At 73.9% G+C, this 45,226-nt stretch carries 35 protein-coding genes and 6 pseudogenes; 28 read left to right on the top strand and 13 right to left on the bottom strand.

Going from position 1 to position 45,226, the window contains the following annotated elements; translation table 11 throughout:
- Positions 1–228, bottom strand: a pseudogene (locus ABT106_RS13810) (hypothetical protein); the annotation flags it as partial.
- A 33-nt stretch (positions 229–261) separates the two neighbouring features.
- Here ABT106_RS13810 and ABT106_RS13805 point away from each other — a divergent pair.
- Positions 262–999 carry a class I SAM-dependent methyltransferase gene (locus ABT106_RS13805; protein WP_351276292.1) on the top strand — a complete coding sequence of 246 codons (738 nt, stop codon included), beginning with the start codon at positions 262–264 and terminating at the stop codon, positions 997–999.
- A 79-nt stretch (positions 1,000–1,078) separates the two neighbouring features.
- On the opposite strand, the gene ABT106_RS13800 is transcribed toward ABT106_RS13805, so the two are convergent.
- Positions 1,079–1,987 (bottom strand): alpha/beta hydrolase fold domain-containing protein, encoded by a 909-nt coding sequence (locus tag ABT106_RS13800; RefSeq protein WP_351276290.1) that lies wholly within the window; start codon positions 1,985–1,987, stop codon positions 1,079–1,081.
- A gap of 201 nt (positions 1,988–2,188) precedes the next feature.
- On the opposite strand from ABT106_RS13800, the gene tdh reads away from it, so the two are divergent.
- From tdh to ABT106_RS13735, 13 genes and pseudogenes are all read left to right on the top strand, one after another.
- Positions 2,189–3,217, top strand: a complete 1,029-nt coding sequence (gene tdh, locus ABT106_RS13795) for an L-threonine 3-dehydrogenase (protein ID WP_351276288.1) — start codon at positions 2,189–2,191, stop codon at positions 3,215–3,217.
- A 227-nt stretch (positions 3,218–3,444) separates the two neighbouring features.
- The gene (locus ABT106_RS13790; protein WP_351276286.1) at positions 3,445–4,647 is read left to right on the top strand and encodes a glycine C-acetyltransferase; all 1,203 of its coding nucleotides are present in this window, start codon (positions 3,445–3,447) and stop codon (positions 4,645–4,647) included.
- 12 nt (positions 4,648–4,659) lie between these two features.
- Positions 4,660–5,574, top strand: coding sequence for a LysR family transcriptional regulator (locus ABT106_RS13785; protein WP_267719192.1), 915 nt, complete (start codon positions 4,660–4,662; stop codon positions 5,572–5,574).
- 361 nt (positions 5,575–5,935) lie between these two features.
- Positions 5,936–6,838 (top strand): SIS domain-containing protein, encoded by a 903-nt coding sequence (locus tag ABT106_RS13780; RefSeq protein ID WP_351276284.1) that lies wholly within the window; start codon positions 5,936–5,938, stop codon positions 6,836–6,838.
- Positions 6,835–7,671: a class II fructose-bisphosphate aldolase gene (locus ABT106_RS13775; protein ID WP_351276282.1), complete on the top strand. Its 837-nt coding sequence runs from the start codon at positions 6,835–6,837 to the stop codon at positions 7,669–7,671. The genes ABT106_RS13780 and ABT106_RS13775 overlap by 4 nt, the downstream gene beginning before the upstream one ends.
- 206 nt (positions 7,672–7,877) lie before the next feature.
- Complete coding sequence (locus ABT106_RS13770; protein ID WP_351276280.1) at positions 7,878–9,068, top strand: acyl-CoA dehydrogenase family protein; 1,191 nt, start codon at positions 7,878–7,880, stop codon at positions 9,066–9,068.
- Positions 9,069–9,162: 94 nt separating this feature from the next.
- Positions 9,163–10,274: pseudogene (locus tag ABT106_RS13765) on the top strand (ABC transporter substrate-binding protein).
- 136 nt (positions 10,275–10,410) lie between these two features.
- Positions 10,411–10,845 carry a hypothetical protein gene (locus ABT106_RS13760; RefSeq protein WP_351276278.1) on the top strand — a complete coding sequence of 145 codons (435 nt, stop codon included), beginning with the start codon at positions 10,411–10,413 and terminating at the stop codon, positions 10,843–10,845.
- A 152-nt stretch (positions 10,846–10,997) separates the two neighbouring features.
- Positions 10,998–11,606, top strand: coding sequence for an ECF RNA polymerase sigma factor SigK (gene sigK / locus ABT106_RS13755; protein WP_502979348.1), 609 nt, complete (start codon positions 10,998–11,000; stop codon positions 11,604–11,606).
- Positions 11,606–12,406 carry an anti-sigma factor gene (locus ABT106_RS13750; protein WP_351276274.1) on the top strand — a complete coding sequence of 267 codons (801 nt, stop codon included), beginning with the start codon at positions 11,606–11,608 and terminating at the stop codon, positions 12,404–12,406. The genes sigK and ABT106_RS13750 overlap by 1 nt, the downstream gene beginning before the upstream one ends.
- A 122-nt stretch (positions 12,407–12,528) precedes the next feature.
- Entirely contained in the window at positions 12,529–13,545 is a 1,017-nt protein-coding gene (locus ABT106_RS13745; RefSeq protein ID WP_351276272.1) for an oxygenase MpaB family protein, read from the top strand.
- A complete protein-coding gene (locus tag ABT106_RS13740) occupies positions 13,527–15,716 on the top strand; it encodes a serine/threonine-protein kinase (protein ID WP_351276270.1) in 2,190 nt (729 codons plus the stop codon). Before ABT106_RS13745 ends, ABT106_RS13740 begins: the two co-directional genes overlap by 19 nt.
- The gene (locus ABT106_RS13735) at positions 15,713–17,308 is read left to right on the top strand and encodes a phytoene desaturase family protein (protein ID WP_351276268.1); all 1,596 of its coding nucleotides are present in this window, start codon (positions 15,713–15,715) and stop codon (positions 17,306–17,308) included. The genes ABT106_RS13740 and ABT106_RS13735 overlap by 4 nt, the downstream gene beginning before the upstream one ends.
- A gap of 8 nt (positions 17,309–17,316) precedes the next feature.
- Here ABT106_RS13735 and ABT106_RS13730 read toward each other — a convergent pair whose 3' ends face one another.
- The 3 genes and pseudogenes from ABT106_RS13730 to ABT106_RS13720 form a co-directional block, all read right to left on the bottom strand.
- Entirely contained in the window at positions 17,317–17,766 is a 450-nt protein-coding gene (locus ABT106_RS13730) for a nitroreductase family deazaflavin-dependent oxidoreductase (protein WP_351276266.1), read from the bottom strand.
- A 74-nt stretch (positions 17,767–17,840) separates the two neighbouring features.
- Entirely contained in the window at positions 17,841–18,608 is a 768-nt protein-coding gene (locus ABT106_RS13725; protein WP_351276264.1) for an FAD-dependent monooxygenase, read from the bottom strand.
- Between the two features lie 146 nt (positions 18,609–18,754).
- A pseudogene (locus ABT106_RS13720) lies at positions 18,755–19,090 on the bottom strand (FAD-dependent monooxygenase); the annotation flags it as partial.
- Between the two features lie 78 nt (positions 19,091–19,168).
- On the opposite strand from ABT106_RS13720, the gene ABT106_RS13715 reads away from it, so the two are divergent.
- Positions 19,169–19,924: a TetR/AcrR family transcriptional regulator gene (locus ABT106_RS13715; RefSeq protein ID WP_351276262.1), complete on the top strand. Its 756-nt coding sequence runs from the start codon at positions 19,169–19,171 to the stop codon at positions 19,922–19,924.
- A 40-nt stretch (positions 19,925–19,964) separates the two neighbouring features.
- On the opposite strand, the gene ABT106_RS13710 is transcribed toward ABT106_RS13715, so the two are convergent.
- On the bottom strand, positions 19,965–21,932 hold the full coding sequence (locus ABT106_RS13710) for a serine hydrolase domain-containing protein (RefSeq protein WP_351276260.1): 1,968 nt from the start codon (positions 21,930–21,932) through the stop codon (positions 19,965–19,967).
- Positions 21,933–22,081: 149 nt separating this feature from the next.
- Here ABT106_RS13710 and ABT106_RS13705 point away from each other — a divergent pair, with 149 nt between their 5' ends.
- The 3 genes from ABT106_RS13705 (at position 22,082) to ABT106_RS13695 (ending at position 26,179) form a co-directional block, all read left to right on the top strand.
- Positions 22,082–23,188 carry a nitronate monooxygenase gene (locus ABT106_RS13705; RefSeq protein ID WP_351276258.1) on the top strand — a complete coding sequence of 369 codons (1,107 nt, stop codon included), beginning with the start codon at positions 22,082–22,084 and terminating at the stop codon, positions 23,186–23,188.
- A 36-nt stretch (positions 23,189–23,224) separates the two neighbouring features.
- Entirely contained in the window at positions 23,225–24,781 is a 1,557-nt protein-coding gene (locus ABT106_RS13700) for an acyl-CoA synthetase (RefSeq protein ID WP_351276256.1), read from the top strand.
- A gap of 258 nt (positions 24,782–25,039) precedes the next feature.
- Positions 25,040–26,179 (top strand): calcium:cation antiporter, encoded by a 1,140-nt coding sequence (locus tag ABT106_RS13695; protein ID WP_351276254.1) that lies wholly within the window; start codon positions 25,040–25,042, stop codon positions 26,177–26,179.
- A gap of 124 nt (positions 26,180–26,303) precedes the next feature.
- Here ABT106_RS13695 and ABT106_RS13690 read toward each other — a convergent pair.
- From ABT106_RS13690 to ABT106_RS13680, 3 genes and pseudogenes are all read right to left on the bottom strand, one after another.
- Positions 26,304–26,739, bottom strand: a pseudogene (locus ABT106_RS13690) (penicillin acylase family protein); the annotation flags it as partial.
- 157 nt (positions 26,740–26,896) lie between these two features.
- Complete coding sequence (locus ABT106_RS13685) at positions 26,897–28,324, bottom strand: hypothetical protein (protein ID WP_351276252.1); 1,428 nt, start codon at positions 28,322–28,324, stop codon at positions 26,897–26,899.
- A 170-nt stretch (positions 28,325–28,494) separates the two neighbouring features.
- Positions 28,495–28,758 (bottom strand): annotated as a pseudogene (locus ABT106_RS13680) (hypothetical protein); the annotation flags it as partial.
- A gap of 1,782 nt (positions 28,759–30,540) precedes the next feature.
- Here ABT106_RS13680 and ABT106_RS13675 point away from each other — a divergent pair.
- A complete protein-coding gene (locus ABT106_RS13675) occupies positions 30,541–31,152 on the top strand; it encodes a DUF6461 domain-containing protein (RefSeq protein WP_351276294.1) in 612 nt (203 codons plus the stop codon).
- Positions 31,153–31,426: 274 nt separating this feature from the next.
- Here the strand turns inward: ABT106_RS13675 and ABT106_RS13670 are convergent, their stop codons facing one another.
- On the bottom strand, positions 31,427–32,263 hold the full coding sequence (locus tag ABT106_RS13670) for a YhjD/YihY/BrkB family envelope integrity protein (protein ID WP_351276250.1): 837 nt from the start codon (positions 32,261–32,263) through the stop codon (positions 31,427–31,429).
- A gap of 235 nt (positions 32,264–32,498) precedes the next feature.
- Entirely contained in the window at positions 32,499–33,800 is a 1,302-nt protein-coding gene (gene paaK, locus ABT106_RS13665; protein ID WP_351276248.1) for a phenylacetate--CoA ligase PaaK, read from the bottom strand.
- A 195-nt stretch (positions 33,801–33,995) separates the two neighbouring features.
- Between paaK and ABT106_RS13660 the strand changes: the two genes are divergently transcribed.
- Together ABT106_RS13660 and ABT106_RS13655 are read left to right on the top strand one after the other, a co-directional pair.
- Positions 33,996–34,211, top strand: a complete 216-nt coding sequence (locus tag ABT106_RS13660) for a hypothetical protein (RefSeq protein WP_351276246.1) — start codon at positions 33,996–33,998, stop codon at positions 34,209–34,211.
- A gap of 61 nt (positions 34,212–34,272) precedes the next feature.
- Complete coding sequence (locus ABT106_RS13655; protein ID WP_351276244.1) at positions 34,273–34,776, top strand: CAP domain-containing protein; 504 nt, start codon at positions 34,273–34,275, stop codon at positions 34,774–34,776.
- Between the two features lie 114 nt (positions 34,777–34,890).
- On the opposite strand, the gene ABT106_RS13650 is transcribed toward ABT106_RS13655, so the two are convergent.
- On the bottom strand, positions 34,891–36,528 hold the full coding sequence (locus ABT106_RS13650) for an acyl-CoA synthetase (protein ID WP_351276242.1): 1,638 nt from the start codon (positions 36,526–36,528) through the stop codon (positions 34,891–34,893).
- Positions 36,529–36,715: 187 nt separating this feature from the next.
- Between ABT106_RS13650 and ABT106_RS13645 the strand changes: the two genes are divergently transcribed.
- The 7 genes from ABT106_RS13645 to ABT106_RS13615 all read left to right on the top strand — a co-directional run bounded on the left by ABT106_RS13645 (position 36,716) and on the right by ABT106_RS13615 (position 45,116).
- Positions 36,716–37,516: a crotonase/enoyl-CoA hydratase family protein gene (locus ABT106_RS13645; protein ID WP_351276240.1), complete on the top strand. Its 801-nt coding sequence runs from the start codon at positions 36,716–36,718 to the stop codon at positions 37,514–37,516.
- 366 nt (positions 37,517–37,882) lie between these two features.
- On the top strand, positions 37,883–38,842 hold the full coding sequence (locus tag ABT106_RS13640) for a Zn-ribbon domain-containing OB-fold protein (protein ID WP_351276238.1): 960 nt from the start codon (positions 37,883–37,885) through the stop codon (positions 38,840–38,842).
- Positions 38,842–39,909, top strand: a complete 1,068-nt coding sequence (locus tag ABT106_RS13635) for a thiolase family protein (RefSeq protein WP_351276236.1) — start codon at positions 38,842–38,844, stop codon at positions 39,907–39,909. Before ABT106_RS13640 ends, ABT106_RS13635 begins: the two co-directional genes overlap by 1 nt.
- The gene (locus tag ABT106_RS13630) at positions 39,906–41,090 is read left to right on the top strand and encodes a thiolase family protein (protein ID WP_351276234.1); all 1,185 of its coding nucleotides are present in this window, start codon (positions 39,906–39,908) and stop codon (positions 41,088–41,090) included. Before ABT106_RS13635 ends, ABT106_RS13630 begins: the two co-directional genes overlap by 4 nt.
- 121 nt (positions 41,091–41,211) lie before the next feature.
- On the top strand, positions 41,212–41,451 hold the full coding sequence (locus ABT106_RS13625) for a DUF397 domain-containing protein (protein ID WP_351276232.1): 240 nt from the start codon (positions 41,212–41,214) through the stop codon (positions 41,449–41,451).
- Between the two features lie 241 nt (positions 41,452–41,692).
- Entirely contained in the window at positions 41,693–42,103 is a 411-nt protein-coding gene (locus ABT106_RS13620; RefSeq protein ID WP_351276230.1) for an ACT domain-containing protein, read from the top strand.
- A gap of 157 nt (positions 42,104–42,260) precedes the next feature.
- The gene (locus ABT106_RS13615; protein ID WP_351276228.1) at positions 42,261–45,116 is read left to right on the top strand and encodes an ATP-binding protein; all 2,856 of its coding nucleotides are present in this window, start codon (positions 42,261–42,263) and stop codon (positions 45,114–45,116) included.
- Between the two features lie 15 nt (positions 45,117–45,131).
- Here the strand turns inward: ABT106_RS13615 and ABT106_RS13610 are convergent.
- Positions 45,132–45,226, bottom strand: a pseudogene (locus ABT106_RS13610) (TerD family protein); the annotation flags it as partial.

Raw genomic sequence — 45,226 nt, 5'->3', positions numbered from 1 at the left:
CGTCGACCGGCCCGGCTTCCCGGCCGGGCCGCCGCCGGAGCCCCGGTACCCGGCCACCACCGCGACCGCCGCGAGCAGCAGGACCGCGGCCACCGCCCGCAGGACCCCGTACCCGTACCGGACCCCGTACGGCCCGCCCGGCGCCGATAGGCCGACCGCTTCGCTCGTCCGGGGGACGCACGGGCGTGCGGGCCGGATCCCGTACGGGCCGCGGGGCACGATACGCACGCGTCCCCCCGGCAGGCCCCCGGAAGGCAGAACATGCGGTTCCAGTACGACACCATCGGCGAGCGGTACGCCGAATGCACCGCCACGGCGGCCTTCTCGGCGGCCGACACCCACACCCTGCACGGCGCCCTGGACGCGCTCGGCGGCGTACGCGGCCTCGACGCCCTCGACCTGGCCTGCGGATACGGCTACAACACCCGGCTCCTGGCCCGCGGCGGTGCCCGCCGGACGGTGGGCGTGGACCCCTGCGGGGAGCGGATCGCGCGGGCCCGCGCCCACGAGGCGACGAAGGGGCGGCAGGACATCGAATACCACGTCGCCGAAGCCGTGGGCGTCGCCGGCCTCGGCCCCTTCGACCTCGCCACCGCCGCCTACCCCTTCAACCACGCGACCGACCGCGTGTCGCTGCACGCCGTGCTCCGGTCCGTGCGCACCAGCCTGCGGCCCGGCGGCCGGCTGCTCGCCATCGTGCCCAACGCGGGCGCGTTCCCCCGGGTGGACTGGTCGCCGTACGGGGTGCGCATCCTGGACCGGGTCCCGCAGGGCGAGGCACCCCTGCTGAAGGCGCACTTCCTCACCGATCCGCCGGAGCCCTTCGAGTTCCGCGAGTGGTCCCACGCCGACCTCGCCGAAGCGGCCGTCGCGGCCGGCTTCACGACCGTCGGCTGGCAGCCGAACCGGACGCCGCCGCCCGATCCCGTACGCGACGAGGTCTACTGGACGGCGTACCGGGCCTGGCCGATCAGCTCGCTGATGACCTGTACGGCGTAGAGGACGGCGTGACGGGGCGGTGTGCGGCGCGGCGTACGGGGCGTCCCGACGCCCGGTCCGACCCGGCCGTCCGCTCCCCTCACGCGTTCGCCGCCGACCGGACCAGCTCCACGATCCGGTCGCGCGCCGCCCGCCCCTCCGGCACCGGCAGCAGCGGGTATCCGTGCGGCAGCCCAGCCCCCTCGTGGAGGTCCGCCTCCACCCCGGCGGCGCGGGCCCGGCGCAGCAGTTCCCCGCCGTCCGTGGCCAGCACGTCCCGGGTCCCTGTGAACACCGTCATCGGCGCCAGCCCCGCGAACGTCCCCCGCAGCGGGCTCACCCGCGGGTCCTCGGCGGCCAGGGTCCCCGCGTACAGGCGGCCGGCCTCCAGCAGGCCGGGCCGGGCCGACAGCGGACCGGCCGCCTCGATGGCCGCCTGGTCCGGATGGCTCATGGTCACGTCCAGCCAGGGGCAGAGCAGCACGATCCTGGAGGGCTGCGTCCCGGTGCGGTCGCGCAGCCGCTGGGCGGCGGCCAGTGCCAGCCCGGCCCCGGAGGAGTCCCCGAGGAGTACGGTGCCGCCACCGCCGCCGCTCTCGATCAGGCCGCTGAGCAGGTCGGCGGCGACCGGCACCGTCCGGTCGGCGGTGCCGCGCGGCGCCAGCGCGTACGCCGGTACGACGACCCGGGCCCGGGCCCGCACGACCAGCGCCCGGACCAGGGCCCAGTGCCGCCGCTCCAGCTCGTCCACGAAGCCGCCGCCGTGGAAGTACAGCACCCGGGCGTCCGGATCGGCGCCGCGCGGGCAGACGTCGTACACCGGCCAGGCCCCGACGAAGGTCCGCGAGATGTCCGCGACCCGGCCCAGCGACCGCGGCGGCAGGTGCGACGCGGGCCGCCGGGCGGACTGGGCCACCCGGGCCCGCACCGCCTCCGCGGTCGCGAACCGTCTTCGCCGCCCCGTCACGGCCAGCGCCGCCGAAAACGCCGTACTGCGCAGACTCGGCACGCCCCTCACCTCCCCTTTTCCCCCGCGCCTCCCCGGCGCGGAACCCCGGGGAGAGCATAGGCGTGAAGCTGGGCTGGAAGCCCGCTTAAGAAAGTCTCGATGGACTGATCACCACGCCGCTCGGCAGATTGGTTCCGTCACACGCGCCACCCGCGCCCCCGCGGCCCCGGCGTCTCCTTCCGCAGGCCTGGAGCCACTCCCATGAAGGCACTCGTCAAGCACACGGCCGAGCCGGGTCTGTGGCTCATGGACGTCCCCGAGCCCGAGTACGGCGCCGGTGACGTGCTGATCCGGGTGCTGCGCACCGGCATCTGCGGAACCGACCTGCACATCCGCGCCTGGGACGGCTGGGCGCAGGGCGCCGTCAAGACGCCGCTCGTCCTCGGCCACGAGTTCGTGGGCGAGGTCGCCGCGCTCGGCGCGGACGTCCGCGACATCGAGATCGGCGCGCTGGTCAGCGGCGAGGGCCACCTGGTGTGCGGGAAGTGCCGCAACTGCCTGGCCGGGCGCCGCCACCTGTGCCGCAGCACCATCGGGCTCGGCGTCGGGCGCGACGGCGCCTTCGCCGAGTACGTCGTGCTGCCCGCGCAGAACGTGTGGGTGCACCGCACCGCGGTCGACCTCGACGTCGCGGCCATCTTCGACCCCTTCGGCAACGCCGTGCACACGGCGCTGTCCTTCCCCCTCGTCGGCGAGGACGTGCTGATCACCGGCGCGGGTCCGATCGGGATCATGGCGGCGGCGGTGGCCCGCCACGCCGGTGCGCGCAGCGTCGTCATCACCGACGTCAGCCCCGAGCGGCTGGAGATCGCCCGCAAGGCGGGCGCCACCCTCGCCGTGAACGTCGCCGAGACCTCCATCGCCGACGCGCAGCGCTCGCTCGGACTGCGCGAGGGCTTCGACATCGGCCTGGAGATGTCCGGCCGCGCCGAGGCCATGCGCGACATGATCGACAACATGACCCACGGCGGCCGGATCGCCATGCTGGGCCTGCCCGCGCAGGAGTTCCCGGTGGACTGGGCGAAGGTGGTCACCTCGATGATCACCATCAAGGGCATCTACGGCCGTGAGATGTTCGAGACCTGGTACGCGATGACCGTGCTCCTGGAAGGCGGGCTGGACCTCAGCCCCGTCATCACCGGCCGGTACTCGCACCGTGAGTTCGAGGCCGCCTTCGACGAGGCGTCGACCGCCCGGAGCGGCAAGATCATCCTGGACTGGACGGCGTAGCGCGGCCCGGCGTCCGGTCCGTTTTCCGGACGCCATTCCGGGCCTCGGGCCCCGGACCCACCCCGGGCCTCGCGCCCCGGACCCCACAGACCACCCTCCCCCGGCCGGGCCCCGCCCACCCCCCTCCGCGGGGCCCGGCCCCCCTCGTCGCCCGTACGCCCGGCCCATAGCCCAGCCCGTACGCCCGGCCCGTACGCCCGCCTCCGCCGTAGAAGGAGAACCGCACCATGTTCGAGTCCGTCCGCGAGGACCTGCGCACCACCCTCGACGAGATCCGCGCCGCCGGTCTGCACAAGCCCGAGCGCGTCATCGGCACCCCGCAGAACGCGGCCGTGGCCGTCACCTCGGGCGGAGCCGCGGGCGAGGTCCTGAACTTCTGCGCCAACAACTACCTGGGGCTGGCCGACCACCCCGAGGTCGTCGCCGCCGCCAAGGACGCGCTGGACCGCTGGGGCTACGGCATGGCCTCCGTGCGCTTCATCTGCGGCACGCAGGAGGTGCACAAGGAGCTGGAGGCCCGCCTGTCGGCGTTCCTCGGCCAGGAGGACACCATCCTCTACTCCTCCTGCTTCGACGCGAACGGCGGCGTCTTCGAGACCCTCCTCGGCGCCGAGGACGCGGTGATCTCCGACGCCCTCAACCACGCCTCGATCATCGACGGCATCCGCCTCTCCAAGGCCCGCCGCTACCGCTACGCCAACCGCGACCTCGCCGAGCTGGAGACCCGGCTCAAGGAGTCGCAGGACGCCCGCCGCCGCCTGATCGTCACCGACGGCGTCTTCTCCATGGACGGCTACGTCGCCCCGCTCGCGGAGATCTGCGACCTGGCCGAGCGCTACGACGCCATGGTCATGGTCGACGACTCCCACGCCGTCGGCTTCGTCGGCCCCGGCGGCCGCGGCACCCCCGAGCTGCACGGGGTCATGGACCGCGTCGACATCATCACCGGCACCCTCGGCAAGGCCCTCGGCGGCGCCTCCGGCGGCTACGTCGCGGCGCGCGCCGAGATCGTGGAGCTGCTGCGCCAGCGCTCGCGCCCGTACCTCTTCTCCAACTCCCTCGCCCCGGTCATCGCCGCGGCCTCCCTCAAGGTCCTCGACCTGCTGGAGTCGGCCGGTGACCTGCGCGACCGGCTCGCCGCCAACACCGCCCTCTTCCGTACGAAGATGACCGAGGCCGGCTTCGAGATCCTGCCCGGCGACCACGCCATCGCCCCCGTGATGATCGGCGACGCGGCGGAGGCGGCGAAGATGGCCGACCTGCTGCTGGAGCGCGGCGTGTACGTCATCGGCTTCTCCTACCCCGTGGTCCCGCTCGGCGCGGCCCGCATCCGCGTCCAGCTGTCGGCGGCCCACTCGACCGCCGACGTCGAGCGCGCCGTGGCCGCCTTCATCGACGCCCGCGCGGCGCTCGGCACGTCCGCCGGCTGAGACAATGGAGGGGTGATCGACCCCCGCAGGCTGCGCATCCTGCGCGCCGTGGCGGACCACCGTACGGTGACCGCCGCGGCCGCAGCCCTGTACCTCACCCCGTCGGCCGTCTCCCAGCAGCTCGCGGCGCTGGAACAGGAGACGGGCCACGTGCTGCTCACCCGCAGCGGCCGCGGGGTGCGGCTCACCGCGGCCGGCGAGATCCTCCTCGGGCACGCCCACGAGGTGGTGGCCCAGCTGGAACGGGCGGAGGCCGAACTCGCGGCGTACGCGGGCGGCACGGCGGGGTCGGTGACCGTCGCCGCCTTCGCGACGGGCATCGCCGAGGTCCTCGCCCCGGCGATCTCCCGCCTCTCCCTGGACCACCCCGGCATCCGGCTGCGCGTACGGGACGCCGAGGGGGACCAGAGCCTGCCGATGCTGCTGGACGGCGAGGCCGACGTGGCGCTCGCGGTCGAGTACCGGGGCGGGCCGGGCGCGGACGACAAGCGGCTGTCCGTCGTCCCCCTGTACGCGGAACCCTTCGACGCGGTGCTTCCCCCGGGGCACCCCCTCGCGGACCTGCCCGCGGTCTGCCTGGCCGACCTCGCCGACGCCGACTGGGTGGGCCAGTACCCGGGCAACCCGTGTCACGACGTGACGCTCCTGGCCTGTGAACTGGCCGGATTCCAGCCCCGGTTCGCACATTCCTCCGACGACTTCCGGGCCGTGACGGCGCTGGTGGGCGCGGGCGCCGGAGTGGCGCTGGTACCGCGCTCCGCGCTGCGGGGCATGGACCTCAAGGAGGTCCGGGTGCGCCCCGTCACCGGCCCGGCCGCCACCCGGCGGGTCTTCGCCGCCGCCCGGCGCGGCGCCGAGTCGCACCCCCTGATCGCCCCGGTGCTGGCTGCCCTGGTCCGCGAGTCGGAGCGGCTGCCGGCGCACTGAAGGCCCCGCCGGGCTGCCGCGGGCGACCGCCGGCGGCCCGCGCGGCGGCCGCCGTCTCCCCGGCCCGCCCGGGCGTGCGGTGCGCCCGCGTCCCCGTCCCCCGGGCCCCGCGCGACCGGGCACGGCCCCGCGCGACGACACCCCGCGGCCCGCCGCCAGATCCGGCAGCGCCGGGCCGGGGCCCCTCGTACGGCTCCGGGGCCGGGCGCCGCCCCCTTCGCCGGACCCCCGCGCGGCCTCCCTCGGCCGGTGCGTCGGAGACAACGCGACCGTGCACCCCGTTGATGCTTGAAGTTGCGCGAAAGTGCGCGATATCTTGCAGAAATATGCATCCAGTCGCTTGCCGAACGAGGGAGCCTGTATGAGCCACGTGGCGTACGAGTTGGGCACACAGCCCGCATGCTGGGAACGGGCCGCCGAACTGGCCCCGGCGCGGCGGGCGGTGCTGCCGCGGCCGGGGGAGCGGACCGCGATCGTCGGGTGCGGGACCTCGTACTACATGGCCCAGGCCGCCGCCGTGTTGCGCGAGGAGGCCGGGCAGGGGGAGACCGACGCCTTCCCCGCCTCCGAGTTCCCGCGCCACCGCCGCTACGACCGGGTGCTCGCCCTGACCCGGTCCGGCACCACCACCGAGGTGCTGGACCTGCTGGCCGGGCTGCGGGACGCGGGCGTGCCCACCACCGCGGTCATCGGCGATCCGGCCACCCCCGTGGCGACCCTCGCCGACGACGTCGTCGTCCTCGACTTCGCCGACGAACGGTCCGTCGTGCAGACCCGGTTCGCGACCACCGCCCTCACCCTGCTCCGCGCCCACGCCGGGACGCACTCCGCGGCCGCGGTCGCCGACGCCCGTACCGCCCTCGCCGAACCGCTCCCCGCCGGACTCGACACCGCGGGGCAGTTCACCTTCCTCGGCCGGGGCTGGAGCGTCGGGCTCGCGCACGAGGCCGCCCTCAAGATGCGGGAGGCTTCGCTGTCCTGGGCCGAGTCCTACCCCGCGATGGAGTACCGGCACGGGCCGGTCAGCGTCTCCGGGCCCGGCACCGTCACCTGGTCCCTCGACGAGGCTCCCGCGGGACTCGCCGAGCAGGTGCGCGCCACCGGCTCCCACTGGGTGGCCGGACGGCTCGACCCGCTCGCCGAACTGGTCCGGGTGCACCGCCTCGCCCTCGCCGTCGCCTCCCTCCGGCAACTGGACCCGGACGCGCCGCGCCACCTCACCCGCTCGGTGATCCTGACCGCCGGAGAGGAGGCGGTCCGATGAGCCTCGTCCCCGCCGGCCCCCTCGTGCTGGAGGCCGCCGCCGCAGGGCGGGCCGTCGCCGCCTTCAACATCATCACCCTGGAGCACGCCGAGGCCGTCGTCGCCGGCGCCGAAGCCGCCGGACTGCCCGTCATCCTGCAACTGAGCGAGAACGCCGTGAAGTTCCGCGGCGGCCGGCTCCTCCCCATCTCCCGCGCCGCCGCCGCCTGCGCGGAGGCCGCAGGTGTCCCGGTCGGACTGCACCTGGACCACGTCAAGAGCACCGACCTGCTCCGCCGGGCCTGCGACGCGGGCTACAGCTCGGTGATGTACGACGCCGCGCACCTCCCGTACGGCGAGAACCTGGAGGCGACCCGCTCCGCCGCCGACTGGGCGCACGCCAACGGGCTGTGGATCGAGGCCGAACTCGGCGAGGTCGGCGGCAAGAACGGCGCCGCGCCCCTGGACCCCCACGCGCCCGGCGCCCGTACCGATCCCGACGAGGCCCGGCGGTTCGTCGCCGACGCCGGGGTGGACGCACTGGCCGTCGCCATCGGCAGCAGCCACGCGATGACCAGCCGGACCGCCTCCCTCGACCACGCCCTGCTGGCCCGGCTCGCCAAGACGGTCGACGTACCGCTCGTCCTGCACGGCTCCTCCGGGCTGCCGGACGGCGAGCTCGCCGCCGCCGTCGCGGGCGGCATCCGCAAGGTCAACATCGGCACCGCGCTGAACGTGGCCATGACCGGGGCCATCCGCGCCCACCTGACCCCGGCGGACCCGCGCCCCTACCTGACGGCCGCCCGGGCCGCGATGGCGGTGACCGCCGAAGCCATGATCGCCGCGCTCAACTGACCGGAGAGGCACGGGAGACCGGCGGCCGCGCACCGCGGGTGCGTGGCCGTGCACCCGCGGCGGCGCGGCCGCCGCCGGAGGGCGTGACCGGGTCGCCGCCCGCCGGAAACCCCGGCCACCGGCCTTCCGGATTCTTGAAACAGGTTCTAGTCTGCCCCCGCCGCCGCAGTGGCGGCCGGCTGGACCGCGAGACTCCCGGAGGGGCCGTGCACCTCGAATACACGCCTGAGCAGCAGCAGTTGCGCACCGAGCTGCGCGCCTACTTCGCCGAGCTGGTGCCGCAGGACGTCTACGCCCGCTACGAGGACCCCGCCGCCCAGAAGCGCTTCTACCGGGAGACGATCCGCCGGCTCGGCGCCGACGGATGGCTGGGCGTCGGCTGGCCCGAGGAGTACGGCGGCCGGGGCATGTCGCCGATGGACCAGTTCATCTTCTTCGACGAGGCCGCCCAGGCCGTCGTGCCGCTGCCCCTGATGGCGCTCAACACCGTCGGGCCGACGATCATGCAGTTCGGTACGGAGGAGCAGAAGGCGTACTTCCTGCCGAAGATCCTCGCCGGCGAGATCGACTTCGCCATCGGCTACAGCGAGCCGGACGCCGGCACCGACCTCGCCGCCCTGAAGTGCAAGGCGGTCCGGGAGGGCGACGAGGAGAGCGGCACCTACGTCGTGGACGGGCAGAAGATCTGGACCACGAACGGCGACACCGCCGACTGGGTCTGGCTCGCCGTCCGCACCGACCCGGACGCCCCGGCGCACAAGGGCATCACCATGCTCCTGGTGCCGACGTCCGACCCCGGCTACTCCTGCACCCTCATCAACACCCTCGCCTCGCACGACACCACCGCCAGCCACTACGAGAACATCCGCGTGCCGGCGACCCGCCGGGTCGGCCAGGAGAACAAGGGCTGGCGGCTGATCACCAACCAGCTCAACCACGAGCGCGTCACCCTCGCCGCCCACGGCACGATGGCCATCCGGGCGCTGCACGACGTCCAGCGCTGGGCCGCCGAGACCAAACTCGCCGACGGCCGGCGCGTCATCGACCTGTCCTGGGTCCGTGCCCGCCTGGCCCGCACCCACGCCCGGCTCGACGCCATGAAGCTGCTCAACTGGCAGATGGTCAACGCGGTCCAGGCCGGCACCCTCACCCCGCAGGACGCCTCGGCGGTGAAGGTGTACGGCTCCGAGGCCCGCCGGGACGCGTACGCCTGGCTCATGGAGGTCGCCGGCGCGGCGGGCTCCCTCAAGGACGGCTCGGCGGGCGCGGTCCTGCACGGCGAGCTGGAACGGGGCTACCGCAGCGCCGTGATCTTCACCTTCGGCGGCGGCAACAACGAGATCCAGCGGGAGATCATCTCCTGGATCGGCCTGGGCATGCCCCGGGTGCGCCGCTGACGCCGCGCCGATAACCGGTTGCCCGCCGGCGCCGGTGGCGGATGCAATGTCCGGGCAGACCGCCACCGCCCAGCGCACCCGGAGACGCCGACGCATGAGTACGCCACCCCCGGCATCCGAAGTGGCGCGGGCCGACGGAGCATCCGTCCGGCTCGGCGCCCTCGTCCCGCTCACCCGGCCCGGCTGGACCGAGGCGGGCCGGCACCTGCTCGCCGGACTCGAACTGGCCGTACGCGACGCCAACGCCGCCGGCGGGATCGGCGGACGGCCTCTCGAGCTGGTGGTCCGGGACACCGCGGCCGATCCCCTCAGGGCCGCGGCGGCCGTGGACGAGCTGGCCCGCCTGGGTGTGGCCGCCCTGGCGGGGGAGTACCACAGCGTCGTCGCCCGCGCCGTGGCCGTCAGGGCCGACGCCCTCGGCCTGCCGTTCCTCTGCTCGTCGGCGGTGCTCGACGCGCTCACCGAACAGCCGGCGGACCGGGTCGCGCGCCTGGCCCCCCGCAGTCCCGCGGCTGGCGGATCTACGCGGACTTCCTCCTCGGCGCGGGCCACAGCCGGATCGCCGTGGCCGCCGAGCCGAGCGTCTACTGGGCGTCCGGGGCCCGCATCCTGCGGGACCACCTCGTCCCGCGCGGCGCCACCGTCGACGAACTCGACGCGCGCTCGCTCTCCGCGGCGGCCCTGTGCGACGAACTCGCCGCCCGCCGCACCACGGCGCTCCTCCTCCTGGCCGGCCAGCCGGAACCGGCCGCGCCGATCGTCACCGCCGTCCGCCGCGACCGGCGCCTGCGCGAGATCCTGATCGGCGCTCCGGCCGGGCAGCCGGAGTTCGCCGGGTGGGCGGCGCTGACGGGCGGCGACGGCGCCGGCATCCCGTTCCTGCGCTGCCTGCCCGAGCGGCTCGGCCCGCTCGGCGCTCGCGTGGGGGCGGCCCTGCGCGAGCGGCTGGCCGAAGCGCCCTCCTTCGTGGCCTTCGAGGGCTACGACACCGTCGCCGTCCTCGCCGCCGTGCTGCGCGCACACGGCACGGACCGTGCGGGCATCGGCGCGTCCTGGGCGCGGGTCGCGGTCGACGGCACCCGCGGGCGGATCCGGTTCTCGCGTACGCCCGGCACCGGAGTGTGGCAGTGGGCCGGGGCGCCGGTGCAGGTCGTCGACCGGGATCCGGCGGAGCCGGGCCGTGTCCGGATCCTTCACACCGGCTGAACGGGCGCAGCGTCACATTCTGGTGCGATAGTCATATTTCTTAACTTCTCTTCCATCCAGGCGGCGATCCGTTCCGAATTACTTGTGTCACAGCAGTCACTGCTCTCGCATCAGCGGGGGCCAGGAGGTGGGATCCATGACCGTCCCCATCCGGATCAGGCGCGTGGCCGTCGCCGCGGCCGCGACGGGCATGCTGGTCGGCGGTGCGGCGCTCGGCGCCGCGGCACCGGCCGTCGCGGCCCCCGCGTCGTCCGTGGCGACCGCCGTCAGCGGAGATCGCGACCACGGAAAGCAGTGCCACTGGAAGAAGGGGCACTGGGACAAGCGCTGGGTCAAGGGCCACTGGGAGAAGAAGTGGGTCAAGGGCTACGACTGGAACCGTGACCGCGACCACAAGAGCGACCACCGCAACGACAACCGCAACGGTGACGACCGCAAGGACGGCAACCGGTACGGCGGCCACAACGACTGGCGGGGCCACAACGGCCACTGGAAGTGGGTGTACGTCTCCGGGCACTGGGACAAGCACTGGGTCCAGGGCCAGTGGGTCTGCTGGAACGGGCACCGCTGACGGCGCCCGTCCCCCCGGGCACGACGGACGGTCCGCGAGGGCCCGCACCCGCGGGCCCTCGCCGCGCGGGAGCCCTCCCCGGATGCGGCCGCTCCCGAATGGTGGTGGGATCGGAAGTCCGGTGCTGCACTCGGACGACCACTGGATGTCGGATGGCGGACACGGCAGGCGAAGGAGCGCAACCGCCCGGTGAACCCGAGGATTCCCGGTCCGTGGAGGCCGGGGACCTCGACGCCCAGCTCCTGCTGGCCGCCGACGGTGACCGCGAGGCGTTCGCCCGGGTCTACGACGCGCTGACCGTCCCCGTGATGGGACTGGTCTGCCGGGTACTGCGGGACGCCGACCAGGCGGCGGAGGTGACCCAGGACGTGATGGTCGAGGTGTGGCGGACGGCGGGGCGCTTCCGCCCCGAGCTGGGCAGCGCCAAGGCGTGGGTGCTGGTGCTGGCCCACCGGCGTGCCGTGGACCGCGTGCGCGCCGTGCGGGCCCGCGGCGAGCGGGAGGAGAAGGCCGCCCTGCTGGACCGGACCACCCCCTTCGACGAAGTGGCGGCGGAGGTCGAGGAGCGGGAGGAGCACGCCCAGGTCAGGCGGTGCCTGGCCGCGCTCAGCGAGGTCCAGCGGGAGGCGGTCCTGCTCGCCTTCTACCAGGGGATGACCTACCGCGAGGTGGCGCGCTCGCTGTCGTCACCGGAGGGCACGGTCAAATCCCGGCTCCGCGACGGACTGCAACGGCTGCGCGCGTGTTTGGAGGCGTCCTGATGAGCATCGCGTCCAAGCCGCACGCGTCCCTCGGGGCCTACCTGCTGCACGCGCTGCCGCCCGACGAGGAGAGCGCGTTCGCGAACCACCTGGCGGGCTGCGACAGCTGCCGGCGCGAGCTCCTCGCCCTGATGCCCGTCCTGATCCGGCTCTGCGCCACCGAGGGGGTCTCGCCACCGCCGGGCATGCGCGACCGGGTGCTGGGGCAGGTCGCCGGTACGGCCCAGGAGGCCGGCCGCCGCGAACCCCGTCCGGGCCCGGCCCCAGGGGCGCGCCCCCTGTTCGGAGGGCGGGGCGCCGTTCCCCGGCCGGCCGGGCGGGGCGGACCGGGCGCGCCGCTGCGCTGGGCCCTGGCCGCGTCCCTGGCCGCCGCGGCCGCCTTGGGCGGGATCGCCGTCTGGCAGCACCAGGAGGCCGCGGAGGCCCGTACGGAACTCCGCCGGGCCGGCCCCGCCGCGCAGCTCGCCGAGGTGCTGGCCGCCCCCGACGCCACGATCGGCACCGCCGACTTCGGGGACGGCGCCACCGGGTGCGTCGTCGTCTCCCGGGAAGAGAGCCGGGCCGCCTTCATGGCGTCGGGACTGCCGGAACTGACCTCGGACCAGGTGTACGAGCTCTGGTACGACGACGCGGGCACGCCCCGCTCGGCCGGGACCCTGACCGGTCGCGGGAACTGGCACATCAAACTGCTGGACGGGCCCGTCGAGGAGGCCACGGCACTCGGCATCACGGTCGAGCCCGCCGGCGGTTCCGCGCAGCCCACCAGCTCGCCCATCGGCCTGATCGACATCCCGGCCTGACCGGTTCCCGTGCCCGGACCCCTTCGGCACGGGCGCCGGGCGGGTGGGAGGGGGCGGCGCCGGGTAGGACCGGAGGGCGCCGGCCGAGCCGGGCGAACCGAGCCGAGCGGGGAGGACCGCGGATGGGCGAGAGGGCCGAAGACCCGTACGGCGAGCACGGCGGCGGAGCCGACCCCGGGTTGTACGGCCCGGGATCCGTCACCTGGCAGTGCCACGGCGACCCGGTGATGTGGATCGCCGGGGTCCGCGCCCTGTACCTCCAGGCACTGCACCCGCGCGCGGTTCGCGGGGTCGTGGAGAACAGCACGGTGTTCGCATCGAAGGGGGGCCGTCGGGACCGCGGGGCTCACGGCGGCAAGGGGGACCGCGCCGAGGCATGGGGGCGCCTCCTGCGCACGGCTGACTTCGTCGGCACCACCACCTACGGCACGACCGAGGCCGCCGAACGCGCCGGCGCCCGCGTCCGCACGATCCACCGCATGCTCTCCGCCACCGACCCGGACACGGGCGAACGGTTCCCCGTGGACGCCCCGGAGCTGCTGCTGTGGATCCACTGCGCCCAGATCGACAGCTTCCTGCACGTCCTGCGCCGCTCGGGCGTCCCCCTCACCCCGGCCCAGGCGGACCGTTACGTCGACGAGAACCGGGCCGGCGCCCGCCTCGTCGGCCTCGACCCGGCCGGCGTCCCCGCCGACACCGCCGGGCTGGCGGCCTACTTCGAGGCGGTCCGTCCCGGGCTCGCCGCGGGCGCCGACGCCCGCGCCGTGGACGCCTTCCTGCGCAGACCGCCGATCCACCCCCTCCTCGTACCTGGCCGAAACCTGCTGTGGGGCCCGCTGGCCGGACTCGCGTACGCGACCCTCCCCGGCTGGGCGCACCAGCTGTACGGGCGCCCCGCACCCGCCCCACGCAGCATCACCCGGCGCCTGCGCCTCACGGGCCTCACCTTGCGCAGCATTCCCGCAGGTCTGCGCTGGCAGCTGCCACCAGGTCACATTCTGAAAGCGATGCGCCGCATGGGCCCGGAGAGCCGCCCCTCGACGTACACACTGCGCACATCAGCGGCCATACTGGACGGGCCGGGGAGGGCGTGGCACGACGACGGGGGCGGCTTCAAGACATGGCGGAGTCCAGACTGATCCAGGGCCGGTACCGGTCGCTCGATCTGATCGGGCGCGGAGGCATGGGCGAGGTGTGGCGCGCCCGCGACGAGTCGCTGGGCCGGCAGGTCGCGGTGAAGTGCCTCAAGCCGATCGGCGCCGAACAGGACGCCCACTTCACCCAGGTGCTGCGCGAGCGGTTCCGCCGCGAGGCACGGGTGGCGGCGGCGCTCCAGCACCGGGGCGTCACCGTCGTGCACGACTTCGGCGACGACAGCGCCGCCGGGGGCTGCCTCTACCTGGTCATGGAACTGCTCGAAGGACGCAACCTCAGCCAGCTACTCGAGGACAACGAGGCCCGCCCGCTGCCCGTCGACGTGGTCGTCGACATCGCCGAGCAGCTGGCCGCGGCCCTGGGCTACACCCACGACCAGGGAGTCGTCCACCGCGACCTGAAGCCGGCGAACATCATGCGGTTGACCGACGGCACGGTGAAGATCTGCGACTTCGGCATCGCCCGGCTGGCCCACGACATCGGCTTCACCGCCAAACTCACCGGCGGCGGGGTGGCCATGGGCACCCCCCACTACATGTCGCCCGAGCAGATCGCGGGAGGCGAGGTCGACCACCGCAGCGACCTGTACTCCCTCGGCTGCGTCCTCTACGAGATCGCCACCGGAGCCCCGCCCTTCGACCTCGGCGACTCCTGGTCGGTCCTGGTCGGCCACCGGGACAACGCGCCCGTACCGCCGCGCGAACACCGTCCGGAACTGCCCGGCTACTTCGAGCAGGTGGTCCTGGACCTGCTCGCCAAGTCCCCCGAGGACCGGCCGGGCGACGCCCGCCACCTGCACCGCCGGCTCGTCGAGGCCCGGGTCGGGCCCGGCGGGCTGCCCGGCGCCCAGGCCCCGCTGCCGGGGTGGGCCCGGAGCATGACGGCCGGCCGCAAGGCCGGGATGGAGGCCCGCCGCGCGAGCGGCGAGTGGGCCGTCCTCACCGGTTCGTGGACGGCCGGCCGCACGGCCGGCCCCGCCGCCGGGCATCCCGCCGCCGGCCCCCCCGGCCCCACGGCCCGGTCCGGGGACGGCTCGCACGCCGACCCGGTCCGGAACCCGGCCTTCCCCCCGGCCCCCGCCCAGGGCCAGGGCCAGGCCGGAGCCCGCCGGATCGTCCGCCCCGAGCCCGCCGAGGACCCGCGCCTCACCGTGGAGTACGGCGTGCCGCGCCTCCCCGGCCCGCGCGAGACCGGCGTCGACGCCCTCGCCGCCGGCCACACCCGTGCCTTCGCCCTCAGCCGGGCGGGCCGGCCCGAGGCGGCGCTCGCCGTCTACCAGGCCGTGGCCGACGGGCGGGCCCGCGTGCTCGGCCCGGACCACCCCGACACGCTCGCCGCCCGCCAGGAGACCGCGTACGAACTCGGCCGGCTCGGACGCCACACGGAGGCGTACGGGATCTACCGCGCGGTGCTCGTCGCCCGCGAGCGGACCACCGGCCCGCGCCACCCCGACACGCTGCGCTGCCGCCACAACCTGGCCTGCGCCCTCGGAGCACTGGGCCGGTTCGCGGAGGCGCACACGGCCGCCGCCGAGACCGCCGCCGACCGGGCGGCCGTCCTGGGCGCCGAGCACGCGGACACGCTGCTGACCCGCTACGAGGTGGCGTACGCGCTCGGGCGCCTGGAGCGCTGGCGGGAGGCCCTCGGCGTCTTCCGCGAGGTCGCCGCCGCCCGGGAGCGGGTGCTCGGCCGCGACCACCCCGACACCCTGGCCGCGCGCTACGAGGCGGGCATCGCGCTCGGCCGCACCGGGAACCCCGCCGAGGCCCTCGACCTGTTCCGGGCCCTGGTCCGCGACCGCACCCGCGCCTACGGCGCCGCCGACCCGGAGACGCTCCGCGCCCGGCACGTCCTCGGTGTCAATCTGGGCCGTCTCGACCGCTGGGAGGAGGCGGTCGCCGAGGCCCGGGAGGTCGGCGACGCGCGGGCCCGGGCGCTGGGCGCCGAGCACCCGGACACCCTGGTCAGCCGCCGCGAACTCGCCGCGGGCCTCGGCCGGCTGGGCCGCTGGGAGGAGGCGCTGCCCGTCTACCGGGACCTCGCGGGCATCCGCGAGCGGGCCCAGGGCGACGAGCATCCCGACACGGCGCTGGCCCACGCCGACGAGGCGTACTGTCTGGAGCGGCTCGGGCAGGTGTGCTACCAAGAGCCATGACGACCTCGCGGAGCTCCGGCCGGACCGTGTTCGACAAAGCCGTCTACGACGCCGTGATCGTGGGAGGCGGGCACAACGGCCTGGTGGCCGCCGCGTACCTGGCCCGGGCGGGCCGCTCGGTGCTGGTCCTGGAGCGGCTCGGCCATACCGGCGGCGCCGCCGTCTCCAGCCGTCCCTTCACCGGCATGGACGCCCGGCTGTCGCGCTACTCCTACCTCGTCTCGCTCCTCCCGCCGAAGCTCGTGCGCGACCTTGACCTGCGGTTCTCCGTCCGCCGGCGCACGGTCTCCTCGTACACGCCGACCGGGCGCGGCGGCCGTCCCGGCGGCCTCCTCGTCGGCGGCGGCGACGCCCGGACCCGCGAGTCCTTCGCGCGGCTGACCGGCTCGGACCGGGAGTACGACAGCTGGCGTGCCTTCTACGAGACCACCGGGCGGGTCGCCGGGAAGGTGTTCCCGACGCTCACCGAGCCGCTGCCCACCCGCGAGGAGCTGCGGACCCGCATCGACGACGAGGCGGCCTGGCGGATGCTCTTCGAGGAGCCGCTGGGCCAGGCGGTGGAGCGGCACTTCGCCGACGACCTGGTGCGCGGCGTCGTCCTCACGGACGGGCTGATCGGCACCTTCGCCGACGCCCACGACCCCTCGCTCGCCCAGAACCGCTGCTTCCTCTACCACGTCATCGGCGGCGGAACCGGGGACTGGGACGTGCCGGTGGGCGGCATGGGCGCCCTGACGGAGGCCCTCGCGGGATCGGCGCGGGCGGCCGGGGCGGAGATCGCCACCGGGCACGAGGTCCTGCGGATCGACACGGACGGCACCGGCCCGGCCGAGGTGGTGTTCCGCACGGCGACGGGGGAGGGCCGGGTCGCCGGAGGCACGGTCCTGGTCAACGCCTCGCCGCGGGCCCTCGCCGAACTCCTCGGCCAGACCCCGGAGCCGGCGGCGCCCGAGGGGGCCCAGCTCAAGGTCAACATGCTGCTGCGGCGGCTGCCCCGGCTGCGGGACACCGCCGTCGACCCGCGCGAGGCGTTCGGCGGCACCTTCCACATCGCCGAGGGCTACGCCGAGCTGGGCCGGGCGTACGCGGAGGCCGCGGCGGGCGAACTGCCGTCCGTACCGCCCTCGGAGATCTACTGCCACTCGCTGACCGACCCGACGATCCTCGGACCGGAGCTCGTGGAGCAGGGCTACCAGACGCTCACCCTCTTCGGCCTGCACGCCCCGGCCCGGCTGTTCCGCAAGGACAACCAGCAGGCGCGCGAGGTGCTGCTGACCGCGACCCTCGCGCAGCTGGACGCCCACCTCGACGAACCGGTCACCGACTGCCTCGCCTTCGACGCGGACGGCCGGCCCTGCATCGAGGCGAAGACCCCGCTGGACCTGGAGCGCGAACTGCGCCTGCCCGGCGGCCACATCTTCCACCGGGACCTGTCCTGGCCCTACGCGCCCGGGGACGCCGCGGACGCCGGCCGCTGGGGCGTGGAGACCGCCCACCGCAACGTCCTGCTGTGCGGCGCGGGGGCGGTGCGCGGCGGCGGCGTCAGCGGGGTCCCCGGGCACAACGCGGCGATGGCCGTGCTGGACCGCTGAACCGCGCCTCAGCCGGTCGGTTCGATGACCACGACGGGGATCTCGCGGTCCGTCTTGGCCTGGTACTCGTCGTACGCGGGCCAGTGCCCGACCATCAGCGGCCAGTACGCCTCCCGCTCCTCGGAGGTCGCGGTGCGTGCCGTGCCCTGGAGGACCTTCGGGCCGACCTGGACGCGGACCTCGGGGTGCTCGGTCAGGTTCCGGTACCAGAGCGGGTCCGCCGGGTCGCCGCCCTTGGACGCGACGACCAGGTAGCGGCCCCCGTCCTCGCCGTAGATGAGCGGGGTCCGCACCGGCTTGCCGGAGACCCGGCCGATGGTGGTGAGCAGGAGGGTCTGGGTGCCGTTCCAGTGGTGGCCGTCCGCCCCGTCCGTGCTCACGTACAGCTTCACGTGGTCGAGCTGCCAGGTGCCCGGCCTGGGGTCGGTCGGGTGGTCCCAGTCGATGTCGTCGGTCATGCGCCTCGGCCTGCCTTCGCGTTGAACGGTCAACGAACGTGAACAACGAGTACGCGTGCCCGCGGGCACGGTCGCTAATCCCCGGGCTCGGGGCTGACGGCGGGAAGGGTGAAGCCGTCGAAGAGGTCGTCCATCGCCCGGCGCGCGACACCCGCCGGGGTGGCCCGCACGGCGAGGTCGCGGACGGCCACCGCGAGCGGGTGGGTGAGGGCGGCGATCCGGCCGGCCCGGCGGGACCGGACCCGCAGGGCGTCGGTGCGCGCGCGGCGGGCCGTGCTGTAGGCGGCCAGGGCGGCGGGGACGCCGGACGCGCCGGCTCCGCTCAGCAGGTGCGCGAGCACCACGGCGTCCTCGACGGCCTGGCAGCCGCCCTGGCCGAGGTTGGGGGTCATGGCGTGCGCGGCGTCGCCGAGCCAGGCGAGGCGGCCCCGGTGGTAGCGGGGGAGCGGTGCGGCCAGGTCGTAGAGGTCGTGCCGGAGCACGTCGGCGGGATCGATCCGCTCCAGGAGCGCGGGGATGGGGTCGTGCCAGGCGCCGAAGCGGCGCAGGAGTTCGGCGCGCGCGTCGGGCGGGCGGTGACCCTCGGGGGCGACGGCGGTGGCGAAGACGTAGGTGCGGCCGTCGGCGAGGGGGACGGTCCCGAAGCGCTCGCCGCGCCCCCAGGTCTCCGCGGCGGACGCGTCGGCGCCGCCGCCCGCGGGCAGGACCGTACGCCAGGCGGTCTCGCCGGCGTAGTACAGGCCGGGGTGCTCCGGGAAGTACAGGCGGCGCAGCGGGCTGTGGATGTCGTCGGCGGCGACCGCCAGGTCGGCGACGAGGTCGCCGGCGGTCGTACGGACCACCGGGCCGCCGTCCGCACCCCTTTCGCGTCCACGCCTTCCCGGTGGTCCGCTTCCCGGTGTTCCGCTTCCTGGTGGTCCGCGAGGTCGACGGCGGTGACGGCGGTGGCGTACCGGACGGTGCCGTCGGGCAGTGCGGCCGCGAGCGCGTCGGTGAGCGCGGCCCGGTGCACGGCGAGCGGGGGCCGGCCGTACCGGGCCGCCATCGCGGCGGTGTCGGCGCGGTTCAGCCAGCGGCCGTCCGGGCGCCGCAGGCCCATGGCGGCCGGGACGGCCCCGCCCGCGGCGCGGGCGGCGTCGAAGCCGATGGTGTCGAAGGCGCGCAGGGCGTTGGGGGCGAGGACGATCCCGGCGCCCGCGGCGGCGGGGCCGGGAGCCCGCTCGCAGACGGTGACCCGCCAGCCGCTGCGGTGCAGGGCGAGGGCGGCGGTGAGCCCGCCGATCCCGGCACCCGCCACGACCGCGTGACGCCGTACCTCTGACATGACGTGCTCCTGCCCGCTCACCGGATCCTCTACATGTGTAGAGGATCGCTTCGCACTCTACATCTGTAGAGTGGCGTCATGTCCAGCCGCCCGCGCCCCGCACACCTTCCGGACCTCCACCGCTCGGACGAGCCGGACGAACCGGACCCTTCGCGGCCCGAGCCGACCGCGCAGCCCGAGCCGACCGCGCAGCCCGCGCCGCCCGCGCCGCCCGCGCCGCCCGCGCCGGCCTCCGACCGGCGGACGCTGATCGCGGACGCCGCGATCGGTCTCGTGGCCTCCGCGGGCCTCCGGGGCCTCACCCACCGGGCGGCCGACACCGCGGCGGGGTTGCCGGCGGGCAGCACCTCGTACTACTTCCGGACGCGGACGGCGCTGATCGGCGCCTGCTACCAGCGCCTGGTGGAGCTCGACTTCGCCGAGTACGACGGGGGCGTGGGCGCTGCGGGGCCGTCGGCCGTGCCGCCGGTGCCGCCGGACCGCGAGGCGGCCGTGGCGGTGTTCGCCGGGCTGCTGTACCGCTGGCTCACGGTCGGGCGCGAGCGCCAGCTGGCCCGCTTCGAACTCAGCCTTGAGGCGGCCCGCAGCCCCGACCTGGAGCCCGAGTTCCAGCGGGCGGGACGGGCCGCGCGCGCCCGGGCCGCGGCCGTGCTCGCCGCGCTCGGGGCGCAGCGGCCCGAGGAGGCCGCCGAGCTGCTGGCGGCCTGGACGGACGGGATCCTCTACGACCGGCTCGTGGGGGCCCTCGCCCACTCCCGTCCGGCCCCGGACCCGGCCGAACTCACCCGCATCACACGCCGCATGCTCGACGCGGCCCTCAGCGCCGGAGCCTAGGCCGCGTAGGCCGCGCCGCCGAAGTCCTGTCCGGCGGGCCTCAGTCCGGGGAGCGGGTCCAGCCCGCGGCCCGGAGGCGGGTGGCGTCCGCCGGGCGGTCCTCGGTGAAGAGGAGGCCGGAGGGCTCCGCCACGCGTACGACGTCCACGTAGATCCCGCGTCCGGTGTACCGGCCGGTGGAGGCGTGCCGGAAGCGGAGGTGGACCTCCCGGCCCGCCCACGCCGCCGTCAGCGGGGCTTCGAGCCGGTGCCAGACGCGGCCGGACCAGCCGCCGGCCGAGCCGCGCGGCCACTGCTCGGGGGCTCCGCCGGTGGACCGGACGGTACTGAACGGCAGCGCCCGCCAGGTCTCCCCGTCGGGCGACACCTCCAAGTGGAGGGCGCCCTCACCGGGGACGGTGTCCCACCACACGGCGCACCGCAGCCGGGCGGCGTCCGTGGCCGGGGTGAGCGGCGGCAGGGTGAGGGTGCCCGAGCCGCCGGGAGCGCTGCCGGAGAACCAGGCCGCGCCGCCGTGCCGCGTGCGGACCGGGACGGCGCGGGCGAAGCGGTTGCCGACGGCCACGCGCGGCGCGCTGCCGGCCCGCCAGGTGCGGACGGGGTGCACGGAGTTGCCGAGGAGGATCAGGAAGGAGTCCGTGGAGGGGTCCAGCACGAGGGAGGTTCCGGTGAAGCCGGTGTGGCCGGCGGAGTGCGGGGTGGCCATGGCGCCCATGTACCAGTGCTGGTAGAGCTCGAATCCCAGGCCGTGGTCGTCGCCGGGGAAGGCCGTGTTGTAGTCGGTGAAGAGCAGCTCGACGGAGGCGGGGCGCAGGATGCGCCGGCCGGCGTACGCGCCGCCGTCGAGCAGGGTGCGGGCGAGAACGGCCAGATCCCAGGCGGTGCCGAAGACGCCCGCGTGGCCCGCGACGCCGCCGAGGGCGTACGCGTTCTCGTCGTGGACCTCGCCCCACACCAGGCCGCGGTCCAGGCCGGACCAGGGCGGGCGTTGCACCTCGGTGGCGGCGGTCACCCGGCGCCAGGAGAGCGGTGGGTTGTAACGAGTGCGGTGCATCCCGAGCGGAGCGGTGATCTCGTCGTGGAGCAGGACGTCCAACGTGCGAGCGGTGATCCGTTCCAGGAGCAGCTGGAGCGTGATCAGGTTCAGGTCGGAGTACCGGTACACGGTCCCTGGAGTCTCCTGCGGCCGCACGGACCACAGCAGTCGCAGCTGACCCTCGCGTGTGGACTCCTGGTAGAAGGGCGCCCACGAACGCAGCCCCGAGGTGTGCGTGAGCAGTTGGCGGACGGTGATGATCTCCTTCCCGCCGCCCGTGAACTCCGGCAGGTAGCGCCGCACCGGCGCCTCCAGCTCCAGCCGGCCGCGCTCCATCTGCTGGACGGCCAGGATGGAGGTGAACAGCTTCGTCAGCGAGGCCAGGTCGAAGACGGTGTCCTCGGCCATCGCGATCCGCTCGGCGGCCGGGAACTCCCGCACCCGGTCGGTCCGCCCGTCGTAGTCGGAGTACCGGACGGCGTCGCCCATCGCGCGGTGCAGGGCGATCGTGCGGCCGCGGCCGGCGAGGACCACGGCGCCCGCGTAGTAAGGGTGTTCGGGGGAGGGGCCCAGGAACCGGCGCGCTTCGTCCGCCACCCCCTCGAGGTGCTTCTCCAGGAGCCCGGCCTGACGCGCGGACCCGTACCGCAGCCGGAGCCCCTGGAGCGCGCGCCGCTCGGCGGGGCCGCCGGCGGCCCCGGCGGCCCCGGGGAGGGCCGCGTGCAGGACGAGTACCCCGCCGAGCGCGAGCAGCCGGGCCCCGAGCCGCCGTCGGCTCAGCCCGCCCCCGGTCTTCCCGGCCGCCCCCTCCTGCGCGGCGGCCCCGTCCGCCCGCGCGGGCCCGCGCGGCCCGACCACTCCGCGCCCGGCTGGGGTGACCGCCGGGCCGGCCACCCCGTACCCGGTGCCGGTGCCGGTGCCGGTGCCGCTGCCCGTCGGCCGGTCCACCGCTTCGTCCCCCGTACCGCCCATGTCCGGCCTCCTGTTCGTGGCTGCGCCGCACGCTAGTGGGTATCTGCCCGCCCGCCGCCCAACCTCCGCACCGACCGGCCCGCAAAGAATCTGACACTGCATCAGAAAATCTCTTCCCTCGGATGCCGGGCTGCGGCATCCTGCCGCCCATGGAGACGGAGCTGAGCAGGAAACTGGGAGTCGAGCACGCGATCTTCGGCTTCACTCCCTTCCCGGCGGTCGCCGCCGCCATCACCCGCGCGGGGGGCTTCGGCGTGCTCGGCGCGGTCCGCTACACCGCACCCGACGACCTCAAGCGCGACCTCGACTGGATGCAGGAGCACACCGACGGCAAGCCGTACGGCCTCGATGTCGTCATGCCCGCCAAGAAGGCCGTCGACGGCATCAGCGAGGCCGACATCGAGGCCATGATCCCGGCGGGGCACCGCCAGTTCGTCCGCGACACCCTCGCCAAGCACCAGGTGCCCGACCTCGCCGAGGGCGAGGTCTCCGGCTGGCGGATCACCGGCTGGATGGAACAGGTCGCCCGCAACCAGCTCGACGTCGCCTTCGACTACCCCATCAAACTCCTGGCGAACGCCCTCGGTTCCCCGCCCGCCGACGTCATCGCCCGCGCCCACGACCACGGTGTCCTCGTCGCCGCCCTCGCCGGCAGCGCCAAGCACGCCCGCCGTCACGCCGAGGCCGGCATCGACGTCGTCGTCGCCCAGGGATACGAGGCCGGCGGCCACACCGGCGACATCGCCACCATGGTCCTGGTCCCCGAGATCGTCGAGGCCGTCGCCCCGCTCCCGGTCCTCGCCGCCGGCGGCATCGGCAGCGGCGAGCAGATCGCCGCCGGACTCGCCCTCGGCGCGCAGGGCGCCTGGCTCGGCTCGCTCTGGCTCACCACCACCGAGGCCGACCTCCACTCCCGGGCCCTCACCGCGAAGCTCCTCGCCGCCGGTTCCGGCGACACCGTCCGCTCCCGCGCCCTGACCGGCAAGCCCGCCCGCCAGCTGCGTACCGAGTGGACCGACGCCTGGGACGACCCGGAGGGGCCGGGCGCCCTGCCCATGCCGCTGCAGGGACTGCTCGTCGCCGAAGCCGTCTCGCGCATCCAGAAGTACGAGGTCCAGCCGCTGCTGGGCACCCCCGTCGGCCAGATCGTCGGCCGGATGAACAGCGAGCGCGGCGTCCAGGCTGTCTTCGACGAGCTCACCAGCGGATTCGAGAAGGCCGTCGACCGCATCACCCGCATCGCCGGCCGCGCCTGAGCGGGCGGTACAGGACCCAGAGGAGCGAGCAGCAGCATGACCGACAAGCAGCCCCCCAACGGCTTCTGGGCCCAGGCCGCCGCCGACCCGGAGCGCACGGTGCTGGTGACCCCGGAAGGCGAGGAATGGTCCGCGGGCCGCCTGCACACGGACGTCAACCGCCTCGTCCACGGCCTGCGCGCCGCCGGACTGGAGGAGGGCGACGTCTTCGCCGTCGTCCTCCCCAACGGCGTCGAGTTCCTGACCGCCTACCTCGCCGCCGCCCAGGCCGGCTTCTACCTCGTCCCGGTCAACCACCACCTCGTGGGACCCGAGATCGCCTGGATCGTCTCCGACTCCGGCGCCAAGGTCCTCGTCGCCCACGAGCGCTTCGCGGACGCCGCCACCGCAGCGGCCGACGAGGCCGCCCTGCCCGCGAGCCGGCGGTACGCCGTCGGAGCCGTCGAGGGCTTCCGGGCGTACGCCGAACTCCTCGACGGGCAGCCCGGAACACCCCCGGAGGGGCGCACCCTCGGCTGGGTCATGAACTACACCTCCGGCACCACCGGCCGCCCCCGCGGCATCCGCCGGCCGCTGCCCGGCAAGCTCCCGGAGGAGACGTACCTCGGCGGCTTCCTCGGCATCTTCGGCATCCGCCCCTTCGACGGCAACGTCCACCTGGTCTGCTCGCCGCTCTACCACACGGCCGTCCTGCAGTTCGCGGGCGCCGCCCTGCACATCGGGCACCCACTGGTCCTGATGGACCGGTGGACCCCGCAGGAGATGCTGCGCCTGATCGACCAGCACGCCTGCACGCACACCCACATGGTCCCGACCCAGTTCCACCGGCTCCTCGCGCTCCCGCAGGACACGAAGGACGCGTACGACGTCTCCTCCATGCGGCACGCCATCCACGGAGCGGCGCCCTGCCCCGACCACGTCAAGCGGGCCATGATCGACTGGTGGGGCCGGTGCGTGGAGGAGTACTACGCGGCGAGCGAGGGCGGCGGCGCCTTCGCCACGGCCGAGGACTGGCTGAAGAAGCCGGGAACCGTCGGCAGGGCCTGGCCCATCAGCGAACTCGCCGTCTTCGACGACGACGGCAACCGGCTCCCCCCGGGTGAACTGGGCACCGTCTACATCAAGATGAACACCGGCGGCTTCAGCTACCACAAGGACGAGGGCAAGACGAGGAAGAACCGCATCGGGGACTTCTTCACGGTCGGCGACCTCGGGCTGATGGACGAGGAGGGCTACCTGTACCTCCGCGACCGCAAGATCGACATGATCATCTCGGGCGGGGTGAACATCTACCCCGCCGAGATCGAGTCCGCCCTGCTCACCCACCCGGCCGTCGCGGACGCCGCAGCCTTCGGCATCCCCCACGCGGACTGGGGCGAGGAGGTCAAGGCCGTCATCGAACCCGCCGAGGGGTTCGAGGCCGGTGACGCCCTCGCCGCCGAGATCCTGCACCACTGCGAACGCCACCTGGCGGGCTACAAGCGCCCCAAGTCGGTCGACTTCATCGAGGCGATGCCGCGCGACCCGAACGGCAAGCTCTACAAGCGCCGCCTGCGCGAACCGTTCTGGGAGGGACACGACCGGGCGATGTGAGGAGAGGGGACCGGACCGCGCCCGGGCGTACGGATTCCCCGCGCCCGGGCGCGGGAACCCGTAGGCCGCCGGTGGGCGCTCGCCCGGTCGGCCCGCGAAGACCCGGCCGATCCCGGCTGCGGACCTCGGCCGCCGGAGCCGGGAAGCGGGCGGCCGCTGCTCCGCCGGGCCCGTTCTTTTCGTGAGAAGGCCCACGTCAGTCTCTCGGATGCGCGCCCTTCGCCGCACCCGGAGGACAGTTCTGGCAACTTTGCAGACATGAGTACGGCAACGCACAGATCCCCCTTGACCGACTGGACCGTCGTGGTCCCCGTGGTGGCGTTGGTCGCGCTCGCCTTCAGCTGGGGCCGTGATCTGCCCTCGCTCGCGGTGGCCCTGGTCTCCCTCTGCCTCGCGGGCGCGGTGCTGGCGGCCGTCCACCACGCCGAGGTCGTCGCCCTCCGGGTCGGCGAACCCTTCGGATCCCTCGTCCTCGCCGTGGCCGTCACCGTCATCGAAGTGGCGCTCATCGTCACCCTGATGGCCGACGGCGGGCCCAAGACCTCCTCCCTCGCCCGTGACACCGTCTTCGCCGCCGTCATGATCACGTGCAACGGCATCGTCGGCCTGTCCCTGCTGGTCGGCGCCCTGCGCAACCGCGTGGCCGTCTTCAACGCCGAAGGCTCCGGAGCGGCCCTCGCCACCGTCGCGACCCTCGCCGTCCTCAGCCTCGTCCTGCCGACCTTCACGACCAGCAAGCCCGGCCCCGAGTTCTCCACCGCCCAGCTGACGTTCGCCGCCGTCGCCTCGCTCGCCCTCTACGGTCTGTTCATCGCCGTCCAGACGGTCCGTCACCGGGACTACTTCCTGCCCGTGGACACCAAGCGGATCCGCAAGGAGGCGGCGCAGGCCGCCGCCGCCGCGGCCGCCGGGGAGGACGACGACCACGCCGAGCCGCCCAGCTCCCGCGCCGCGCTGATCAGCCTCGGTTTGCTGCTGGTCGCCCTGGTCGCGGTCGTCGGCAACGCCAAGGCCGTCTCCCCGACGATCGAGCGGGGGGTCGAGAGCGCCGGGCTCCCCAACGCCGTCGTCGGTGTGATCATCGCGCTGCTCGTGCTGCTGCCCGAGACCCTGGCCGCCGTCCGCGCCGCCCGCCGCGACCGCGTACAGACCAGCCTGAACCTCGCGTACGGATCCGCCATCGCCAGCATCGGCCTGACCATCCCGGCCATCGCCCTGGCCTCGATCTGGCTGTCGGGCCCGCTGATGCTCGGCCTCGGGCCGATCCACATGGTGCTGCTCGCGCTCACCGTCGTCGTCAGCGCCCTGACCATCGTCCCGGGCCGCGCCACCCTGCTCCAGGGCGGCGTCCACCTCGTGCTGTTCGCGGCCTTCCTGTTCCTCGCCGTCAGCCCGTAGCCGTACGGTCGCCCCGCCCGGCGGAGGCACCCGCGTCCTCGCGGGCCGCCTCCGCCCGGCGGGTCACCGGGTCAGCGGCGCTCGCGCGGCCCCACCACCTTCAGCCGCGGCGAGGCGAGAATGTCCCGACGGCCTGGATGTGGCTGGAGCCGTGCAGCACCTCGGATAGCCGCCGGCCGCCGCGTTCCACGGCGCCTCGACCTTGTTCCAGACGCCGAGCGCCTCGGTGCCGCCGCCCACGGGCAGCTTCTGCCCGCCGCGGACCGCGAACTGGCGGCGCCCAGCGGGGCGTCCAGCGCGATCCCGGCCGCCCTCAGCTCGGCGACGGCGTCCGCGAGGGCCCGCCCGAGCCCGGGCGTCGCCTGGTTGAGCGTGCGCGGCGTGCGGACCGGGCCGGCCGCCGAGAACGGCACCGGCCACAGGTCCTTCGCCGCCGTCGAAGCCGTCAGCTTCCGCCAGAACCGGTCGAAGAGCAGCGCGCCCCGGCTGGAGCTGTCGGTCGTACGGTCCCAGCCACGATGTCGAGCAGCCGGTCCCGTTCCAGCTCGTCCACCGCCAGGCCGCAGCGGAGCTTGGTCTCGGTCCACTCGGCGCCGCACCGGCACAGCACCTCCGGCGACCCTGACGCTGGCAGCCACTGCGCCGGGAACCTCGAACTCCGCCGGCGCCTGGCCCGCCACGAAGCCGATTGAGTCGATGATGACACCACGCGAGGGGTCAGCTCACTGACGCACTCCAACCAGCTCTGGCCGCGATCAGCAAGGCGCCCTGGTGCAGGTCGAGGCTGCAGGCGGCAGTTGGCTCCCCCACCTGGACGAACGAGCCGGGACCCTTGAACGCATCGGTGTGAAAGCGGAAGGCATCCGGCTCGGCACAGCTGACGGTACGCAGCCGCCAGGGTCCTGAAGGGTTCTCGTCGGTCCGGGGCGGCAGTGCGAGTTGGAGCTGCGCGGCGGCCGGACGTTCCGTCTGGTAGTCGGTGTGTGCCGCCGTCCAGGCGGCCATGATGAGACCTGCCTGCGAGGGCGGACCGCACACGGGCGAGCTGTCCGCGAGGGAGGGGAGCGCTCGTTCGTGAGCCCGGGCCATCTCGATGAGGTCCGGGCGGCCTGCGTGTTCCCTGAGAACAGCGGCGAACCAGCGGGTGAGGTCCGGGCCGCCCCGGCCGGCCCAGGCTCGGATCACGTCGCGGAAGGCCGCCTCACGGCGTCGGGCGCCGCGCTGCGACCCCGCGGCCAGGATTGCTTCACCCGCTCCTGAGAAAGCTTGGCACAGGCGGAGCACGGGGACGTGATCTGCGCGGTCGGCGTAACGCACCGAGCGGAGTTCCCACATGGCGTGGCGCAGAAGGACGGCGGCAGCATGCGCGTCGGAACCCAGGTCTCTGCCAGGCGGCTGACGTAGACGGTCCGTCCGGCTGGTGCGGGTCGGGGTGACCGCGTCCGCGCGTCGACCGGCGGCCGACAGGTGCCATGAGCGGTCGTCCATGCGGTACTCGCCACCGGCGGCGCGGAGCCGACCGCCTGGGCCCATGGAAATCCCGATCTCCCGCACCCCAGCGTCCAGGATTACTCCCCGCGCGTCGGAAAGGTCGAAGACGGCGTCTGTGACGCCGTCCAGCCACATGTGAAGCAGGGCAGGCGGCGCGGGCGCGTCCTCATCGACAGCGAACTTGCGGTCAACGAGCAACTGGAGAGAAGCGGTCAGGCGAGTACCGGCACGCTCTACTCGTAGGTGGCGGACGGACGCCGTCGCCAGATCGTAGTCGGGGACCAGATCGTCCATGCTCTGGCGCGTGAGCCGGTGCTGCGGTGTCATGACGTGTCCGCGATAGTCGCGGCCTGATGTGTACGGCTTGGTCGGCGGTAGGAGCGACTCAATTTCGTACCCGGCAATCGCGGCCTGCTCGGTCATCCATCCGCGCCGCCGCTCGCCGAGACCGGTCATCCACTCCAGCACGGCCGTCGCCCGTTGCTCGCGTTCACCGGCGCCGGATGTGCTTGCGGCCCAGAACAGCGGAAACAGGTTGTTGTCCCACACATCCGATGCCGCGCGAATCGCCTCCCGGTCGAACCAGCGGACGTCTGTCGCAGCTTCCTTCATCTGTTCCACTGAGCGGTCCAGCAGCGCCGCCAGCACGGACATGGCCGACGCAGGGTCCATGGGCAAGTACGGCGCGCTGGACGGTGGAGGGGGAGGTGTGGCCACGTCGTGATCGTCGCACACCCGTGACTGTGCTCATGAAGAAGCGTCAGCGGCATGCCGCTGACGCTAGGAGCTGTTCGAGTGCAAACTCATGGCGTCGCAGGTACGGATACACAATGGTCGATGTCCAGCGCTCCCACCGGGGTCACGGGCCGCTCGCCGTAGTACGACCACCACACCCCACCGGTCAGCGTGGAGCCCGGGCCGATCTCGGGGGCCTCCATCGCTTCCGCGATCAGGACCTCCATCCTCGTGTTGCAGCCGTCCGTGGCGATGGCGCCGGAGTTCCAGTGCCTGAAGCTGGTGCGCTGCGGTGAGGTGCACGAAGGATGCCGCCTGGCGGATGCCGGCCGGCTATGGCCCCGTCGTACCACGCGCGGGCGGCGCTGGCGAGCTGCGCCAGGTCGTCCGTCTCTCCGTCTATGAGGGCCGCGCCCTCGAACGGCTCCGTGCCGTGGATCGACCACCGCCGCTCGCGCAGAGATGCGCTGATCTGCAGCGGCTCACGGTGCGGCAGAGTGCTTTCGACGGTCGCGTGGTCCAGCGGAGCGGAGTCCCGGCACGTGAGGGGGGACGGAGCCCAGGCACCATCGGTCCGCAGCGCTGCGGCGAGGCTGCCGCAGGCCGCGACGTCGGGGTACGGGACAGCGGGATCGGGAAGCGGGGTCACGGCTGCTCATCGTGCCCGAGCCGTCGATGCCCCTGAGCGGGCGGCCCCGACGGATCACGGAAGAGGCCGGCGATCAGCCTCCCGATCTCCTCCATCGACTCCATGTGCTCAACCGGCCAACTACAACGTTCAGTGGCCAAGTAGCGGGTTCTGACCGCACTTCCGTGACGACTACGTCTGGAGGGGGACGGAGGCCGTAGAGACTTCTACGGACATCCCACGGCCGATGTCACCCAGCTTTCGGAGGGCGGTGCGTCTTGGCTTTCGTCCCCGCGGAACTCGCACTGGTACGCCGGGAAGACCGCTGAGACGACTTCGCTCAGGGCTTCGTTTCGCCCGTGGTGGTAGCCGTGCACGGGCGGGGAAGCCGCTGCCACCGAGTCGAACCGGTAGGTCCCGTATGAGAATCCGGTGCCGATCGCGAACGGTTTGGCACCTGGTTCGCGCCCGAGGCTGTGACGTCGCGCGAACTCAAGAACGGCCCTGGTCAGGGCTTCGTCGTGGACGTCGGGCGAGTTCATTTGGCAGGCCCAACCCCCGTCGACGTCCACGGCCAAGGAGAACATGAAGCGCGACATGGGCGACCATCACCAGGCCGCGGGCGGACCAGGTACCTTCTCGACGTTTCCCATCTCCGTGACCTCCCTGAGCCGGCGTCGAAATCGGGCGAGGGAGACACGCCGGCTGCCACCTGGCTCACCCGGCGCGGCGGCACCTGGGCCAAACTCGCCCGCCCAGGCCGGATCCATCACCTCACGGCACTACGCGGGCTCCTGCTCCAACTGCGGATGGCCGATCTCGGAGGTGTCCTGGGCCAGGTCCGCCGAGCTGACCTCGGAGTTCAGCAACGATACGAGTTTCTCGTCCAAGGGCCGCAACGCATGAGGGGGGTTACCAGGGACGGTTTTCGAGGCGGCCCGGTGAATGCGCTGCTCGCCGGTCCGGCGGAGCCGGCGCCGCACGAGGTGACGGCGACTCCCGAGATCTCGGCGATGCCCGCGGCCGACAGGCCCGTCTCCTGCAGCTGGCAGACGCGGGCGCCGGAGGGGGCCCGGGCGGGTGGGCCGGCCTTGAGCTCACTGTTACGCCGGGCACGGTCCCGAGGGGCCGCCGCTATGCACTCGGGGCGCGTGCAGCCGTAGCTGACGCACGAGGGAGTGCCATGCGGGACCGCGCCTACACCCACCCTGAGCCGCCCGGGCCTGGCTGGCTGGTCAGGCCGATGCACATGAACGCGGCAGCCTCGGACTCCTCCTGCAACCGGTGCGCCGCCCTGGTGGTGGCCGGCGAACTCATCGGCCGGATGCACCACCCGCGCCAGCCGTGCCTTCCCATGGCCTGGCTGTAGGCACACGACCTGGTCGACCGGTGTGCCAAACGCCGGCTCGCCGATGTGCTCCTGCGGGTTGGCGCATGGAGGAGGCCAGTGGCGGCGATCGCGCGACCCAGCACCGCCAGGAACAGCCCCGCAGCGCGCCGTGCTCGTATGATCGGCGCGTACTTGTGGGTGAAGACGGAGGGACCCATGGACGGAATTCACTGGCTGCCGGAGGACTTCGACGCCTACTGCCTGCTGCTCGTCCGTGGGCTCGACGTGAACGAGTTCGTTGTCCGTCTCGGGCACGACCCTCGTGCCGTGATGCCCGCGGTGACCGCGGACGAGGCGTATGCACATTCCATGGACACAGCCCCTGTCGCACGCCTCGGTACTGCCGGGGACTGGGCGTTCTCGCTGGAACAGTGGAGCGCTGAGGGCATGGAAGCCAGGACAGCGCGCCGAGTGTCGATGGGAACGGAGTGCATCGCGGTGCTCAACAGCGGCATGCCGCCCATGTGGTTCATGCACGCCGTGGACGGGGAGGTCGTAGCGTACTTCGAACCTACCGATGCCCAGGATGTCGTGGACGAGTCCCAAGGGCGGCTCGCGTCCGATCTCGTGGCCGCGGGACTGGTGAGGGCGGGTGTTCCCCAAGGGACCGCCGAGGAAAGTTCCGAGACGCTCCTGCTGAAACTGGTGGAGCAGCACTTCGGGGTCGACCTGCCGCGGGCTTCCCTGAAGAGCAAACCCTTTCCGGCCCTCGCGTTCACTTCCGTCTGAAACGCGCTGGGGCCGGGGGAACAACCCCGGCCCCGGTGGAACTCCGCGCCGCCTCGGCGGCGGCCCCCGGGTCCGGCTCCCGCGGCGCGGCGGCGAGGCCGCCGGCGGGGGGACCGGGCCGCCGCCGGACGGGCCGGTGTCCGTCGCGGCCGCCGCGGACTGGGGTAACGCGAGCGTCGTGGCGAGCAGCGGTACGCCGGCCAGGGCGACTCGGCGCAGCGGCGGGCGGGCGTGGTTGCCCGTGATGCAGGCGGTGCGTCCGTGCACCCCACACTCACGCAGGCGGGCCTCCGGCGGGGAGGACCCCGTCGCGCCGGAGGCGGCGCAGGGTGAGGTGCTCGTGGAGGAGGCGGCCGACGAGCGCTCCGCCGTAGACCACGAAGCCCACGCCGACCAGCCAGGACTGGACGACCAGCAGGGTGCCGAAGGGGCCGTACGTCACGGCGTTCGAGGCGATCAGCGGGGAGAACACCAGCTGCGAGAAGAGCCGTAGCCCCAGCAGGCCGACGCTGGTCGCCACCGCCCCCGGTACCAGGGCGCGCCAGCGGACGCGGCTGCCGAGCAGCAGCCGTTGTGACAGGACGAAGAACAGGCAGGTGCCGGAGAGGTCTCCCAGGGTGCCGAGGACCGTGCCGAAGGCGTCGTTGGAGGGGGCCGGGATGGCCACCAGCAGCGCGAGGTAGCAGACCAGCATGGCCAGCCAGATGATGTGCCGCCACATCGTGTGCCAGCGGGCGGTCGGCAGGTCCCAGACCTTCTCGTAGCCGGTCTGCACGGCCGAGCCGAAGGTCAGGCCGAAGACGGCGAGCGCGGCCAGGCCGAAGGCCGTGGTGCGTTCCAGTGCCAGATCCGCCGCGCCGAACACCGCCTCGACCCGCGCCCGCGAGGACTCCGCCACCCCCAGGGCCTGGCCGAGCCAGCGGCCGAAGCCCGAGCCGCTGCCGGGTGCGGCGGCCGCCACGACCACCAGCAGCGGCACCAGGGTGAGGAACCCGAGGGCGGCGAAGCCCATCGCCCGGTGCATCAGCTCGATCTCCCGGCCGCGGCTCCACGCCAGACCCGCCGGGGAGCCCTGGAGCCGGTCGTAGAGCCGCCGGAGGATCGAGGTCACGCCTCATGCACTACCCGCGACGGCCCGCCCGCTCCCGGGAGCCCGACCGAATTGGACCCGAAGGGGTGGTTTCGGCCGTCCGGAGGCGGAACCGTAGGCGCGGAGGCTTGGGGATGCGGAGGGTTCGGGGTGCGGGGGCACGACGGCGCGACGGCACGACGGCGCGGGGGCACGGCGGCACGACGGCGCGGCGGCACGGCGGCACGACGGCGCGGCGGCTCGGGGGTGCCGTGGCCTACCCTGCGTCGCGCAGGTCCACCAGCCGCTTGATCTTCCCCACCGACCGCTCCAGGGTCTCCGGGGGGACCACCTCGACCCGCACCGAGACTCCGATGCCTTCCTTGACGGCCCGGACCACCGCGGCGGCCGCGGCCTCGTGCTGTCCGGCCTCCGACTCCCGGCGCGCCTCGACCCGTACGGTGAGGGCGTCCATCCGGCCCTTCCGCGTCAGCCGGAGCTGGAAGTGCGGGGCCAGGGCGGGCGTGCGCAGCAGGATCTCCTCGATCTGGGTCGGATACAGGTTCACCCCGCGCAGGATGATCATGTCGTCGGTACGGCCGGTGACCTTCTCCATCCGCCGGAACGCCGGGCGGGCGGTTCCGGGCAGCAGCCGCGTCAGGTCCCGGGTGCGGTAGCGGACGACGGGCATGGCCTCCTTGGTGAGGGAGGTGAAGACCAGTTCGCCGGGCTCGCCCTCCGGCAGTACCGCACCCGTCAGCGGATCGATCACCTCCGGGTAGAAGTGGTCCTCCCAGACGTGCAGGCCGTCCTTGGTCTCCACGCACTCCTGCGCCACGCCCGGGCCCATGACCTCGGACAGGCCGTAGATGTCGACCGCGTCGATGTCGAGCCGCTCCTCTATCTCCCGGCGCATCTCCTGCGTCCACGGCTCCGCGCCGAAGACGCCCGTCCGCAGGGAGGTCGCGCGCGGATCGATACCCTGGCGCTCCATCTCCTCCAGCAGGGTGAGCATGTACGAGGGGGTCACCATGATGACCTCCGGCCGGAAGTCCTGGATCAGCCTGACCTGGCGGTCCGTCATCCCGCCCGAGGCGGGCACGACCGTACAGCCCAGCCGCTCGGCGCCGTAGTGCGCGCCGAGCCCGCCGGTGAACAGCCCGTAGCCGTAGGCGATGTGGACGGTCTGGCCGGGTCTGCCGCCCGCCGCGCGCAGGGAGCGGGCGACGACGTCGGCCCAGGTGGCCAGGTCCCCGTCGGTGTAGCCGACGACGGTGGGCCGCCCGGTGGTGCCGCTGGAGGCGTGGATCCGGCGCACGTCGGAGCGCGGTACGGCGAACATCCCGAAGGGGTACTGGTCGCGGAGGTCGCTCTTGGCGGTGAACGGAAACAGGGCGAGGTCCGCGAGCGAGCGGCAGTCGACCGGGTGCACCCCCGCCTCGTCGAAGGCACGCCGGTAGAAGGGCACCCGGTCGTAGGCGCGGTGCAGGCTCGCGCGCAGCCGTTTCAGCTGGAGCGCGGCCAGCTCGTCGCGGCTGAGCCGCTCGCCCTCGTCGTGGAGATCCGCGTACGCCGTCATGCCGTCACCTCGTCCGAAGCCAACCGACCGATCATTCGGTACATTGCCGGACCCCGCCGGGTAAAGCAATGACTCGAACGAGTGAGCGTCTGGCGCCCGGGCCGCGGCGGCCCCCGTCCCGGGCGGCGCCCCACCCGGGACGGGCGTACGGTCGAAGGAGAGTCCCGCGGCCGTACGGCGAAGGGAGCGGCGGTCATGTCGGTAGTCGATCCCGCCGTATCGGTACGCCTGAGCGCCTCCGGAGCCCGGCGCCTGGTCGGCATGCTGGCCGAGGCCGCGCAGCTGCTGGAGGATCCCGGCCCGCTGCGCCTGACCGAGGCGCAGGCCGAGCTACTGGGCCGGGGCACGGACCGCCGGGAGCTGGCCGAATGGTGCCGCTCCCTGGCCGCCGAACTGAGGGCCGGCCTCTAGCCGCCTGCCTCCGGGCAGGACGCGGGGCGCCCCCCACTGCCGCCTACCCCGAGGGAACATCATGAAGACCCGGTCCCACCGCATATGCCGCATCGCCGTGGCCGCCTGCGCGGCCCCCCTGCTGCTCGCCGGAGCCGGCGCCGCCGGCGCGGTCACCACGGCCGCGTACCCCGCCGCGCAGGGTGTCGTCCAGCAGGCCAGCGCGAGCGAGATCCTCTCGCTCGTGAACGCCGAGCGCGAGAAGGCCGGCTGCCAGCCCCTCGCGGAGAACGGGCAGCTCACCCAGGCCGCGAAGGTCCACGCCGACGACATGGCGAAGAACAACCTGAACGGACACACCGGGTCGGACGGCTCCACCGTGCCGCAGCGGATCGAGAAGGCCGGCTACACCTGGGGCTCCTGGGGCGAGAACGTCTCCAGCGGATACGACAGCTCGAAGGGCCACGTCGACGGCTGGCTGAACAGTGCCCCGCACAAGGCCGACATGCTGAGGTGCAGCTACACGGACACCGGCGTCGCGGTGTCCGGCGACCGCGCGGTCCAGGTCTTCGCGACTCCGCGCTAGCCGCCGCGAGAAGCTCCGCCTCCCGCAACCATCAGCGCCCGGGCCGGCCGGTCCACCGGCCGGCCCGGGCGTCTCGCGTGCCGAAGCCCACCCCGCAGGGTGCGGACGGCGGGCCTACCCCGCGGGGGCGGAATCCGCGTCCGTCGCCACCGACTTGGCCCACCGGTAGTCCGCCTTGCCGCTGGGTGAACGCTGGATGGCGGGGGCGATGACCAGCTGGCGCGGGATCTTGTACCCGGCCAGTCTCGTGCGGCAGTGGTTCTGGATCTCGTCCAGGCTCGGCTCCGGTGCGCCCGCCCGGACCTGGACCACCGCGGCCACGTGGCTGCCCCACGTCGGATCGCAGACGCCCGCGACCAGGGCGTCGTACACGTCCGGATGGGACTTCAGCGCCTGCTCGACCTCCTCCGGATAGACCTTCTCGCCACCCGTGTTGATGCACTGTGAGCCGCGCCCGAGGACCGTCACGATCCCCGCCTCGTCCACGGTCGCCATGTCGCCGAGCAGCACCCAGCGCTCCGCGCCCTTCCTGAAGAAGGTCTCGGCGGTCTTCGCCGGGTCGTTGTAGTAGCCCAGCGGTACGTGGCCGCGCTGCGCCAGCCGGCCCGGTACGCCCACCGGGACCGGCTCGTGGGTCACCGGATCGACCACCTGCGTACGCTCGTTGACCTCCAGCCGGAAGCCCTTCTCCGGGCCCGAGTCGTCCGTGGCCCGGCCGTTCGACCCGGACTCGGACGACCCGAAGTTGTTCAGGAGCATCACGTTCGGGACCAGCCGCTGGAACTCCGCGCGCACCGTCTCCGACATGATCGCCCCGGACGAGGAGACGCTGAACAGCGAGGACAGGTCCGTCCCCTTCAAGGGGCCGTTCAGGGCGTCTATCAGGGGCCTGAGCATCGCGTCGCCCACCAGCGACACGCTGGAGACCTTCTCCTTCTCGATGGTCCGGAGCACCTCCTCCGGCGCGTACTTGCGGTGGATGACCACCCGCTGGCCGTAGTTGAACGCGATGAACGAGGTCAGGGTCGAGGTGCCGTGCATCAGCGGGGGAGCGGGGAAGAAGGTGAGCCCGGCGCCGCGCGCGGCCACCCGCTCGGCCAGTTCCTCCGGCCGTTTCACCGGCTCGCCCGTCGGCTCGCCGCCGAACAGCCCCGCGAAGAAGAGGTCCTCCGCCCGCCACATCACGCCCTTGGGCATTCCGGTCGTGCCGCCGGTGTAGATGATGAAGAGGTCGTCGGCGCTGCGGGCCGGGAATCCGCGCGCGGGCGAGCCGGACGCCTCGGCGTCCGCGTACGCGACCGGTGCGATCGACGGCTCAGGGGCATCCCCGGGGGCCGCGCCCACCCGGATCAGGTGGCGGAGCCCCGGGGTCTGCGGCAGTGCGGCCGCGACGCGCGCGGTGAACTCGCCCTCGAAGACGAGGGCGGCGAGGTCGGCGTCGTTGTAGAGGTAGACCAGTTCCTCTTCGACATAGCGGTAGTTGACGTTCACCGGCACCAGCCTGGCCTTCAGGCAGGCCAGCACGGTCTGCAGGTACTCGACCCCGTTGTAGAGGTGCAGGCCCAGGTGCTCGCCGGCCGTCAGTCCGCTGTCCAGCAGGTGGTGCGCGATGCGGTTCGCCGCCGCGTCCAGCTCCGCGTACGTGAGACGGCGCTCGGCGCCGGTCCCCGGGTGGTCCACGTACACGAGGGCCTCGCGGTCCGGGACCACGTCCACGACCGACTCGAACAGGTCGGCAAGGTTGTACTCCACCGTTCCTCCTGACCCTGACAGTTCCCATGGCCGGACCCATGGCTGGGCTGCTCGGCGGCCATTAGAGCGCCGCCCACCGCAAGTGGGAAGGGAGCCGTCCAAAAAATCTGACTGAGTGTCAGAAAACTATTGAACTGCACTCGCCCCTACTGCAACCTGTTCTAGGTCTTGAGACGGGAGGACGGCAATGGGTGGGACAGAACACCTGACCGTGGAACGGCACGGCGCCACGCTGGTGCTCACCATGAACAGGCCCGAGGCGAAGAACGCGCTCTCGCTGCCGCTGCTGGTGGGGCTGTACGACGGCTGGCTGGAGGCGGACGCCGACGACGGCATCCGCTCGGTGGTGCTGACGGGGGCCGGCGGTGACTTCTGCGCCGGCATGGACCTCAAGGCACTCGCCGGGAAGGGCATGGCGGGCGACCAGTACCGCGACCGCCTCCGGGCCGACCCCGACCTGCACTGGAAGGCGATGCTCCGCCACCACCGGCCGCGCAAGCCGGTCATCGCGGCGGTGGAGGGCTACTGCGTGGCCGGCGGGACCGAGATCCTGCAGGGCACCGACATCCGGGTCGCGGGCGAGAGCGCCACCTTCGGGCTCTTCGAGGTCAGACGGGGGCTCTTCCCCATCGGCGGCTCCACGGTGCGGCTGCCCCGCCAGATCCCGCGCACGCACGCCTTGGAGATGCTGCTCACCGGGCGTCCGTACGCGGCGGCCGAGGCGGCCCGGATCGGACTCGTCGGGCAGGTGGTGCCGGACGGCACGGCGCTGGCGGCGGCGCTGGAGATCGCCGAGCGGATCAACGCCTGCGGGCCGCTGGCGGTGGAGGCGGTGAAAGCCTCCGTGTACGAGACCGCCGAGATGACCGAGCGGGAGGGGCTGGCGGCGGAACTGCTGCGGGGATGGCCGGTCTTCGACACGGCCGACGCGAAGGAGGGGGCGCGGGCCTTCGCGGAGAAACGGCCCGCGGTCTACCGCCGCGAGTAGCCCGGGCCCGGCCGCTCCGCGTCCGCCGGTCCGCTCCCGCCGGTCCGCTCCCGCTCGGGGTTCACTCCCGCCTCCCCGGGACCGCCGTTCCCGGCCCCCGCCGGGGTCGAGGCCGGGGCTCCGCCCCGGACCCCGCGCCTCAAACGCCGGCGGGGCTGGATGTGGCCCGCCCCTCGGGCGTCTGCAGGGGTGGGGGTGCTCCCCGCCTCGGGTGTCTGCGGGGCGGGTCCGGCTCCGCAGGAACGGACCCGCCACCGTGGGCCCGGCGCCGGGGGTCCGCCGTCCGGCGCCGGGGGTCCGGCGCCTGCCGAGGTTCGCGTTCGTCTTCCGTCCGTACCGGAACCAACCGCATCGGAGTTGCCCGCCATGACAGCCGCCTCCCCACCCGACGTGCTCCGCGCGCCCCTCGTCGTCGAGTTCCCCTTCACCCGTTCCCTCGGACCCGTCCAGAGCGCCTTCCTCACCGGCCTGCGCGAAGGCGTCGTGCTCGGCGTGCGGACCTCCGACGGCAAGGTAATGGTCCCGCCGGCCGAGTACGACCCCGTCACCGCCGAGGAGATCCGCGACCTCGTCGAGGTCGCCGCCACCGGCACCGTCACCACCTGGGCGTGGAACCCCGCCCCCCGCCCCAACCAGCCCCTCGCCACCCCCTTCGCCTGGGTCCTCGTCACCCTCGACGGTGCGGACACCGCGATCCTGCACGCCCTCGACGCCCCCGGCCCCGAGGCCGTGCGCACCGGCATGCGGGTGCGGGTGCGGTGGGCCGCCGACCGCATCGGGGCCATCACCGACATCGCCTGCTTCGAGCCCCACGAGAGCGAGCCCGTCACCGGAGCCGCCCCGCACGACGGGGTGTTCGCCGACGCGGTCACCGGCATCGTCGCCGAAGCCCGCCTGGACTACACGTACAGCCCCGGCCGCGCCCAGACCGCCTACATCAACGCTCTCGCCGAACGCAAGACCGTCGGCGAGCGCTGCCCCTCCTGCCGCAAGGTCTACGTCCCGCCCCGCGGCGCCTGCCCCACCTGCGGCGTCGCCACCACCGACCAGGTGGAGGTCGGCCCCGCCGGGACCGTCACCACCTACTGCATCGTCAACATCAAGGCGCGGAACCTCGACATCGAAGTCCCCTACGTCTACGCCCACATCGCCCTCGACGGCGCCGGCCTCGCCCTCCACGGCCGGATCGGCGGCATCCCGTACGACCAGGTCCGCATGGGGCTGCGCGTCGAACCGGTGTGGACCGAAGGCGGCCGCCACCCCGACCACTACCGCCCCACCGGCGAGCCGGACGCGGACTACGACGTGTACAAGGAGCTCATCTGATGGCCAGGACGAGCAGGCACGCACGGGAAGTCGCCGTCGTCGCCTTCGCGCAGAGCGATCATCTGCGCCGCACCGACGAGCTCAGCGAAGTCGAGATGGTCATGCCGGTGCTGCACCAGGTCCTGGCCCAGACCGGACTGAAGGCCGGCGAGATCGGCTTCACCTGCTCCGGCTCCAGCGACTACCTCGCCGGCCGGGCCTTCTCCTTCACGATGACCCTCGACGGCGTCGGCGCCTGGCCGCCGATCTCCGAGTCGCACGTCGAGATGGACGGTGCCTGGGCCCTGTACGAGGCCTGGGTGAAGATCCAGACCGGCGAGGCCGACACCGCGCTCGTCTACGGCTACGGGAAGTCCTCGCCCGGCTCGGTGCGCGACGTGCTCACCCGCCAGCTCGACCCGTACTACCTCGCCCCGCTCTGGCCCGACTCGGTGGCCCTCGCCGCCCTCCAGGCCCAGGCACTCGTCGACGCGGGGGAGACCGACGAACAGGCGCTGGCCGCCATCGGCGCCCGCAGCCGCGCCGACGCCGCCGCCAACCCGCACGCCCAGCTCACCGGCACCGTCCCCCAGGGCGACTACCTGGTCGCCCCGCTGCGCACCGGCGACTGCCCGCCCATCGGCGACGGCGCCGCCGCGGTGATCCTGGCCGCGGGCGACACGGCGCGCCGGCTGTGCGAGCGGCCCGCCTGGATCACCGGCATCGACCACCGCATCGAGGCCCACGGTCTGGGCCTGCGCGACCTCACCGACTCCCCGTCCACCCGGATCGCCGCCGAGCGGGCGGGAGTCTTCGAGGGACCCGTCGACACGGCCGAACTGCACGCGCCGTTCTCCTCCCAGGAGGTCGTGCTCCGCAAGGTCCTCGGCCTCGGCGACGGCGTGGCCGTCAACCCCTCCGGCGGCGCCCTCGCCGCCAACCCGGTCATGGCCGCCGGCCTGATCCGGATCGGCGAGGCGGCCGCCCGCATCCACCGCGGCGCGTCCGACCGGGCCGTCGCCCACGCGACCTCCGGCCCCTGCCTCCAGCAGAACCTGGTCGCCGTCCTGGAAGGGGACCCCCGTTGAGTACGACGAGCACGACGGGCAAGGAACCGGTGGCCGTCGTCGGGATCGGCCAGACCAAGCACGTCGCCGCCCGGCACGACGTCTCCATCGCCGGACTGGTCCGGGAGGCCGCCACCCGCGCCCTCGCGGACGCCGAACTGACCTGGGCGGACATCGACGCGGTCGTCATCGGCAAGGCCCCCGACTTCTTCGAGGGGGTGATGATGCCCGAGCTGTACCTGGCGGACGCCCTCGGCGCGGTCGGCAAGCCCATGCTCCGGGTCCACACGGCCGGCTCGGTCGGCGGTTCCACCGCCCTCGTCGCCGCCAACCTGGTCGCGGCCCGCGTCCACCGCACGGTCCTGACCCTCGCCTTCGAGAAGCAGTCCGAATCCAACGCCATGTGGGGGCTGTCGCTGCCCGTCCCCTTCCAGCAGCCGCTGCTCGCCGGAGCGGGCGGCTTCTTCGCCCCGCACGTGCGCGCGTACATGCGGCGCACCGGCGCGCCCGACACCGTGGGTTCGCTGGTCGCGTACAAGGACCGCCGCAACGCGCTGAAGAACCCGTACGCCCACCTGCACGAGCACGACATCACCCTGGAGAAGGTCCAGGCGTCTCCGATGCTGTGGGACCCGATCCGCTACTCCGAGACCTGCCCCTCCTCGGACGGCGCCTGCGCGATGATCCTCACCGACCGTGCCGGAGCGGCCCGTTCGCCGAGGCCGCCGGCCTGGGTGCACGGCGGGGCGATGCGCAGCGAGCCCACGCTGTTCGCCGGGAAGGACTTCGTGTCCCCGCAGGCGGGCAAGGACTGCGCGGCGGACGTCTACCGGCAGGCGGGGATCACCGACCCGCGCCGGGAGATCGACGCGGTCGAGATGTACGTGCCGTTCTCCTGGTACGAGCCGATGTGGCTGGAGAACCTCGGCTTCGCGGACGAGGGCGAGGGCTGGAAGCTCACCGAGGCCGGGGTCACCGAGCTGGACGGCGACCTCCCCGTGAACCCGTCCGGCGGTGTGCTGTCCACCAACCCGATCGGCGCCTCCGGCATGATCCGCTTCGCGGAGGCCGCGCTGCAGGTGCGCGGACAGGCCGGGGAGCACCAGGTTCCGGACGCCCGCCGGGCGATCGGACACGCGTACGGCGGCGGCGCGCAGTTCTTCGCGATGTGGCTGGTGGGAGCGCAGGAGCCGCCCTCCTGAGCGCGGCCGCAGAGCGCGCGGGGAGTGCCGGACCGGTCACGGGTGACGCACCGTGGCCTGTGCGGCACCCCCCGCGGTGGATAACCTGGCCCCCGGACGACGTACCGGGAGGAGCACGCACGTGGCCGAGAGCATGATTACGCAGCCCCTGGCCGGCTGGGGCAAGCCGGACCTCGATCTCACGGGGGCGCAGTGGAGGTCGACCAGCCGGGGAGCGGGTGACGTCCAGATCGCCTTCGTCGAGGGCTTCATCGCGATGCGCAACGGCGACCGCCCCGAGAGCCCCTCGCTGATCTTCGCGCCGGACGAGTGGCGCAAGTTCGTCCTGGACGCGCGGGGCGGGGAGTTCGACCTCACGTAGCGCCCCCGACCGTACGGAAGCGGCGCACCACCGGGGCGCGGAGCCGCAGCCCCGGTGGCCGCCGGCCCGGCCCCGCCGTCCCCGGCCCCCGCGAGCCCCGGCCCCTCTCCGGCAGGTCTACGAGGGCGCCCCCGCCGCCGCCGTCAGAACAGCTCCAGCCAGGAGGCGTGCCGCTCGCCCCGCGCGCTCTCCGCCGGGGGCGTCGAATCGGTCGATTCGGGATGATAGGTAGGGTGGCGTCATGTCTGGAGAGAGCGACCTGCGGAAACTGCTGAGCGGCATGCGACCCGAACTGAACGAGGGGCACTACGTCTTCTGCACGATCCCCGCCACTGCCCCCGTCCCGGCCGGGATCACCCCCGTCGCCACCGTCCTGGAACCCGAGGGGCTCACGCTGGTGCTGCGCCGCGAGGACGCCGACGCGGCCGGCCTCGCCTACGACTACACGGCCGGATGGATCACCCTGCGCGTCCACTCCGCCCTCGAGGCCGTCGGCCTCACCGCCGCCTTCGCCACGGAACTCGGCGCACACGGTCTGAGCTGCAACGTCATCGCCGGCTACCACCACGACCACCTCTTCGTGGCCGCCGACCGGGCGGCCGAGGCCGTGACCGTCCTCGAAGCCCTCGCGGTGCGTTCCGCCGAGGACTGACAGCCCTCCCGGCACGGGCCGGGCGCCACCGGCGCACGAAGGCGCCACGCCCCGGAGCGGGCCGCGAAACGAAGATCAGATTCTTTCGCGGAGCGGCCTCCCTCCCGCTCCGCGCGGGCGTACGCTGAGGCCCCGAACAGGCATAGGGGTACCCGCCATGACGGAACGCCGGACCCGCACACGGCGCACGATGATCGAGCGCGAGGCCGAACTCGGCACCGTGGACGACGCACTGGACCGGCTCACCGGAGCCGGCCCCGGCACTCGCGGCGGCCTGCTCGCCTTCTCCGGCCCGGCCGGTCTCGGCAAGACCACCCTCCTCTCCGAACTGGGCCGCCGTGCCCACACCCGCTCCTGCACGGTCCTCACCGCCCGCGGCGGCGAACAGGAGCAGAGCCAGCCCTTCCACGTCGCCCGCCAGCTCATCCAGCCCCAGCTCGCCGGCACCCCCGAGGACGCGCTCCGCGCGTCCCTCGGCAGCTGGTACGCCATCGTCGGCCCCGCCCTCGGACTGTGCGCCCCCGAACAAGGCGCCCCGCCCGACCCCCAGGGCCTGCGCGACGGCCTCGACTGGGTCCTGACCCACCTCGTCGTCCAGCGCGCCCCGGTCGTCCTCGTCCTCGACGACGCCCACTGGGCCGACTCCGAGTCCCTCGGCTGGCTCGCCGCCTACGCCCCGCGCGCCGAACACCTCCCGATGCTCCTCGTCGTCGCCTACCGGCCCGACGAACTGCCCGCGCACGCCGACGCCTTCCGAACGCTGCCCGGCCGGGCGGGACAGCGCCCGCGGTCCCTCGCCCCGCTCACCCCGGCCGCCGTCACCGCTCTGGTCCGCGAATCGCTCGGCGACCACGCCGAGGACGCCTTCTGCCGGGAAGCCTGGGTCGTCACCACCGGCAACCCCTTCGAAGCCGTCGAACTCGCCGCCAAGGTCCGGGAGAAGGGCCTCCTCCCGATCGAGGCCAACGCCCCGCTCCTGCGCGACCTCGCCGCCGCCCAGCGCGGCAGCGGCCTCGTCGCCCGCCTGGAACGCCTCGGCCCCTCGACCGTCCGCTTCGCCTGGGCCTGCGCCGTCCTGGGCACCGACATCCCGGGCGAACTCGCCGCCCGCGTCGCCGCCCTGGGCACCGAGGAGGCCGTCGACGCCACCAACCGGCTGCGCGACGCCCGCATCCTGTCGTCCGCCGGTGAAGGACCCGACGCCGGGCTGGAGTTCGTCCACCCGCTCATCGCCACCGCCATCTACCGCGCCATCCCCGACGCCCTCCGGGTCGCGCTGCACGGCAAGACCGCCGTCGCCGTCATCGACGCCGGGCTCGGCTCCTCCGCCGCCGCCCGCCACCTCCTGGAGGCCCATCCCGAGGGCGACCCGTGGGTGGTGCGGACCCTGCGCCAGGCCGCCGCCGAGAACCTCCGCGCCGGCGCGCCCGAAGCCGCCCGCCGGCAGCTCGCCCGCGCCCTGCGCGAGCCCCCCGACTTCGAGGTGCACGCCGCCGTCCTGTACGAACTCGGCTGCGCCTCCCTGCTCACCGAACCGGCCAACACCGTCAACCACCTCAGGGCCGCCCTCGCCGAACCCTTCGACGACCCGGCCCTGCGCCAGGGCATCGTCGCCCGCCTCGCCCAGGTGCTCGCCCACAGCGACCACCTCTTCGAAGCCTCCGAACTGCTGGCGCGCGAGATCCCGCAGACCCACGACGCCCGCGCCCGGCTGCGCCTGCAGTCCGAGCAGTTCATGTGGGACGCCTTCAACGCCGCCGAGCCCGACTCCCCGGCCCGCTCCCGGCGGCTGGCGAAGCTCGCCGACCGGCTCACCGGCCGCGACCTCACCGAGCGGTACGTCATCGGGCTGCGCACCTGGGACGCCTGTCTGCGCGGCGAGCCCGTCGACGTGGTCCTCCACCACGCCGGGCGGGTCCTGCGGGAGCCCTTCAGCTGGGCGTACGCCGACCGGGGCTTCGAGGTCCCGGTGCTCACCGCCATGGTCCACCTGTACGCCGACCGGCCGTGGAAGGCGGAGGAGCTCTTCGCCGCGGGCACCGCCGAGTTCGAACGCCAGGGCTGGCGCGGTGCGCACCTGTCCTTCGCCCAGAGCCTGCGCGGCTACGTCCGCTACCGCCGCGGCAGGCTGGCCGAGGCCGAGGAGCTGGCCCGGGCCGGGCTGCGGCTCGCCGAGCGCGTGGGCCGCCGTACGCCCGTGCACTGGTACGCCATCGCCATCCTCGTCACCACCCTCCTCGCGCGCGGAAAGACCGACGAGGCATGGGAGCTGGCCCAGGAGCACGACTACGGCAAGCCCTTCCCGGCGGCCGTCGTCTTCCCCGACTCCCAGACCGTCTACGCCGAACTGCTCCTGGCCCGCGGAGACGCGAAGGCGGCCGTCATCGAGCTGGAGGCGGTGGACCGGCGGCTGACCCCGCGCGGCATCCAGAACCCGGCCTGGTGTCCCTGGCAGCTGCACCTGGCCCGCGCGGTGGCCGCCGACGATCCCCGGCGGGCCCGCGATCTGGCCTCCGACGCCGTGCGGCGGGCCCGCGCCTTCGGCGCCCCCTCGGGCATCGGACAGGCCCTGCGGGTGGCGGCGGAGGTCGCGGCCCCCGAGGACCGGCCGGAACTCCTGCGGGAGTCCGTGGCCCTGCTGTCCGCCTCCCCCGCCGGATACGAACTCGCCCGCGTCCTGGCCGCCGCGGGCACCGAGCTGCGGGACCGGGACCTGCTGACCCAGGCCGTCGTCACGGCCCGGGACTGCGGCGCCGACGGGCTCGCCGCGGAGGCCGCCGCGACCCTGCTCGGGCTGGGCGGGGCCCTGCCGTGCGCGTCGTCCTGGCAGGACGAGCCGACCGAGGAGGAGCTCCGGGCGGCGCACGACGCGGCCGGGGAGGGCGGCGCCGACCCCGGCGCCGACCGGGGGCGGGCCCCCGACCCGGCCCTGTCGGCGGTCTGCCGCAAGCTGGGCACGGACCGCGCCGGCCTGCGCGCCGCACTGGAGGCGTACACCCGTACCGCGGGGTGAGGCTCCCGGGTACGGGCCCTGGCCGACCGCGCGGAACTTCCACTCGGCGCCGTTGCGGTAGAGCTCGCCGAAGACCATGGCGGTCTCGGTCGCCGCGTCCTCGGAGAGGT

The organism is Streptomyces sp. NPDC002044, assembly GCF_040296725.1.
GTDB classification, from domain to species: Bacteria; Actinomycetota; Actinomycetes; order Streptomycetales; family Streptomycetaceae; genus Streptomyces; species Streptomyces antarcticus.
This window is presented reverse-complemented; position numbering and strand designations above follow the sequence as displayed.

Excerpts from the sequence above, each read along its gene's own strand:
- ABT106_RS13745 (WP_351276272.1), top strand. The coding sequence starts at position 12,529 with ATGGGCGAGAGGGCCGAAGACCCGTACGGCGAGCACGGCGGCGGAGCC.
- ABT106_RS13700 (WP_351276256.1), top strand. The coding sequence starts at position 23,225 with ATGACCGACAAGCAGCCCCCCAACGGCTTCTGGGCCCAGGCCGCCGCC.
- ABT106_RS13775 (WP_351276282.1), top strand. The coding sequence starts at position 6,835 with ATGAGCCTCGTCCCCGCCGGCCCCCTCGTGCTGGAGGCCGCCGCCGCA.
- ABT106_RS13740 (WP_351276270.1), top strand. The coding sequence starts at position 13,527 with ATGGCGGAGTCCAGACTGATCCAGGGCCGGTACCGGTCGCTCGATCTG.
- ABT106_RS13655 (WP_351276244.1), top strand. The coding sequence starts at position 34,273 with ATGAAGACCCGGTCCCACCGCATATGCCGCATCGCCGTGGCCGCCTGC.
- ABT106_RS13645 (WP_351276240.1), top strand. The coding sequence starts at position 36,716 with ATGGGTGGGACAGAACACCTGACCGTGGAACGGCACGGCGCCACGCTG.
- ABT106_RS13735 (WP_351276268.1), top strand. The coding sequence starts at position 15,713 with ATGACGACCTCGCGGAGCTCCGGCCGGACCGTGTTCGACAAAGCCGTC.
- ABT106_RS13715 (WP_351276262.1), top strand. The coding sequence starts at position 19,169 with ATGTCCAGCCGCCCGCGCCCCGCACACCTTCCGGACCTCCACCGCTCG.
- ABT106_RS13710 (WP_351276260.1), bottom strand. The coding sequence starts at position 21,932 with ATGGGCGGTACGGGGGACGAAGCGGTGGACCGGCCGACGGGCAGCGGC.
- ABT106_RS13620 (WP_351276230.1), top strand. The coding sequence starts at position 41,693 with ATGTCTGGAGAGAGCGACCTGCGGAAACTGCTGAGCGGCATGCGACCC.
- ABT106_RS13695 (WP_351276254.1), top strand. The coding sequence starts at position 25,040 with ATGAGTACGGCAACGCACAGATCCCCCTTGACCGACTGGACCGTCGTG.
- ABT106_RS13705 (WP_351276258.1), top strand. The coding sequence starts at position 22,082 with ATGGAGACGGAGCTGAGCAGGAAACTGGGAGTCGAGCACGCGATCTTC.
- ABT106_RS13790 (WP_351276286.1), top strand. The coding sequence starts at position 3,445 with ATGTTCGAGTCCGTCCGCGAGGACCTGCGCACCACCCTCGACGAGATC.
- ABT106_RS13685 (WP_351276252.1), bottom strand. The coding sequence starts at position 28,324 with ATGTCCGTGCTGGCGGCGCTGCTGGACCGCTCAGTGGAACAGATGAAG.
- ABT106_RS13780 (WP_351276284.1), top strand. The coding sequence starts at position 5,936 with ATGAGCCACGTGGCGTACGAGTTGGGCACACAGCCCGCATGCTGGGAA.
- ABT106_RS13640 (WP_351276238.1), top strand. The coding sequence starts at position 37,883 with ATGACAGCCGCCTCCCCACCCGACGTGCTCCGCGCGCCCCTCGTCGTC.
- ABT106_RS13660 (WP_351276246.1), top strand. The coding sequence starts at position 33,996 with ATGTCGGTAGTCGATCCCGCCGTATCGGTACGCCTGAGCGCCTCCGGA.
- tdh (WP_351276288.1), top strand. The coding sequence starts at position 2,189 with ATGAAGGCACTCGTCAAGCACACGGCCGAGCCGGGTCTGTGGCTCATG.
- ABT106_RS13760 (WP_351276278.1), top strand. The coding sequence starts at position 10,411 with ATGACCGTCCCCATCCGGATCAGGCGCGTGGCCGTCGCCGCGGCCGCG.
- ABT106_RS13730 (WP_351276266.1), bottom strand. The coding sequence starts at position 17,766 with ATGACCGACGACATCGACTGGGACCACCCGACCGACCCCAGGCCGGGC.
- paaK (WP_351276248.1), bottom strand. The coding sequence starts at position 33,800 with ATGACGGCGTACGCGGATCTCCACGACGAGGGCGAGCGGCTCAGCCGC.
- ABT106_RS13615 (WP_351276228.1), top strand. The coding sequence starts at position 42,261 with ATGACGGAACGCCGGACCCGCACACGGCGCACGATGATCGAGCGCGAG.
- ABT106_RS13805 (WP_351276292.1), top strand. The coding sequence starts at position 262 with ATGCGGTTCCAGTACGACACCATCGGCGAGCGGTACGCCGAATGCACC.
- ABT106_RS13635 (WP_351276236.1), top strand. The coding sequence starts at position 38,842 with ATGGCCAGGACGAGCAGGCACGCACGGGAAGTCGCCGTCGTCGCCTTC.
- sigK (WP_502979348.1), top strand. The coding sequence starts at position 10,998 with ATGGCGGACACGGCAGGCGAAGGAGCGCAACCGCCCGGTGAACCCGAG.
- ABT106_RS13675 (WP_351276294.1), top strand. The coding sequence starts at position 30,541 with ATGATCGGCGCGTACTTGTGGGTGAAGACGGAGGGACCCATGGACGGA.
- ABT106_RS13750 (WP_351276274.1), top strand. The coding sequence starts at position 11,606 with ATGAGCATCGCGTCCAAGCCGCACGCGTCCCTCGGGGCCTACCTGCTG.